The 57,671-nt window shown below is 41.2% G+C and carries 53 protein-coding genes and 1 other RNA gene (1 of these 54 running past the window's edge); 18 read left to right on the top strand and 36 right to left on the bottom strand.

From position 1 onward, the window contains the following. The 5 genes from gyrA to HDC92_RS23270 form a co-directional block, all read right to left on the bottom strand. Nucleotides 1-465: the 5' end (the start) of a DNA gyrase subunit A gene (gene gyrA / locus HDC92_RS23290; RefSeq protein WP_183877303.1), read on the bottom strand. Its footprint begins 2,145 nt before the window's first position; the window shows 465 of its 2,610 coding nt (coding positions 1-465); the start codon lies at nucleotides 463-465; the stop codon falls past the left edge of the window. Between the two features lie 130 nt (nucleotides 466-595). Continuing rightward, nucleotides 596-1,492: an oxygen-dependent coproporphyrinogen oxidase gene (gene hemF, locus HDC92_RS23285; protein WP_183877302.1), complete on the bottom strand. Its 897-nt coding sequence runs from the start codon at nucleotides 1,490-1,492 to the stop codon at nucleotides 596-598. 78 nt (nucleotides 1,493-1,570) lie between these two features. After that, the gene (locus tag HDC92_RS23280) at nucleotides 1,571-2,794 is read right to left on the bottom strand and encodes an MFS transporter (protein WP_015807978.1); all 1,224 of its coding nucleotides are present in this window, start codon (nucleotides 2,792-2,794) and stop codon (nucleotides 1,571-1,573) included. Between the two features lie 121 nt (nucleotides 2,795-2,915). Further along, nucleotides 2,916-3,119 (bottom strand): hypothetical protein, encoded by a 204-nt coding sequence (locus HDC92_RS23275; RefSeq protein WP_015807977.1) that lies wholly within the window; start codon nucleotides 3,117-3,119, stop codon nucleotides 2,916-2,918. A 104-nt stretch (nucleotides 3,120-3,223) separates the two neighbouring features. Further along, on the bottom strand, nucleotides 3,224-3,529 hold the full coding sequence (locus tag HDC92_RS23270; protein WP_015807976.1) for a hypothetical protein: 306 nt from the start codon (nucleotides 3,527-3,529) through the stop codon (nucleotides 3,224-3,226). An 80-nt stretch (nucleotides 3,530-3,609) separates the two neighbouring features. On the opposite strand from HDC92_RS23270, the gene HDC92_RS23265 reads away from it, so the two are divergent. The 4 genes from HDC92_RS23265 to HDC92_RS23250 all read left to right on the top strand — a co-directional run bounded on the left by HDC92_RS23265 (nucleotide 3,610) and on the right by HDC92_RS23250 (nucleotide 7,308). Beyond that, nucleotides 3,610-4,095, top strand: a complete 486-nt coding sequence (locus HDC92_RS23265) for a DUF4442 domain-containing protein (RefSeq protein ID WP_015807975.1) — start codon at nucleotides 3,610-3,612, stop codon at nucleotides 4,093-4,095. Between the two features lie 20 nt (nucleotides 4,096-4,115). Next, the gene (locus HDC92_RS23260) at nucleotides 4,116-4,739 is read left to right on the top strand and encodes a helix-turn-helix domain-containing protein (RefSeq protein WP_015807974.1); all 624 of its coding nucleotides are present in this window, start codon (nucleotides 4,116-4,118) and stop codon (nucleotides 4,737-4,739) included. 128 nt (nucleotides 4,740-4,867) lie between these two features. Next, nucleotides 4,868-6,223 carry an MATE family efflux transporter gene (locus HDC92_RS23255; protein ID WP_183877301.1) on the top strand — a complete coding sequence of 452 codons (1,356 nt, stop codon included), beginning with the start codon at nucleotides 4,868-4,870 and terminating at the stop codon, nucleotides 6,221-6,223. A gap of 146 nt (nucleotides 6,224-6,369) precedes the next feature. Further along, nucleotides 6,370-7,308, top strand: a complete 939-nt coding sequence (locus tag HDC92_RS23250; RefSeq protein WP_015807972.1) for a sulfite exporter TauE/SafE family protein — start codon at nucleotides 6,370-6,372, stop codon at nucleotides 7,306-7,308. Here HDC92_RS23250 and HDC92_RS23245 read toward each other — a convergent pair. From HDC92_RS23245 to HDC92_RS23235, 3 genes are all read right to left on the bottom strand, one after another. After that, entirely contained in the window at nucleotides 7,300-7,494 is a 195-nt protein-coding gene (locus HDC92_RS23245; protein ID WP_183877300.1) for a hypothetical protein, read from the bottom strand. The two genes, HDC92_RS23250 and HDC92_RS23245, sit on opposite strands and share 9 nt — an antisense overlap. 36 nt (nucleotides 7,495-7,530) lie before the next feature. After that, nucleotides 7,531-8,106: a DUF4833 domain-containing protein gene (locus HDC92_RS23240; RefSeq protein WP_183877299.1), complete on the bottom strand. Its 576-nt coding sequence runs from the start codon at nucleotides 8,104-8,106 to the stop codon at nucleotides 7,531-7,533. A gap of 710 nt (nucleotides 8,107-8,816) precedes the next feature. Beyond that, entirely contained in the window at nucleotides 8,817-9,818 is a 1,002-nt protein-coding gene (locus HDC92_RS23235; protein ID WP_183877298.1) for a hypothetical protein, read from the bottom strand. 93 nt (nucleotides 9,819-9,911) lie between these two features. On the opposite strand from HDC92_RS23235, the gene HDC92_RS25400 reads away from it, so the two are divergent. Continuing rightward, nucleotides 9,912-10,142, top strand: coding sequence for a helix-turn-helix domain-containing protein (locus tag HDC92_RS25400; protein WP_183877297.1), 231 nt, complete (start codon nucleotides 9,912-9,914; stop codon nucleotides 10,140-10,142). Between the two features lie 324 nt (nucleotides 10,143-10,466). Here HDC92_RS25400 and HDC92_RS23225 read toward each other — a convergent pair whose 3' ends face one another. From HDC92_RS23225 to HDC92_RS23170, 12 genes are all read right to left on the bottom strand, one after another. Then, a complete protein-coding gene (locus tag HDC92_RS23225; RefSeq protein ID WP_183877296.1) occupies nucleotides 10,467-11,453 on the bottom strand; it encodes a DUF3871 family protein in 987 nt (328 codons plus the stop codon). A 119-nt stretch (nucleotides 11,454-11,572) separates the two neighbouring features. Then, nucleotides 11,573-11,926, bottom strand: coding sequence for a hypothetical protein (locus tag HDC92_RS23220; protein WP_183877295.1), 354 nt, complete (start codon nucleotides 11,924-11,926; stop codon nucleotides 11,573-11,575). Between the two features lie 308 nt (nucleotides 11,927-12,234). Beyond that, on the bottom strand, nucleotides 12,235-13,782 hold the full coding sequence (locus HDC92_RS23215; RefSeq protein WP_183877294.1) for a hypothetical protein: 1,548 nt from the start codon (nucleotides 13,780-13,782) through the stop codon (nucleotides 12,235-12,237). A 63-nt stretch (nucleotides 13,783-13,845) separates the two neighbouring features. After that, complete coding sequence (locus HDC92_RS23210) at nucleotides 13,846-15,123, bottom strand: tyrosine-type recombinase/integrase (protein WP_183877293.1); 1,278 nt, start codon at nucleotides 15,121-15,123, stop codon at nucleotides 13,846-13,848. A gap of 182 nt (nucleotides 15,124-15,305) precedes the next feature. Beyond that, entirely contained in the window at nucleotides 15,306-16,307 is a 1,002-nt protein-coding gene (locus HDC92_RS23205) for a DUF6528 family protein (RefSeq protein WP_183877292.1), read from the bottom strand. A 9-nt stretch (nucleotides 16,308-16,316) separates the two neighbouring features. Further along, nucleotides 16,317-17,321 (bottom strand): DUF6528 family protein, encoded by a 1,005-nt coding sequence (locus HDC92_RS23200; protein WP_015807958.1) that lies wholly within the window; start codon nucleotides 17,319-17,321, stop codon nucleotides 16,317-16,319. 14 nt (nucleotides 17,322-17,335) lie between these two features. Next, on the bottom strand, nucleotides 17,336-18,925 hold the full coding sequence (locus HDC92_RS23195; RefSeq protein ID WP_183877291.1) for a RagB/SusD family nutrient uptake outer membrane protein: 1,590 nt from the start codon (nucleotides 18,923-18,925) through the stop codon (nucleotides 17,336-17,338). Nucleotides 18,926-18,982: 57 nt separating this feature from the next. Next, nucleotides 18,983-22,291 (bottom strand): TonB-dependent receptor, encoded by a 3,309-nt coding sequence (locus HDC92_RS23190; RefSeq protein ID WP_255484657.1) that lies wholly within the window; start codon nucleotides 22,289-22,291, stop codon nucleotides 18,983-18,985. Nucleotides 22,292-22,557: 266 nt separating this feature from the next. Next, complete coding sequence (locus HDC92_RS23185) at nucleotides 22,558-23,694, bottom strand: FecR family protein (protein WP_183877289.1); 1,137 nt, start codon at nucleotides 23,692-23,694, stop codon at nucleotides 22,558-22,560. An 84-nt stretch (nucleotides 23,695-23,778) separates the two neighbouring features. After that, nucleotides 23,779-24,357, bottom strand: a complete 579-nt coding sequence (locus HDC92_RS23180) for an RNA polymerase sigma factor (RefSeq protein ID WP_015807954.1) — start codon at nucleotides 24,355-24,357, stop codon at nucleotides 23,779-23,781. Between the two features lie 38 nt (nucleotides 24,358-24,395). Beyond that, a complete protein-coding gene (locus HDC92_RS23175) occupies nucleotides 24,396-25,037 on the bottom strand; it encodes a DsbA family oxidoreductase (protein WP_183877288.1) in 642 nt (213 codons plus the stop codon). Beyond that, nucleotides 25,037-26,074, bottom strand: coding sequence for an aldose epimerase family protein (locus HDC92_RS23170; protein ID WP_183877287.1), 1,038 nt, complete (start codon nucleotides 26,072-26,074; stop codon nucleotides 25,037-25,039). The genes HDC92_RS23175 and HDC92_RS23170 overlap by 1 nt, the downstream gene beginning before the upstream one ends. Before the next feature lie 175 nt (nucleotides 26,075-26,249). Between HDC92_RS23170 and HDC92_RS23165 the strand changes: the two genes are divergently transcribed. Together HDC92_RS23165 and HDC92_RS23160 are read left to right on the top strand one after the other, a co-directional pair. Next, complete coding sequence (locus tag HDC92_RS23165) at nucleotides 26,250-27,401, top strand: galactokinase (RefSeq protein WP_183877286.1); 1,152 nt, start codon at nucleotides 26,250-26,252, stop codon at nucleotides 27,399-27,401. 15 nt (nucleotides 27,402-27,416) lie between these two features. Next, nucleotides 27,417-27,947 (top strand): RNA methyltransferase, encoded by a 531-nt coding sequence (locus HDC92_RS23160; RefSeq protein WP_183877285.1) that lies wholly within the window; start codon nucleotides 27,417-27,419, stop codon nucleotides 27,945-27,947. A gap of 71 nt (nucleotides 27,948-28,018) precedes the next feature. Here HDC92_RS23160 and HDC92_RS23155 read toward each other — a convergent pair whose 3' ends face one another. Together HDC92_RS23155 and gltB are read right to left on the bottom strand one after the other, a co-directional pair. Next, nucleotides 28,019-29,485, bottom strand: coding sequence for a glutamate synthase subunit beta (locus HDC92_RS23155; RefSeq protein WP_015807949.1), 1,467 nt, complete (start codon nucleotides 29,483-29,485; stop codon nucleotides 28,019-28,021). A gap of 64 nt (nucleotides 29,486-29,549) precedes the next feature. Further along, entirely contained in the window at nucleotides 29,550-34,058 is a 4,509-nt protein-coding gene (gltB, locus tag HDC92_RS23150) for a glutamate synthase large subunit (protein ID WP_015807948.1), read from the bottom strand. Nucleotides 34,059-34,512: 454 nt separating this feature from the next. On the opposite strand from gltB, the gene ffs reads away from it, so the two are divergent. Next, nucleotides 34,513-34,612, top strand: an RNA gene (ffs, locus tag HDC92_RS23145) — signal recognition particle sRNA small type. A 141-nt stretch (nucleotides 34,613-34,753) separates the two neighbouring features. After that, entirely contained in the window at nucleotides 34,754-35,413 is a 660-nt protein-coding gene (fsa, locus tag HDC92_RS23140; RefSeq protein ID WP_015807947.1) for a fructose-6-phosphate aldolase, read from the top strand. A 70-nt stretch (nucleotides 35,414-35,483) separates the two neighbouring features. Here the strand turns inward: fsa and HDC92_RS23135 are convergent, their stop codons facing one another. From HDC92_RS23135 to HDC92_RS23125, 3 genes are read right to left on the bottom strand one after another with little or no spacing between them, the layout of a single operon-like run. Next, complete coding sequence (locus HDC92_RS23135) at nucleotides 35,484-36,017, bottom strand: D-glycero-alpha-D-manno-heptose-1,7-bisphosphate 7-phosphatase (protein WP_183877284.1); 534 nt, start codon at nucleotides 36,015-36,017, stop codon at nucleotides 35,484-35,486. Nucleotides 36,018-36,029: 12 nt separating this feature from the next. Continuing rightward, nucleotides 36,030-36,605, bottom strand: coding sequence for a PhnA domain-containing protein (locus HDC92_RS23130; RefSeq protein ID WP_183877283.1), 576 nt, complete (start codon nucleotides 36,603-36,605; stop codon nucleotides 36,030-36,032). Nucleotides 36,606-36,653: 48 nt separating this feature from the next. Then, nucleotides 36,654-37,400: an SDR family NAD(P)-dependent oxidoreductase gene (locus HDC92_RS23125; RefSeq protein ID WP_221271006.1), complete on the bottom strand. Its 747-nt coding sequence runs from the start codon at nucleotides 37,398-37,400 to the stop codon at nucleotides 36,654-36,656. Nucleotides 37,401-37,490: 90 nt separating this feature from the next. On the opposite strand from HDC92_RS23125, the gene HDC92_RS23120 reads away from it, so the two are divergent. Next, entirely contained in the window at nucleotides 37,491-37,880 is a 390-nt protein-coding gene (locus HDC92_RS23120; protein WP_183877282.1) for a winged helix-turn-helix transcriptional regulator, read from the top strand. On the opposite strand, the gene HDC92_RS23115 is transcribed toward HDC92_RS23120, so the two are convergent. From HDC92_RS23115 to HDC92_RS23095, 5 genes are all read right to left on the bottom strand, one after another. Next, nucleotides 37,877-39,283, bottom strand: a complete 1,407-nt coding sequence (locus HDC92_RS23115) for a sugar MFS transporter (protein WP_183877281.1) — start codon at nucleotides 39,281-39,283, stop codon at nucleotides 37,877-37,879. The two genes, HDC92_RS23120 and HDC92_RS23115, sit on opposite strands and share 4 nt — an antisense overlap. A gap of 86 nt (nucleotides 39,284-39,369) precedes the next feature. Beyond that, nucleotides 39,370-39,936, bottom strand: coding sequence for a DUF4256 domain-containing protein (locus HDC92_RS23110; protein WP_015807941.1), 567 nt, complete (start codon nucleotides 39,934-39,936; stop codon nucleotides 39,370-39,372). Between the two features lie 9 nt (nucleotides 39,937-39,945). Further along, a complete protein-coding gene (locus tag HDC92_RS23105) occupies nucleotides 39,946-40,320 on the bottom strand; it encodes a DoxX family protein (protein WP_015807940.1) in 375 nt (124 codons plus the stop codon). A 6-nt stretch (nucleotides 40,321-40,326) separates the two neighbouring features. Then, complete coding sequence (locus HDC92_RS23100; RefSeq protein ID WP_183877280.1) at nucleotides 40,327-40,794, bottom strand: SRPBCC domain-containing protein; 468 nt, start codon at nucleotides 40,792-40,794, stop codon at nucleotides 40,327-40,329. Between the two features lie 6 nt (nucleotides 40,795-40,800). Beyond that, the gene (locus HDC92_RS23095) at nucleotides 40,801-41,124 is read right to left on the bottom strand and encodes an ArsR/SmtB family transcription factor (RefSeq protein WP_015807938.1); all 324 of its coding nucleotides are present in this window, start codon (nucleotides 41,122-41,124) and stop codon (nucleotides 40,801-40,803) included. A 249-nt stretch (nucleotides 41,125-41,373) separates the two neighbouring features. Here HDC92_RS23095 and HDC92_RS23090 point away from each other — a divergent pair, with 249 nt between their 5' ends. Further along, complete coding sequence (locus HDC92_RS23090) at nucleotides 41,374-42,228, top strand: alpha/beta fold hydrolase (protein ID WP_183877279.1); 855 nt, start codon at nucleotides 41,374-41,376, stop codon at nucleotides 42,226-42,228. A gap of 9 nt (nucleotides 42,229-42,237) precedes the next feature. Here the strand turns inward: HDC92_RS23090 and HDC92_RS23085 are convergent, their stop codons facing one another. After that, entirely contained in the window at nucleotides 42,238-42,600 is a 363-nt protein-coding gene (locus HDC92_RS23085) for a response regulator (RefSeq protein ID WP_015807936.1), read from the bottom strand. Nucleotides 42,601-42,968: 368 nt separating this feature from the next. On the opposite strand from HDC92_RS23085, the gene HDC92_RS23080 reads away from it, so the two are divergent. From HDC92_RS23080 to HDC92_RS23060, 5 genes are read left to right on the top strand one after another with little or no spacing between them, the layout of a single operon-like run. Continuing rightward, a complete protein-coding gene (locus HDC92_RS23080; protein ID WP_183877278.1) occupies nucleotides 42,969-43,766 on the top strand; it encodes an STAS domain-containing protein in 798 nt (265 codons plus the stop codon). A 35-nt stretch (nucleotides 43,767-43,801) separates the two neighbouring features. Continuing rightward, nucleotides 43,802-44,182, top strand: a complete 381-nt coding sequence (locus tag HDC92_RS23075) for an STAS domain-containing protein (RefSeq protein ID WP_238326465.1) — start codon at nucleotides 43,802-43,804, stop codon at nucleotides 44,180-44,182. After that, nucleotides 44,163-44,576, top strand: coding sequence for an anti-sigma regulatory factor (locus HDC92_RS23070; RefSeq protein WP_015807933.1), 414 nt, complete (start codon nucleotides 44,163-44,165; stop codon nucleotides 44,574-44,576). The genes HDC92_RS23075 and HDC92_RS23070 overlap by 20 nt, the downstream gene beginning before the upstream one ends. Then, nucleotides 44,569-45,576: an ATP-binding protein gene (locus tag HDC92_RS23065; protein ID WP_183877277.1), complete on the top strand. Its 1,008-nt coding sequence runs from the start codon at nucleotides 44,569-44,571 to the stop codon at nucleotides 45,574-45,576. The genes HDC92_RS23070 and HDC92_RS23065 overlap by 8 nt, the downstream gene beginning before the upstream one ends. 3 nt (nucleotides 45,577-45,579) lie before the next feature. Then, entirely contained in the window at nucleotides 45,580-46,782 is a 1,203-nt protein-coding gene (locus HDC92_RS23060) for a sensor histidine kinase (protein ID WP_183877276.1), read from the top strand. A gap of 69 nt (nucleotides 46,783-46,851) precedes the next feature. Here the strand turns inward: HDC92_RS23060 and HDC92_RS23055 are convergent, their stop codons facing one another. Both HDC92_RS23055 and HDC92_RS23050 read right to left on the bottom strand, forming a co-directional pair. Then, on the bottom strand, nucleotides 46,852-48,645 hold the full coding sequence (locus HDC92_RS23055) for a serine hydrolase domain-containing protein (RefSeq protein ID WP_183877275.1): 1,794 nt from the start codon (nucleotides 48,643-48,645) through the stop codon (nucleotides 46,852-46,854). Nucleotides 48,646-48,845: 200 nt separating this feature from the next. Next, entirely contained in the window at nucleotides 48,846-50,783 is a 1,938-nt protein-coding gene (locus tag HDC92_RS23050) for a sensor histidine kinase (protein ID WP_183877274.1), read from the bottom strand. 164 nt (nucleotides 50,784-50,947) lie between these two features. Between HDC92_RS23050 and HDC92_RS23045 the strand changes: the two genes are divergently transcribed. After that, complete coding sequence (locus tag HDC92_RS23045; RefSeq protein ID WP_183877273.1) at nucleotides 50,948-52,057, top strand: hypothetical protein; 1,110 nt, start codon at nucleotides 50,948-50,950, stop codon at nucleotides 52,055-52,057. A gap of 2 nt (nucleotides 52,058-52,059) precedes the next feature. Beyond that, on the top strand, nucleotides 52,060-53,436 hold the full coding sequence (locus tag HDC92_RS23040) for a hypothetical protein (RefSeq protein ID WP_183877272.1): 1,377 nt from the start codon (nucleotides 52,060-52,062) through the stop codon (nucleotides 53,434-53,436). Between the two features lie 392 nt (nucleotides 53,437-53,828). On the opposite strand, the gene HDC92_RS23035 is transcribed toward HDC92_RS23040, so the two are convergent. From HDC92_RS23035 to HDC92_RS23025, 3 genes are all read right to left on the bottom strand, one after another. Then, the gene (locus HDC92_RS23035) at nucleotides 53,829-55,763 is read right to left on the bottom strand and encodes an OmpA family protein (RefSeq protein WP_183877271.1); all 1,935 of its coding nucleotides are present in this window, start codon (nucleotides 55,761-55,763) and stop codon (nucleotides 53,829-53,831) included. A gap of 57 nt (nucleotides 55,764-55,820) precedes the next feature. After that, entirely contained in the window at nucleotides 55,821-56,789 is a 969-nt protein-coding gene (locus HDC92_RS23030; RefSeq protein ID WP_183877270.1) for a type IX secretion system membrane protein PorP/SprF, read from the bottom strand. A gap of 20 nt (nucleotides 56,790-56,809) precedes the next feature. Beyond that, nucleotides 56,810-57,671 (bottom strand): gliding motility-associated C-terminal domain-containing protein (locus HDC92_RS23025; RefSeq protein WP_183877269.1); only part of this gene is annotated, 862 nt, incomplete at its 5' end.

Below are 57,671 nucleotides of genomic sequence, written 5' to 3'. Positions count from 1 at the left end.
GTCAAAGTTTAGCTGAAAATCAACCGTATCTTTGTTGATATCTGCCAGCATATCTTCGGCAATTTTCTGGAAACGGGCCTCTGTATAACGCATAGCGGCCGGAGAGTCGCCATCGATAGAACCGTAGTTACCCTGTCCTTCTACCATCAGGTAACGCAGGCTCCATTCCTGGGCCATCCTTACCATGGTATTGTATACCGATGCATCACCATGTGGATGGTACTTACCCAATACCTCTCCAACAATACGTGCAGATTTTTTATAGGGTTTATTGTTTGCTAATCCCAGATCGAGCATACCGTACAATACACGACGGTGAACTGGTTTTAATCCATCCCGCACATCGGGTAAAGCCCTCGATACGATAACCGACATCGAATAATCGATGTAAGCTGACCGCATCTGTTCGTCAATATCAATTCTGATTATTTTGTCGTTTTCCTGATTTTCTAAATCTTCTGCCATAAATATTAATGTTCCTTAAGAACGCTTTAAATGTGGTATTCTTATAACCTTGCGAATCTAATAAAAAATGCGCCATAAAGGCGCATTGTGGAAAAATTTTAACCTATAAATTTTAGCTTTTTTCAGGCATTTAAGCCCATATTATTCCCTTTTTGAGCATACTTAACGTATAAGCCTCGGGACTTCCCGGAAGGGCCTGATAATTATAGGTCCATTTGGCCATTGGTGGCAGGCTCATTAGGATAGATTCGATGCGGCCGTTGGTCTCCAGGCCAAATTTGGTTCCTGCATCATAAACCAGGTTGAACTCTGCATATCTGCTTCTGCGCAAATATTGCCATTCCTGTTGCTGGGCTGTAAATTCTTTATCCCTGTTCCTTTCTATCAGTTCCGTATAAGCTGGGATAAAGGTATTGCCAACAGCTATGGAAAAATCAAGCAGCTGATCGAAGGTCAGGCCCGTGTTTTCAGGCTTTAGCCTGTCGTAAAAAATGCCGCCTACCCCCCTGGTTTCCTCCCGGTGCTTAATGAAAAAATAATCGTCTGCATTCTCCTTAAATTTAGTATAAAATGCCGGGTCGAAAAGATCGCAGGTTTGCTTGAGTAAATGGTGAAAGAACCTTACATCGGTATCAATGAGATAATGGGGTGTTAAGTCTATCCCCCCACCAAACCACCTGGTCTGTTCATCCATTTCAAAATAACGGATGTTCATGTGAATAATGGGCACATGAGGATTGGATGGGTGCATTACAATTGATACACCGGTTGCGAAAAAATCATCATTTTCGACTTTAAAAGCCTTTTTTACAGCATCGGGTAATTTTCCATGCACAGCAGAAAAATTGACGCCCCCTTTTTCTATTACATTTCCATGCTGCATAATGCCGGTCCTGCCACCGCCCCCACCTTCGCGTTCCCAGATTTCCTGTTCAAATTTTGCCTTTCCATCAGCCAGTTCTAAACTGCTGCAAATCTCATCCTGAATTTTTTGATAGGCCGCTACTACTTTATCTCTAAACACCATTTTTTAAAACTAAGCTCAAAGTTAACCTTAATAAAAAGGCATCCTTGTTAAATTTGCAGATAGTACATTGTTTTGACACTATTCTTCAATAAAATTAAGGTCACGACCATAGGTTTCGTCCAGGTTATAAAGCGCAATATATGCAAGCCCTACTGTGATTACAGCTACATATAAGGCGGCATTGATAATGCCTGTATTACCGCGTAGCCACTGGAACAACAGCGTAACGGGAATTAAAGAACCTCTTACCATATTCGGCACACTGGTGGTTACAGTTGCCCTCAAATTTGTACCAAACTGTTCTGCCGCAATGGTTACAAAAACAACCCAATACCCCGTAAAGATACCGAACAACACACATAAAGTATAAAAACCGGTTGCAGTCCAGCCGGTATTTAACAAATAAAAAAGTATGGTGAGGAAAGTAAGTGTTAAAAAAACAAAGACAATTTTCTTTCTTGTTTTAAAAACCTGGCTCAGTGCACCCGTCAGAAAATCACCTAAAGAGATGCCAATATAGGCAAACATCACCCCTTTGCCATTGTCCAGTACCTCTTTTGCATGTAAGGCCCTGCCAAAATCAGGTGCAATACCGATGAGTATCCCTACCACAAACCAGAGTGGAATTGCTATTAATATGCAGTTCAAATATCTAAAGAACCTTTTCCTGCTGGAAAAAAGCATCAGAAAATTTCCTTTAGACACCTCTTTTCTGGCCATAGTCTGGAACATACCGGATTCAAAAACGCCAATACGCAATAACAAAAGCACAATTCCCAGTGCACCGCCTACAAAAAAGGCAGTACGCCATTCAAAATGGTCTCCTACCAGGTAAGCGGCCACGGCTCCGCTTAAGCCGATTCCGGCAACCAGCATGGTACCATAACCTCTCTTTTCTTTACTCATGCTTTCACTTACCAGGGTAATACCAGCTCCAAGTTCACCAGCCAAACCCAGCCCTGCAATGAACCTTAGTGCTGCATATAAGGGGATGCTGGTTACAAAACCGTTTGCGATATTGGCAGCCGAATACATCAGTATAGAACCAAAAAGTACAGACAGGCGTCCTTTTTTATCGCCCAGAATACCCCAGAATATACCACCAATAAGTAGTCCGGCCATTTGCCAGTTCATCAGGCTTAAGCCGGTTTCCGTTATTTTATCGGCGGGGACACCCAGTGCGGCCAGACTTTTGTTTTTAATTATTAAAAACAGCAGCAGATCGTAAATATCTACAAAATAGCCCAGTGAGGCTACAAGGATCAAAAAAAACACATTCCTGTTTTTCTCTTCGGCAATCATATCATATTTGTTTGGTGGATGAAAGTACAAACAAATTTGATGATCAGAAATATTTTAATGAAAAAGAGGCCAGCCTTTTCAGACCGACCTCTTATACCTGATATTTTAACCTTGATACCTATTATTGAGGTGGCATTTTAGTGGTATCTGGTGGCATTTTTTTAGTGGTATCCATTACCTTCTTTGCCGTATCCATTGGGACAGACATACTGGTGTCTACTTTTGTACTATCTGAAGTACCTGACATATTCTTTGTTGAATTGCATGCTGAAACGGCTATACTTAATGTAGCGGCAACTGCAAGACTTAAAATTAGCTTTTTCATAGGTATATCTATTTTAAATTCAACTCTTTAACAAGTAAAACCATTTAAAGGTTTTAAACAGTTGAAAATGAGCTGCAATTTACCGTGCAGATCCAATACCTAAATCAATGATGCATCTTTAACTTCCCCAGCAGTTCAGGAGAGATGTTCTCAGCATAAGCACCGTAAGCATCTATAATTACGCCTTTTAAATTACCTACAGGAGAGGATATCGCATAAATTACCGAACTGTCGTCAGGATCTGTCATCCCTTCAAAACGGTAAAATTCATCAATTTCAAATTCCTCCGGCATCAGCCGGATATCGATTGCTTTACATTCAATGTATTCAGCCGATAAATTAAAATCATGTTCGTATCCGCGTTGCTCAAGATCTGCAACAGCAGCGGTTAGGGTATCGTATATATACATAACCCTAATTTACTAAAAAATTACCTTATGATCATATATATAATTTTATTGTTCAATAAACTTTCTGATATTTAAGCATCATGGTAGTATCAGAAAAAACCCTCAAATGGGCCTTGTGTTTGTATCCCCCTTTATTGTTTCAGCGTATCTGGGTCAGGAGATTTCATAAAGGATTCCGGGGGGTAGATGTTAAGATTGCAAAAAGTTTGCTAAATAAAAATTACAATGGCTCTATTTTTGGCGGGACCATTTATGCGGCAACAGATCCGTTTTATGCGCTGCTTTTTGATCAGTTGTTACAGAGAGCGGGTTTTAAAGTTCGTGTATGGCTTAAAAGTGCCGGCATCCAATACCTGAAGCCAGGACGCGCCAGTTTATATTTTACCATAAATATTACGGATGACATGCTAAATGAGGCCATAACAGCGTTGAACACTACCGGAAAGTTTGTAAAAGCTTATCCGATGGAAATTACAAATGCAGATGGGGAGATTTGTGCTACAGTGATGAACGAGGTGTATGTGAGAAACCTGCATCAGGGAGAAAAACCACGTATCGCTTATTGACGCTTTAAGGAACACATAAAATGAACATCAGGAAACTTATTTTACAAGGAGAAGGCACTACACTGGATTTCAAAAAGACGATCACCAGCAATGAGAAGATTGCAAAAAGCCTGGTTGCATTTGCAAACAACAAGGGTGGACAGTTATTGATTGGTGTTGCAGATGATGGCAGCATCAAAGGCGTAAAATCTGAAGATGAGGAACGGTATATGATCACCAAATCTGCCCATCAGTTCTGCAAACCAGCAATAGAACCTGAATTTGAAGAAGTTTATGTAGAGGACAAACTGGTGCTGGTGGTAAAAATACCTGCTAGTGATACAAAACCGCATTATGCGCTGGATGAAAATAAAAAATGGTGGGTTTATTACCGGGTAAAAGACAAAAGTTTACTGGCCAGTAAAATCATTGTTGATGTCATTAAAAAAGGGAATGATAAAAACGGACAGCTGATCACTTATACAGACCAGGAGAAAAAACTATTTGAACACCTTGGCGAAAAAGGCAGGATTACCCTGAAGGAATTCAGTAAGCTTACCCGCAGTTCTTACAGGCAGGCCCAAAAGATTTTGGTTAACCTGATCATAAGTGGACTGATTACGCCTCATTCTTCAGAAAAGGAGGAATATTTTACCACAAACTAGGCGCTTCATGTCATCCTAAATTCATTTCAGCTTACCCAATATTATTTTAAACGTTTTAAAGTGGGTTTGTCAAAAAAACTGCGGGAACAGCCATAGATTTGAGACTGAAAAAGCCGATTTTTGCCAAAATGTTGACGAGCCTTTATACAAAATACAAACCTTATTATTCCGACAATTTACGTTTGGCAATGCCAATAGTGGTATCCCAGCTGGGGCATACCCTGGTGCATCTGGCAGACAGTGTTATTGTTGGACATTTTGCCGGAACCATTCAGCTTGCAGCAGTATCTTTGGTAAATAGTCTGTTCATGCTGATACTGGTTTTGGGCATGGGCATTTCTTACGGACTGACACCTCTAATTGCACAGGAGAATGGCCGCAAAAATTACGACGAATGTGGAAAACTATTATCCAATAGTCTGATCATCAACTTTTTCACCTCTATCCTGCTCTATGCTTTTGTACACCTGGGCACTTTAGTAGTGATAGACCACATTGGCCAGTCGCCCGAAGTAGTAGCTTATGCCAAACCTTACCTGGGTTACCTGGGCTTTTCTATCATCCCCCTTATGATCTTTCAGACCTTTAAACAGTTTGCTGAAGGGCTGGGCTTTACCAAACAGGCGATGTTTGTTTCTATCTGGGGTAACCTGCTCAATGTTATACTTGGGATAATTTTTGTAAAGGGTATGTTCGGTATTGAGGCTATGGGTGTTAAAGGTGTAGGGCTCAGCACCTTAATTGACCGTAGTTTAATGGCCATTGTGATGTCGTTCTATGTACTCAGGTCCAAACATTTTAAATTATATACCAGGAGTTTCAGGCTTAGTTTTATAGATAAAGTAAGGAGCTTAAAAATTGTCAAAATTGGTGCACCTGTGGCCTTACAATATTCCTTTGAGATCAGTGCTTTTAGTGGCGCAGCTATCCTGATTGGAACAATCGGGGCAATAGAACAGGCTGCACATCAGGTAGCGATAAACCTTGCTGCTGTAACTTATATGATGGCCAGCGGTATCGCTTCTGCGGCTACAATTAAAACGGGTAACAATTTTGGTAAACGAAATTTCGACGATCTTAGAAAATCGGCCATTGCCAGCTATCATGTTATAATTTTGTTTATGAGTATAACTGCTATCCTGTTTATTGCAGCCAGCAATTTTCTTCCATACATCTATACTGAAGATATGGCGGTCATAAAAATTGCTGCGCAGTTGCTGATCATTGCCGGATTTTTTCAATTGTTTGACGGTACCCAGGTGCTTGGCCTTGGTGTACTGAGAGGCATTGGTGATGTAAACATTCCCACGCTGATTACTTTTATTGCTTATTGGGTTATCGGTATCCCCCTTGGATATTTACTTGGAATTGTACTTGGGCTTGGCGTTAACGGTATCTGGTACGGACTAACCTTCGGACTCCTCAGTGCCTCTGCCCTGCTGTTCATCAGGTTTCAAAAAAAGACTAAAATTTTAGCGCTTTAACCATCAGTTTGCAGGTCACGCTTTCTTATGCAAATTGTATGGGCTACGTATAAACAATTTAAAAATTAATACTATAAATTTAGTAGAATAATTTTGATTATTGGAAAAGTTGAACTAATATTGTCGACTAATTCGATAGATATTATATGAGCATTCAGGAAACCGAAATTAAAGTAGCAGTACAACCCAAATCCCAGGAGAAAAAATGGAGGCAGATCGCTTATCTATGCTTATTTATCCTGGCGGTTTTGTTTATTGGTTTTGCCTTGTATACTTACCTGTCTTATGAATCTGTTATTGCTTTTGGTAAGAATGCATACGGACAACTGGATGAAAAGTTCTATTGGATGCTTGCAGTAGGTTTTTTTGCACAACTTGTTGATGGTGCACTGGGCATGGGCTATGGCGTTGTTTCTACCACCCTGTTGTTATCAGGCGGCTTAAACCCTGCCGTAATATCGGGCAGTATACATACTGCAGAAATGTTTTCTAGTGGTGCATCTGGCTTCAGCCATTACCGTTTTGGCAATGTAAACAAGAAATTATTTAAGACACTATTAATTCCGGGTGTGTTGGGCGCAATAGCGGGGGCACTATTGCTGAGTTATGCCGGTGAAGCTTTTTCGCAATGGATCAGACCGGTAATTTCTATTTATACCTTGCTGCTGGGAATCAGAATATTAAGCAATGCCTTTAAAGCCAAGACCAAGCCTCAAAAAGTTAAGCGTGCAGGCTGGCTTGCAGGTGCCGGGGGTTTTTTAGATTCCTTTGGGGGTGGTGGATGGGGCCCATTGGTTACGTCTACCCTCATTTCAAAAGGACGCACCCCAAAATATGTGATTGGTTCCGTAAGTCTGACCGAATTTTTTGTAACCATGGCCAGCGCCGTTACTTTCTTTTTCGTTTTAGGCGTTAGTCACTGGCAATCCATTGTTGGTTTAATTGTAGGTGGCGTAGTAGCTGCACCAATAGCGGCCAATCTGGTAGGAAAACTTCCTATCAAAAAAATGTTTATTGGCGTTGCCACCATTGTAATCATCTCCAGTATCCGTATTATCTGGATGTCTGTTGGTAAATTATTCTAAATGCTGGTTTAAATAATCGAGGCCTTCGGGGGTAATTGAGGCCGAATGCTGCACAGTATTCCTGTTGATCCTGATGTAGCCCAGTCTTTCCAGTTCTTCGTAAGTTTCTTCCATGCCACCCAGTATAGAAGAACTAACTTGCTGGTCAATAATTTCCAAAAGTGATATCATTGCTTCTTTTTCCATAGCCTTAAGTATTAATTTACTTAAAGATAAAGAAAATTAAACTTTTATTCTTTCAATTGTTTGGGTTTTGGTAGCAGTGTTTATACCTTTTAGCTCCACATACTTTACATTAGGCAACCAGAACGATCCGCCCTCAATCCTAAGAAAAATACGTTCCAACTGTATTTTCTTTTTATTTACCGTTACATAAACATGATATTTTTTGTCTTCGGTTGATTTTATAAGGTACATCGGAAACTTCTTATAGGATACAAATTTCAGCTCATATTGCTCATTACCAATGTCCTTAGTCTGGATACCATAGGCAAATTTCCTTTGGATATAACTCAGGTCTTCCTTCTCCCCTTTTTCACCATAGCGGATCCAGTAAACCTTTATAGGTTCTTTCTTATTTAAATCGCCATCACTTTCTATATTCAGTTCACAAATAATGGTATTGGTATTCGGATCACGCTGTAAATAAAAAAGTTGGTTGTTAATGCCCTGCGGGGTCGGAAATTTTAAAGGAGATGGATTGCTGTTATCAGTAGCCTGACCATAAGCCCCAAGGGTTAAAAATCCGGTAATACAAAACCAAATTGAGAATTGAATAAAGGTGCCTGCAGGCTTCATACTTTTTACTGATTTTAAGAATTCAAATTTAGCGCAAAACTATCGGACAAGCTGTACACATTGGTTATTTTACATTAAGACGATACTTTTACGTGTATCGCTTTAAGGGATAGTCTTTCTTTAATATCACAATATGATACACCAGACCAACCGTCCTGCCGCAGTTTTTTTACTTATTTCTTGTTTTTTATGGAGTATTTGATTTGACATTTCTCATTTTTCACGTTATTTAAAAATAATTTACAATTATTTAATCTTAAAAAAACGGCTTAAATGCGCAAAAAAAAGGGTTTACCATGGCAATTATTGATTGAAAGTCATAATAATTAAAATTCAATAGTGTACTATATACACTATATATAAAAACTATGTATATTTGTCTTATAAAAAATGAACAACAGTTTCAATTCAGGCTAAGGTTAAAGCCTGATAGAACTTAAAGAGAAAACCCGTTCATACAGGTTTATATTTGGTTAGAATAGGGATGTGCGTGGATGCGACAACCCTTTCTTTTTTTATAGGGGTTTTGTTTGCTCTGTACCAGACACTTAGACTTGACTTGATGGATGAGTGGTTAATAAATCTGTTAGTTGTTTTATGTTTTGTAGAGCTTTAATTCCTACTGTTTGGGTACGTTTTGTAATTTCTCATCCCCCATCTCATCCCCCGATTCTTGCTGTCCAGAATGCTTGGAACTAACTTAAAGAAATCTAATCATTAAGTACCTGACCATCTTCGAATACTACTGACTTAATCTTGAACTCTGGTTTGATTTCTCCTCTATAGTCGAACAAATTACGAACGTTCCTATATTCTTTATTCATGCGTGACACAATTCCAGTTAGTAGGATTAGCTTTCCTTCCAAACTTCCTGGTGATTGATAGTCTCCTTTAGGCTGTAAACTATATCCCCAATAAACTTCCAAATCGTCCATTCTCCATAACACATCACTAAAGGCATTCCTGTAACTCACATCCAACTTCATGCCTTTAATACCTCTATGTTCTTCATTATCAACCCTTCTTAATCTTTTGTAAGGTATATTGAACTCAAAATCTCCGTTCGCTCTCGTCCTTATAATAGGTGGCAGAAGGCTAAGATCAATCATTTGTTCTGGTTTTAGTTGTTTTCTGACGTCTTCCGTAACAGCGAATAACTCGTCTACAAAGTTCTCTGATTTGTAACTCAATACAGGTGAGAAACGTGCTGGAGCAGCTAACGAATCAACAAGCCAGACTCCACCGTCATTCAGGCTTATTGTAAACCCATCTTTCTTCCAGTAGTGTACCATTTCCTCTTTGTTGGTCGTAGACTTTCCATATTGCCTTTCAAGTGTGCGTAATAGACTAGAAAACTTACTTTTGCTATTAACGAGAATGGTATCTCCATTTGGTGCAAGCCCTCCAATGGAGTCAATGTTGACTACAAGCTCCATATTTATAAGTTTAGTAGTATGATATCGACCGCCATTAAATTCGATTGTTGTTGGGAACTGGTACCCATCTGAAGATATGTCAAAGGAGTAACTTCGGACATTGGTATCTGTTATTTTCACTGGCTTTAGGACACCTTTCGATAAGAGTTTGTCAAGATGACTATTCCAGTCTTTACTAGTCGAACCGATTGAAAAACCTAATGATGGCTCCTCTTGGGAATTACATGCAGAAACTAATAGAACTGTTGCTGCGAATAGGGTAAATAGTTTTCTCATATGATTTATTTGGTTTGGCTAAGGTAGTTATTTGAGCTAATATGTGTTATACCACATAAGAGGTTTTTTAAGGGTATCGCACTTTCGTGTGTGATGAACATTAGAAACGAGGAGCTAATATTAGCTATAGGTAAACGTATTAGAACGATAAGACTTCAAAAGGGACTGACGATGGAGCAAGTGTCTGCGAACGCTGGCATTGAGTACCGACAAGTTTCAGATGTAGAACTCGGCAAGACCAATCCCACAATAAGCACTCTATATGCAATTGCTTCTGCTTTAGAGGTAAAACTTAGTGCTTTAATTGAACTAGACAACTTTTAAGGTTGAAGTCGAGGTAACAAGTAGTGCATGTTACCCCAACGTTCATATTGTAATCATTTTGAAATGGCGATGAGGATAACATTCATCACCAATTTTATAAAGTATAGAGCACCCGTCTGTAGAAAAGACTTTAGTTACCAAGTAGACACTCCCCTCCTTATGCACTGATGTAGCCTCACAACAAACTACACGAAAAGGACAATGTACGCGAACAATTCGGCTTGAAACCGTAATAAAGAGGCAGCTATCGTTATTGGTGTATCTGTTTATCAGTTGAAAAAAGTGATTTTCTTCCATGCTTAAGGTTTAAGTACCGATAGATAATCAACTAAGAAACCAATTGGAGCCGGGCTCTTCCAGTGCATACGTAAGTGCACTGGAGATTTGAAAAGCATTCGCGGCTCTATCTAGGAAGCTGTCGATGTAAGAAGATTTATTTGCCCCTGTAAAAAGGTTGTATACCTCCCAAAGGCTTATTGTGCCGTCCTCGCTTCTACAAAAGTTCTCGTCCTTGTAATAGTCCCTAGCTATAGCTATCATTTGAGTATCACTGAAACGCAGGGGCATTACCCGCTGTTTCTCTCTGTTTGTAAGAAACTGATACAGTCTCGCCTTGCCTATCATTTGGGCAAACTGTTGTTCGGTCATTCTGTACTTCACCAAACGCTTCATTTGCTCCAAATGCCTGACAGCGTTATAGTCTGTAATCAATTGATAGATTGCATCCCTTAGCTCTGGTAAGCTTCTTACTTTTAGATCGGCTTTTAGTCCGTCTGTAGAAACACACAGATTTGTACAAACGTGATTTTTGAAACCAATGAAAACTTTGAAGTATTCAGGTGTTCCCTTTTTATTGTACAAATTATCGAGGTTAAACGCTTTGACACCACCAACCGTTAGCGATAGCCTGTTGCCGTTAATATCCTCTGCTATAGAAGGAAGCTCAATTGCAAACATCATTCGCTCATAGTATACTGTTTTCTCATTCTCGAGAAGTTCTATAGCAGGCTTATCCTTGGCAGAGGGTATACGCCCCTTTATCGGGTGACTGATGTGAACGCTTGGTTCTAGTATATTCTCCCCTTGGTACAGACTATTAACTAGGCTACAAGTGGTTTCGATAAAGTCTGCGTGTGAGATTAAAGGCTCATTATCCTTTAGCCATACCGGGATAATATGTTCATGTTTTAGTTCCTCGAAGGCTACAGGCTTAGTGTTGGCCTGAATGAATGTTCTGTTAGAGGTTTTTAGTTCTACGTGTTCGTTGAGTAGTTGTAACTCGTTAGGATCGAATACTGTTGATAGTTCCATTGGGATAATAGTTAAAATGTGAGTTCTGAGTACAGGCTGCTTTACTTCCTGCTCGGGTTAAAAGAAAGAGTGCCGACACATAGGGATTGCCGACACTCAATTAATTGTTGGGGATGGAGTTAAACAAAGATGTCTTCTTCTGAATGGGTACTAAAAACCGCTTGTTCGGATTCTTCAACCAGTTCTTCCATCTGGTACTCATACCTTGTGTTTCTAGTTACAACCTCTCCACCGTCCAGTGTTACATCATAAGGTTCACAAGTTACCTCCAGGATTATCCCGGGCAACTCCCTACCCACTAGCTGTTTGCAAATAGCTTCCTCAAAGGTTGTCATAAGGGATGCCTTTCTAGCTGTTAAGTATGGCTTTCCTTTTTGAGATACTACTAATTCGGGCTCTCCCTGTACTGTTAAGGTAAAGAACGGTTTACCCTCCAAATTTTCTTTCTGTTGATAGTTTACGACTAATACCATGTCTTATTGAGATTTAATGACGGGAGTACATCCTCCGCAAGATTAAGACGGGGTGGGTGCTTTAAGGTGGTGAAAGACGGGGGGCATACACATGTATATTTGTGAGTTTTCGTTACTCTACCCTACTTGTTGTGAATTAAAGCCCTTATTAGACCTTGTGTTGCGATTATTCAGCAGAAATAGTAAGGTTTTAAGTACCGGAAAAGAATGGCTTGAGTATGCAGGAAACAGCACAGAATTAAACATACCTTCTGAAGAAGTTAATTTAAGCTCCACACATCAAATAATGTCTTCTATACGTCTTACTTCTAATATGGAGGCATAGCCTTTATCTCAGCTATTTCAGCTTTTAAGCTCTCTATTTCCCGTTGAAGATTTTCACGTGTATAGAACTCAATGCTTATCGTAGGCTTAGCCCCTATATACCGTTGCAATTCTTCTTCCATAACGCTCAAAACGTAATGTTCGCACCCTACAATCGTAATGATACTATCATGGACAGTGAATATAGGAAGATCAGGCTTTTCAAGAGCAATACGCTTGGTTATGATCTTCAATATTAATTCGCTCTCTACAGTCTGTAGAATTATAGGCAACATCTTACTCTCATCTTTCTTTATAGCTTCGAATAGAGCCACGACATTTGGAAACAACTTCTTGAATAGTCTTTTAGGTGCGGCATCGGGTTGGCCTATGAAGCTATTGGCTGTAAACATTGTTTGAAAGACCCCAGCTTTAAGCTCTTGCCTTTCTCTAGGAACTTGCAAGCCTGACTTTGTCATCTGATCGGAGATGTATTCGTATAATTTACCCGTTTTAATCAACTCGAAGTAACGAACTATATCTGCGTTTAAATGGTATTCAGGCGTTTTTAATATCATAATGAGAGCGCTGTATAGATCGGGAGAATTCTTTGTTAGTAGGGTAGAGAGCTTAGAGAACTGATGTATGTTTAGAGTCTCTACCCTCTTTACACCTACAGCTTCCCCCGCCGCTTTTTGCTTTGGTACAGCTGTATTCCCATTGAGTTGCCAGAATGATTCTTGGAATAACAGTAAGCTAAAATAAGGCTGAGAGTTTTTAATATCTAAGGATACAAGTGCTTTGTTATCATACCTCAATGCATTACGTAGCTCACTCTTAAGGGCAGTAAGGTTAGAATGAAATCTGAACGACGTATCATCTACTATCATAGGAAACCACCCCATCTGAATCTTATATACCCCAAACTGTAGCCGAGGAACAAAGGAACGAGGCTCTTTCTTCAAAGCCTTAGCTTCTGTATGTCCCATCTCCAACCCATCAAATAGATTGACTAGTCTAAGATTCTGTCTCAATTGTAAAGCTATAGGTCTCAACCTACAGAATTCAGTTACTAAATCTTGTTCACAAATTTCTAGTTGCTCATTATACCATTTAGTCAGATGTTCATAACCGAATAATTCAGATTGATCATTTTTAACCAATTTTTGTAGTTGTTTTTGTATTGGTCTATTGATTATCTTGTAGCTTTTCAGAGAATCGTTTCTGTATTTTGGAGAATACCTATATCCTCTGTTCTTATCTCCAACGATGTATTGCTTATTTCTTTCAATTACCCCTTCTAACACAAGTCTTTCTAAGTATTCCTTATAAGCTGCTCCTATTATATTCTGTAAACGGTAAGCATTTAAACTGGTAAAATCCCCGTTCTTCTCTATATTATTTGGGGAAATAGATGCTATATAGTTGATGAGAAACAATATCATAGCAAGTTTATCAGTTTTGAAAAGTGGGATCTCTCTAAACCCACCTTGCTCTATCAATTTGTCAAGGTTTATGCTTTCTGGTATAAGTAGCTTGTTGTGTACTGCCATAACTCTATCTAATGGGGCTAAGATAGAAAGAAATTCTAACTGAGAATCCACTTCTTCCGGTACTTAATCGTACTTCTTGGCTGTAACACCAAGCTCATAAGGTTGTACCACTCTACTGGATTGCAAGTAAATCTCGGTGGTAGAGATACTACTATGATTAGCTCGTTCCCTAATCTGATGATGGTCTACGCCTGCATTGAACTGGTTTGTAATAGACGTATGTTTCAGTTCATACAATGTTCTACCCACAAATTGAGGATAGAACTTCCTAAACCTCCGCATCCATGTACCAAGGTCATCATGAGACAAGGGTTTACCCGGCTTTAACCTATTGTATCCACCAAACAGGTACGTCTCACCTGCCACAGCATATCCTTTACTCTTGGTACGATCAACTATGAGAGCTATTAGCTCCTTAGACTTTTGAGAGATAATGACTGTCCTTGTAGAATCGTTCTTCTTATTCACAACTGTAAGCATCCCCCCCGCCAAGTCAATATCCTGTACCTGTATCAACACCTGTTCGGACAACCGAATATTGTTTTCATACAGTAAGAGGGCAGCTAGATACAAGGAAGTGAATCCATGTTTCTCTCTATGTTCAAGTATACTATAGAACTCATTGAGCATCTCCCTTGGTATGATCTTAAAGCGTTTAGTTTGTTTGGCCTCATTGAGCTTGGTCTGCTTCTTCAGGTGATGCTTGATCGGTAGTTCTAGGTAATCGATCAACCACCCGTAAAACTGGGTAACGTACTGAAAGTGTTGGTTCACAGATGCATTGCTTAAGCACTTGGTACTGATAGCATAACTGTTGTTCAGCAGAGCAATCCTGTAGCCTACCCAAAAGGCAGATGAAAGATCATTTAAGGTGTATCTCCTGAATTGCTCCAGTTTAAAGTACGATAGAAGCTTCCTGTGATACTGCCCGTAGTTTGTTAGTGCACGTTTCTCCAATACTCCTTCCAAACTCTGTAGCGTTTTATAATCAAAGAAAGCCTCTATCGCTCCAGTAACGCTGCTTCTCATGGAAATGATCGTAGCCTTTGGTATTACCTGAATGTCATGAACAATTAGCTCAATGTCCTTTTTAAACAGTTGCGCTAGTTCAGCTTCAAGCTGTGCGTGTGTTAGTTTGCTGTTTGCAACACCATCAAAGAACTCAATAGCTCGCTTTCTCACACTCCCGTTACCATAGTACTTGATCTGACTGGTAGTCTTGTAATCCAAGTAGTACTTACCCTTGGAATCTTTGGACGGTACTGAAAGGTAAATTTCTATCCCGTTATGATTTGCTAGGAGATACCTAGTTGTTTTTGTTGTTGGTCGTGAGATTTTCATCGGTACTAAATCGATCTCATCCCCCAAGTCATCCCCGAAAAGTCCTCAAAAAGCCAAAAACGCCCTTGGTTTGGCCAAGAGCGCAGCACCCGTTCATACAGGTTTATATTTGGTTAGAATAGAGGAGTGTCTGGATAGAACGCCTCTTTCTTTTTTTATAGGGGTTTTCGTCATATTTCAAACTACTTGCATTGCTTAATTACATCATTTACAGGATAACTGAAAACATTTTGCAGCAACCATCTCGCTTTATAAATTTTTAAGCCATTTTGTAAAAATATAGGGTTGCCTTTTGCGTCAATCACTTCATCTGCCCACCAGGATACTTTGGGTTTCAATAATATTATCGGATAACCTTCAGGCCCGGAAGAAACACTCTTAATATCAGCCTGTATCACTTCTGCCTGTGTAAATTTTTTAGTTCCAACATCAAATTTATAAACATTGGTGGTATTGGTTAGCCACAAAGCATTTTCACCATGTACAGGAAACAGATCGTGGGCTTCGGTACCTGGTATACTGATGGATTCTAGCAGATCCAGATCTGGAAAATCACAGTTGAAATTATACTTAAATGACTTTAACTGATTCATAGCGGCCGACCAAAGCACCTGGTTTTTATGATCCCACACCACATTATGTCCAAAATCGATCGGTATAGTTTTGGCATAAACATGGTCCGGAAAACTTAACGTATCTACCTTAAACAAGGTTAAATAATTACCTGTACTAGAAGCACTTACTATGTTTCCATCCGGGAGTAGTTCTGCAGAATGTACATTTCCCCCTGCAAAGGCATAAAAAACTGTCTTTTTATCAGCAATTCTTACCAGAGCCACTCCCCCTCCGGAAGCTGTTGCAAGTATATATTTGCCATTGTAAACAAGCTTTGCATCGCTGATATTGCTAAACCACTTTAAAGCATCTGCTTTAATATCTGGTATTCCGGGGCTCCATTCCCATATTATGGCTTTAGAAGCGACATCTGCAATGGCAACCCTTGTCTGAAGCTGTTCTGCGAGGATAATGCATTTTTTACAATCTGCCACTGATGCTGGTGGGTCGACCCCCGGAACAGTGGCCGGCGGAGAAGGCTTGCCTCCATTCTCCGCCGTGTAACCTTTCTTCTTACACTGTATGGCAAGAAATGAGATCGCTATAAAAACAAATAAGATCTTTCTCATAAAACATCACTAATTACAGAAATGAAAAACATCATTTGCAGGATAACTAAAAGCATTCATAATCTTCCATCTGGCTTTATATATTTTCAATCCTGTGCCTTCAAAAACAGCAATACCGGTATCCATGTTAATGACCTTAGTATTCCACCAGTCGGTAGCGTTCAGCCCCTGTAAAACCACTGTTGGATAACCGGCCCCACCCGACGATACACTTTTGATCCTGGCCAGTGTGCTAACTTCGGTAACTGCATCTGTATTTAAATTAACCACCCAAACCTTATTGCTGGTACTGATCCATAATGAATCCTGGCCGTAAACTGGAAAAAGATCGTGTGCATTGCCTGCCGGTAAAGTAATGGTTTTAACCAGCGTTAAATTCGGGCTGGTACAGCTGAAATTGTAGGAATAAGCATAGAGTTTATTTTTACTGGCCGACCACAGTCTTTGCCTTGTTTTGTCCCACACCACGTTATGCGCATCTTCCTGGATTATTTTTCTTGTAAATGCGGTAGAAGGATGGTGCAGGGTATCCATTTTATGGATCATTAAATATCCCCCTGTACTTGAAGCTGTTACAATATTTCCGTCAGGTAGTAATTCAGCAGAATGCGGATTTCCACCCGGATTAGCATAAAATACGGCTTTTTTATCACTCTGTCTGATCAATGCAACCCCACCACCAGAAGCTGTTGCCAGAATATACAATCCATTGTATACTCTTTTTGCATCACTTGGATTGGTAAACCAGCTTACATGGGCCGCACTTACATTGTTGTTTACACCGGCTTTCCAGTTCCAGAAAAAAGTACCGTCAGTAGCATTTACTACAGAAATCCGGTTTTGGGATTGTTCTGCGAGTAACAGGTAGCGGTTGGGTTCTGCCATTATTGCACCAGACAACTCACTGTTACCTGCCAATGCTGTTTTATTCTGGTTTTTGGCCACCTCTTCCTGTTTGCAGCCCTGCAATAAAGCCATACCCAGCATTACCGGGATCAATATCTTTTTCATCATATAATAGTTATTTTTTAATAATTATCATTCTGTTCAAGGTTTGGATTAAGCTCTCTCTGGGTTTGCGCAATTGGCCACCAGTAATCTCTTAATGGGTTAAAATTTCGGGTAACAATTTGCTGGTTCTGCGAATTGAATATAGGGCCGGTTAACACCTGTTCAGCCGTTTTCCATCTTCTGATATCTGTATAATAAAAACCTTCACATGCAAATTCTATTCTCCTTTCATGCCTGATTAGCTCGCGCATCTGTGGTTTTGTAAGCGTAGCTGATACCTGATAAGGCACCAGTCCTGCCCGCTGACGTACAAGTTCAACAGCATTTCGTACAGTAACGTCAGGAGCCCCGAGTACTTCATTTTGTGCTTCGGCATACATCAGCAGTACATCCGCATAACGTACCACCATATAATTGATCTGCGATCGTCCGGCGCTGTTGATCAGATCGGCAGCTGCAACCGCTTCTTTATCATATATGCCATATTTTTTTACCCCATATCCGGTTTGTTTAAAAGTGGCGGTAGTAACGGGTGCCCCCAGATAGGTATCTCCCGGATAAATTATGGTTTGGTACATGCGCGGGTCACGATTATCATATGGCTTTAAAGCATCGTACAATGGCGATTGGGCTGGTGGAAGCCCATCTTTCATGTCATAAGCATTGATCAGGTCTCGCAAGGGTGCGTTGGTATTGTAAAGCCGGTTAATGAGGTCGAAAGAATTACCAAAACCTGTTGTGGAAATTGTGTACTGTACATCAAAAACGGTCTCCTGTTTGTTCTCATTGGCTGGTAAAAACAATTGTCTGTAATTTGGAAACAAGCCATAACCTGTTCCCGGAAGGTCTATTATGGCTTTTGCCGCATTGGCGGCGGCAACCCATTTGGTTAGATCGCCGGAAGGGTTATTAAGCGGACTGGCCTCAAATAGTAACATCCTTGCTTTAATGGCCAAAGCTGCACCGCTTGTTGCACGGCCTATATCGTTACCTGTAAACTTGGGTGGCAGTACCATTGCAGCTTCGTCCATATCCTTTATAACCTGCTGAACAACTTCTGCCCGGCTATTTCGTGGTAATTTTGCGTCCTGATCAAAATTCGGGGGTGTTAAAATAAGCGGTACACCACCATAATAAGTGGCCAGTATGGAATAATACAGTCCCCTTAAAAACTTAGCTTCCGCTTTCATCCTGTCTTTTAAAACATCGGCCATGGGTACAGCATTGATCCGGTCCAAAAGGGTATTACACCTGCCAATCCCACGGTAGCAGTCTTTCCATCTGAATTCGATTACACCAGAAACAATATTTCCGGCCCCGGCATTGGTAGCCGTATGTGTACCCAGGGCAATCAGGCCAAAACCAGCAGAATTATCATAATTATAGGCATTGGGCGTAGCCGTTTCTTCCCATAAGGGAGTGGCATATCCATATAATGAATTGGAGGTCAGTACCTGGTAACATCCGGTTAAACCGGCCATAGCTGTTTTTTCAGAAGTCCAGTAAGTATCTTCTGTATACCTGTCGTTTGGCTGTGTTTCCAGTGCATCTTTATAACAGGATACCAGCAATAGGCTTAACAAAAATAAAATTGATATATTTTTCATCAGAGTATAATTTAATTTTAATAGTTCCGAGCTTTACCGGCTCCCTTTATAGCTGTATTAAAATGTTGCATTTATACCGAAACTGAAGGTTTTCAATGTCGGATATTCATAAAAATTATCAGATTTAATATCTTTTTCCGGATCAAACCCTTTAAAACTGGTAAAGGTTACGAGGTTTTCGGCATTCACAAATAAGGCAACCTTGTTCAAAGAGAGCTTAGAAACCCAGTTCTGTTTAAAATCGTATTTCAACTGCAGACTTTTAAGCCGCAGATAAGAACCGTCCTGTAACCAGAATGAAGACGAATTTGCTGTGGAATACATTTCCGGCGCTCCGGTAGCCGTTGTAAGGATGGGTAGTCTGGCGCCCGGGTTGCTAGGTGTCCACGCATCTGTAGCCCACTCCCTGGTTACTCCGGCGCCGTTGTTAAAAGGTTGTGCAAGGTTAACGGTTGGATACAGGTCAATTCCCTGAATGCCCTGAAAAAAGGAAGTCAGGCTAAAATTCTTATAACCCAGGTTTAAATTAAAACTATAGGTAAACTGCGGGTTCGACCTGCCGGTAATTACACGGTCGTTACCATCAATCTTATTGTCGCCATTGATATCCTTATACTTCAGATAACCTGGTCTTACCCCGGTACTCACTTTAGGACTATTGTCTACCTCCTGCTGGTTCTGGTAAATGCCATCTGCCTGATAAATGTAATAGGAATCGATAGGGTATCCTTCTTTTATGATCCTCCTGCCACTGATGATGGTTTCTCCTTTCAGGTCGACTACCTTATTTTTCACATAACTTACACCACCAGTAAAGGAATAGCTAAAATCATTGATCGTATTTCGATGCGACAAGTTAAGGTCAAAGCCTGTATTGTCTACCACACCTACATTTTTTTGCGGGCCGGTTAATCCGCCTACCTGATAAGGAATATTCACAGGCCTCAGAATTCCCGTGGTTCTCCGTTTAAAAACATCAAAAGTAATGCCCAGCAATCCTTTCCAGGCTTCAAGGTCGACACCCAGGTTAGTTGTCGTAGTGGTTTCCCAGGAAATCGCCGGATCGTTATAGGCATTTACGGATGAACCCGGACTAATCACATTATTAAAGGAATAATCAGCGCCCAGTCTTACCGAATTAAGATAGCTGTAAAGTTCTACAGCCTGGTTACCCAGCTTCCCCCATGAAGCGCGTAGTTTCAACTGGTTAATGGATGGCATGTTTTTAAAAAACTGTTCCTGGTCAATTCTCCATGCGGCCGATACAGAAGGGAATGCTCCCCATTTGTTTCCTTCTGAAAATCTTGAAGAACCGTCATAGCGCACTACGGCTTCAACCAGGTATTTATCGGCAAAACTATAATTTAACCGGCCAAAGTAAGAAGCAAGTACATCTTTTGTCCTTGTGCCGCTTGTTGCCGGATTCACAGAACCGGCAGAAAGATCGGTCAAGGTATTATCGAAATACCCCTCAATCTGTCCGGAAAACGATTTCCTGTAAAAATTATTAAAGCTACCTCCAATTACCGCATTTAAGGCATGTTTTTCTGCAAACACCTTTTTCCAGTCCAGGGTATGGTAAAAGGAAGTGTTCACTTCATTTTCATTGTATTCATAAGAACTGGGGTTTACATTGTAATTATTGGGCGCTCCTGTTATCGGATGATAAGATACCAGGTATGGTGTAAACACACTGGCATAGCCATCAAGCCGGTCGACACCAAAGTTAATGCTGTATTTCAGATTAAAAGGGAGTTCATAATCGGCAAATACTTTTGCCAGTACCCGTTGGGGTGTACGTACATTCCGTCCTTCTTTAAGCAGCATCAAGGGATTTTCTATGGTATTTCTTCCGGGTGTAGGGAACACTACCGAACCATATCTTCCGTCGGCAGTATAAGGCGTAAAAATGGGCAGCACACGCGTTAACCTGGTAAAATAATAGCTGGTTGCAGTACCGGAAGTCCCTCCAAAAGCAGGCTCTGTATAAGTCCTGTAATTGCCCACTATATTTGTCCCGATCCTTAACTTCTGTGTCACATTGGCCGAAACATTTGCATTGAGTGTATACCTGTTTGCATGATTGGCATCAATTAAAATGCCGTCCTGGTCCATATATCCCAATCCAATATTGTACAATACATTGTCATTACCACCAGAGAACCTTAAGTTATGCTGCTGGATATAGCCATTTTTCAAGACCAGGTCAAACCAGTTCAGGTTAGGATAAGCAATAGGGTTGCTGGCCATTCCGTTTTTATATTCCGCAATCTGCGCTGCAGAATAATCTACAGATGCAGCCGATTTGCCTTCATTGATGAGCGCCTGGTTTTTCAGTTCCATGTACTGAATAGGGTCCCACAATACATCAGGCAAAGCCGTAGCTTCCTGTATGCCATAACTGAAATTATAATTGATCTCTGTTTTACCTTTTTTACCGGTTTTAGTGGTCACAAGAATTACACCGTTTGCAGCCCTTGACCCATATATTGCGGCCGAAGCATCTTTAAGAACAGTTATCGTTTCAATGAAATCGGGGTTAATCTCATTGATGTTGTATTCTATCCCGTCTACCAGCACCAGCGGGTCAGATTTACCCGACGAGCCGATTGAACCGATCCCTCGGATACGGATACTTCCTCCATCCTGCCCAGGTTTACCCCCGGCCTGGTTTACCCACAATCCTGAAACACCCTGCAATGCCTGACTGGCATTGGTAAGTGGCCGGTTTTCGCGGGTAGACATGTCAAGAATAGATAAAGAGCCTGTCAGGTTCACTTTTTTAACCGTACCATAACCCACAACCGCAACTTCGGTAAGCAGATGTTGGTCCTCTTTTAACTGAACATTTATTTTTGTCCTGCCATCTACCTTAACTTCCTGGCTTAAAAAGCCTACATACTTAAAAATCAGTATGGCGTCGTTATCCGGCACCCTGATCTGATAGTCCCCATTTGCATCGGCCGTTGCCGAGAGGGTGCTGCCTTTAACCATTACAGAAGCGCCCGGCAAAGGTGCCCCATTTAAATCAGTAATCCTGCCGGTCAGGTCTATTACCTTAAAATAATCAACGATCTTATCGGCAAGTGTCTTTTCTTTCTCCCTGATTACAATAACATTGTTTTCAATAGTATAGGTTAAGGGAAAACCATCCAGACATCTGTTCAGCGCCTCCCGCAAAGAGATATTTTCAAAATTCACATTTACGACCTGTGTATTCTTTACTTTTTTTGCAGACCATAATATGTTATAACCGGTTTGCTTGTTTATTTCATTAAAAACCCTTTTTAAGGTAGTAAATTTCTGATTAAGGGTAATGCGCTGTGCCAGGCCGGTTGCGCTTACCTGCATTAATGTAGCAAACATTAAGATCGTTGTAATTTTCATAATCAGAAGGAATTTCCTGATGTAGCCCTGAGGCGTACAAAAAAATTTCGTAAAATTTTTATACATTTGAGTATCTGTTTAAATTGATAAAAATTGTTTCAGCAATGCATTTCGGTTTTATCAGATATCTGATCAGGAGCATTGCGAGTGTTCCTGATTTTTTATGTAGTAAAACCTCGTTATCCGGTCGGATTAAGTAGAGTCTTCTTTTTTAATCATGATTGTTTTGGTTTATATTGGTTAATTTATTTTGCGTTCAATACCCTGATCTGCCTGCCATTAATTTTAAATTTGACCTCACCGGTCAGCTCCAGCATCCTCAACAGTGCCGATACATTTGCAAAACGTGTGGTTACGCCTGCAAACGGCTCTTTTTTCAGTTCTTCATTTTCGTAGACTACCTGGATGTCATACCACCTTGATATTTTTTTCATGATACTTTCCAGTTGCTCATCATTAAAGCGGAAGAAACCATTTTTCCAGGCCAGTTCTGTTTCTATATCCGCAGGTTCTATTTTTAGCTTGCCAGCTGCCAATACCCCCTGCTGTCCGGGTTTTAAAACGCCACCTGCTACATTTCCGGTATTTATCCTTACAGCACCTTCCAGTAAAACCGTTTTTGTAACCCCCTCATCATTGTAGGCATTGACATTAAAATGTGTACCCAGTACTTCAACCTGCTGCTGATCTGTTTTCACCACAAAAGGATGCTTTTCATCTTTTGCGATTTCGAAATAAGCTTCGCCACTGAGTTCAACTGCACGTTTTTTGAAGGATGCAAAGGTTGCGGGATATTTAATTGATGAAGCTGCATTTAGCCAGACTTTAGAACCATCAGGAAGGATGATCTGATAAGTTTCAGATCTTGAAGTACTCAGCATATTATAGGCTGCTGCTACCCCTGGCTGTCGGGATGGGTCAATCTTATAAACAACCTGTCCGTCTGGTGTCTTAAAAATAGAAACACCGGCCTGTTTTGCAATTTCCCCGTTAAGGGCGTCAGACAATACGATCTTTTTGCCATTGGCCAGGGTTAAGGTGGCCGTTTTTTTACCTGGTGCCACGTCGTTTGCATAAGCAACTGGTTTACCAGCACCTGCCTGCCTGTCGGTATAAAACCAGAACGCAGCTATGATGACAAATACAGCTGCTGCAACTGCCGGATACCAGAACCGTCTTATACCAGCCGGTCTAGTGCTACGGTTTTTCATAAGCGCGGTAAAAACCGCCATGCTTTCTTTATCAAGTTCGGCTGCTGAAAGGGCTGGAACATCCTCCTTTTGAAAATAGTGGAGCCAATACTTCGCTATATCCTCTTCTTCTGCCGAGGCTATACCTGAATCCACCTTATGAAGTATAGTTTTAATATCCTTTTTGTCCATTGCTTTTTTAAGAAAACCCGTATATAAAGCAAAGGCAACTCAGCAAGTTAAAATGGGGACAAGCGATAAAAATAATTTTACAGTTCAGGGATGGATGATAAAGACCAGGTAGACCAACAGGCCCAGTTTTAATTTCAGATGTTTCATGGCCCTTTTCATTTGTGTGGTTACGGTAGACTCTGCAATATCTAATTGCAGGGCAATTTCTTTTGCAGAAAGGTGTTTATTTCTTTTTAGTTCATAAATCTCGCGCATCCTGGGCGGCATAGCCTGGATTTCCTTTTCAATCATAGCCGCAACATCCTTTTCCCTGATCAGAAAATCTGTTTCGGCACTTTCTATATCTATATAATGATTTCCCGCATCCGCATACTTCTTCAGGATCTGCCGGTGTTTAAACAAATTAAAGATCTTGTTTAACACTGATTTATAGAGATAACCTGAAAGCGTAGTTTTTAAATCAAGTTTTTCGCGGTTATTGAGCATCCAGGCAAACACGTCATGAACCATATCCCTTGCTTCTTCTTTATTGCCCAGTTTATGATAGGCATATAAATAAAGCAGCTTATCATACCGCAGATAAATTTCTTTAAATGCGCCATCACTGCCAGATATAAATAGGCTTATTAATTCCTGATCAGAATAGCTGGTATATGTTTCCATTGTTTATATGCCGTGATTACATTTCCTGACGATCTTTTTTAATCCTCCACTCCATTTTTCACCTTGGTCATCACATCCAGAAATACCTCCGGGGCCTGGGCACCAGATATAGATAATTTCTGGTCAATCACAAAAAAAGGTACCCCTTTAATACGGATCTGCTGAGCTATCTTTTCATCATGTCTTACGTCATCGGTAAAATCATCGCTTTTCAGCATCATCTCTACAGCCAGGCCATCCAGTCCGCCTTCCTTACCTATCCCAATCAATACCTGCTGGTCGGCTATGTTCTTCCCATCTGTAAAATGTGCCTTAAACAACAATTCTTCTATATCACCTGGCGTGTCATTGACCTTAGCCATCTGGATTAACCGGTGCGCATCGAAAGAATTGGCCATAACAGCCTTGTCAAAATTGAAGGTCAGTCCAACTTCAGCCGCCGATTCTTCCTGTGCCCTGTGACGTTCTATGGCCCATTCCCGGTTCCTGTCATAACGGTCGGCAAGATAATCATATGCATCTACGTTCAGTAGGGTTTCTGCATTAGGATCAAGTTCAAAACTATGCCATTCTACCACTACCTCATTCCTGTGTTCAAACTTTGCCAATGCCATTTCAAACTTTCTCTTGCCTATATAGCAAAACGGACACCTTACGTCCGACCAGATATCTACCTTCATTAGCTGTGTTCTATTTTGTAAATTGTTGTTTGTTTATAAGTTTCTCCGGGCCTTAAAACAGTACCCGGAAATTCAGGTATATTAATTGCATTGGGATGGTGCTGTGTCTCTATACAGAAAGCTTCGAAAGGATGATAGTCCTTCCCTCCTTTACCCGCCTTTACATCCAGATATTTTGCTGTGTAAAAATGCGCCACAGGTTCTGTTGTATAAACAGAAAGTTTTAATCCGCTGTTTTCTTCCGAAGTTTCGGAAGCCAGTGTAAATTCGCCGTCCTGCTTATCCAGTACATACGTCTGGTCATACCCTTCCTCTGGGTCCCAGTCGCGTCCGATAGTTTTGTCCCCTAAAAAATCATGTATTGTCCCTTCTACAGGCAGCAGTTTTCCAGTAACCACATAATTATCATCCTGTTCCAGATAATAACTGGCAGGCATCCGGTGCAGGTGGTCTTTTACAGAGCCCCCGTCGGGCGATAAGTTAAAATAGCTGTGGTGCGTAAGGTTTACTGCTGTAGCTGCATCAGTTGTTGCTTTAAAATCCAGGATCAGCTCATCCTCATCCGTTAATTTAAAAGTAAGCTGAACAGTAAGCTTTCCCGGAAAATTTTCTTCGCCTGCGGCACTCACATATTGCAGGGTAACGCTTGGGTCTATGGTAGACAATACGTCCCATACCTTTCTGTCAAAACCTATATCACCCCCATGCAGGCAATCCCCACCTTTAGCCTGCGAAAGCTGATAGCTTTCACCATCTATGGTAAACCTCCCGTTTTTAATCCGGTTGGCATACCTTCCGATCACAGCCCCCAGGTAGGGATAATTGTTCAGATAATCTTCGCTTGTGTACTGATCTATATCGTCAAATCCCAAAACGATATCCTGTTTTTTACCAAGTTTATTGCTTACAATAAATTTGTTTATGATGGCCCCGTAATTGTATATTTTAACATAGGTACCCTGTGCGTTGGTCAGTTCTACACCCAATACTTCTTTTCCATCAATGATTTTACCGGTATGGATCAGCTTTGTTTTCATTCGTTCTATTTCTTTTTAGATGGATTATCCCCGCTTTTTTATGTACTTTTTTACGAGTGTAAACCTATTTTGAGCTCATAAATTGTATCTTAGGAGCGTTTGTTATTTAAAACAATACTATCAATACTTTATTTAAAACCGAAACTTAATTTAAAATATAATATTAAACCAAACAATGAAAACCGAAATGATCAGTGAATTCCTGGAAAAATATGGACATGAGCCAAAACAAAACTACTTTACCCCCGGTCGTGTAAACCTTATTGGAGAACATATTGATTATAACGGAGGCCTGGTTATGCCCTGTGCCGTTACTTTAGGAACCTGGCTGAGCATAGCACCCAACAACGATAAGGTGATCAGATTTAAAAGCCTGAACTTTCCAGAAGAACGCGAATTTGATCTTCAGCCTTCTTACACCAAAACAGGCCCCGAATGGTACAATTATCCTTTGGGTGTGTTCCATGAAATCTTAAAAAAACATCAGATCCCAACAGGTTTGGATCTCTTGTTTCATGGGAATATCCCGATTGGCTCAGGCCTATCTTCCTCAGCCTCTATTGAAGTGGCTATGGCTTATGCTTTAAATGATTATTTTAACCTGGGTTACGAAAAAATTGAAATCCCCTTGCTTGCCCAAAAGGTAGAGAATGAATTTATTGGTGTAAACTGTGGCATTATGGACCAGTTTGCTGTTGCTTTTGGTGAAACCGATAAAGCCATAGTATTAAACTGTGATACACTAAAATATAAGATCGTTGATTGCAGCCTGGGCGATTACTCACTGGCTATTATCAATACCAATAAACCCCGTAAACTGGCAGAGTCCAAATACAATGAGCGTGTAGCCGAATGTCAAACCGCTTTAAAACAATTGAACCAGGAAATTACCCTGCATAACCTGTGCGAGCTGAATGCCGACAAATTTGCTTTGCACAGTCACCTTATTACCGACCCTACCGTACTAAAAAGGGCAACACACGTAATCAGAGAGAACGACAGGGTTAATCTGGCTGCAAAAGCTTTAAATGAAGGCAACCTGACAGAATTTGGCCGCCTGATGTATGCTTCTCACCAATCCTTAAAAGAGCTGTATGAAGTAACGGGTACAGAACTGGATGCTGTAGTCGAATTCTGCTCAGCTTATGCACACGTAATTGGAGCACGGATGACCGGTGCAGGTTTTGGTGGTTGTGCCATCGCCTTGTTAAAAAAAGGCAGGGAAGAAGATTTTGCTAAAAAGCTTAACGATTTCTATGTGGCACGTATTGGTTACCCTGCTGCCATCTATATCAGTGAAATTGGCAATGGTGCTTCCGCAATTTAATTTTAATTTTGCCCCATGCAAAAATTAAAATTAGATGAGCTGAACCGGGTTGGCATTGAAGAATTTAAAGAACAAGAAAAATTACCGCTTATAGTGGTACTTGACAATGTGCGGAGCATGCACAATATAGGATCGGTTTTCAGGACAGCAGACGGCTTTGCCATAGAAAAACTGTATCTCTGTGGCATTACGGCCCGGCCACCGCACAGGGAAATAGAAAAAACAGCTTTAGGTGCCACACAATCTGTAGCCTGGGCACATTTTGAAACTACTGTTGATGCCATTGCTTCTTTAAAGGCCGATGGTTACCACATCATTGGCATCGAACAGGCTGCTGGCAGCACGATGTTAAACACCTATAAACCAGACTATTCAAAAAAATACGCCCTGATTTTTGGAAATGAAGTAAATGGGGTAAGCGATGAAGTAATGGCACAAATAGACGAATGTATCGAAATTCCACAGTTTGGCACCAAACATTCCTTTAATATTGTCATCTCCGCAGGCATTGTGCTCTGGGATTTCTTTGCAAAATTAAGGTTGTAAAAAAGATATTAGTATAAAAACAAAGGCGCCGGTAAAACTACCGGCGCCTTTGTTTTTATCATATCTGTGATTTATGCATACGGGATACCATCTTTAGACGGCAAACTGCTATGCCCCATCAGGTACTGGTCCACTTTACGTGCAGCTTCCCTACCCTCAGAAATGGCCCAAACAACCAGTGATTGTCCACGGCGCATATCGCCGGCAGCAAATATTTTAGCAATATTGGTCTGATATTTACCTTCTTCTGCTTTAACATTACCCCTGTTATCGGTTTCCACGCCTAATTTTTCAATTAAACCTTCTTTCTGCGGATGCAGGAAACCCATAGCCAGCAATACCAGCTGACAAGGCAGATCGCGCTCTGTACCAGGTTTTTCCTTGAAATTCAAGGGGCGGCCTGTAGCATCAATATCCCACTCCACATCTACTACTTTTACGGCTTTAAGGTTGCCTTGCTCATCTTTGATAAATTCCTTGGTATTTACACCCCAGCCCCTTTCGCAGCCTTCTTCATGTGATGTAGTTACTTTTAACAGCATCGGATATGTTGGCCATGGCATATTTGACGTACGTGCAGATGCAGGCATCGGCATGATCTCGAACTGGGTTACCGATTTGGCACCCTGACGGTTAGAGGTACCGATACAATCAGATCCAGTATCACCACCACCAATCACGATAACGTCTTTTCCGGTTGCTAAAATATCTTCTCCATCCACCGCAAAGCCCCTTACACGTTTATTCTGCTGTTTTAAAAAGTCCATCGCAAAATGCACCCCTTTGGCTTCCCTGCCTTTGGCAGGAAGATCACGTGGAATGGTTGATCCACCAGCAAGAATGATCGACTGATAATCCCTTAATAAAGTATTCAGCTCTACATTTACGCCTACGTTTGCATTACATTTAAATACAATGCCCTCTTTTTCCATTAAGGCAATGCGCCTGGTTACTACATCTTTTTGCAGTTTAAAATCAGGGATACCGTAGTTTAATAAGCCACCTGGTGTATCATCGCGCTCGTAAACCACCACCTCATGGCCGGCTTTGTTCAGCTGCGCTGCAGCTGCCAGACCAGCAGGTCCTGAACCAATAACGGCAACTTTTTTACCCGTACGGATCAATGGCTGTTCGGCTTTGATATAACCTTTGGCAAAGGCCGTTTCAATAATGTGCTTTTCAATCTCTTCAATAGATACAGGCGATTTATTGATCCCCAGTACACAGGCCGATTCGCATGGCGCCGGACAAATCCTACCTGTAAATTCAGGAAAGTTATTGGTGCTCAGCAAAATAGTTGTAGCCAGCTGCCAATCCCCTTTATATACAGCCTCATTAAATTCAGGGATTACGTTACCCAGCGGACAGCCCGACTGGCAAAACGGCACCCCGCAATCCATACATCTTGCTGCCTGTTTGTTAATTTGCTCAGCTTCAAAAGTTTCAACAAACTCATTGTAATGTTTTAAACGAGTTTTAGCATCTTCTTTTACAGGAGCAGTTCTTTCATACTCTAAAAATCCAGTTACTTTTCCCATTGTCTAAGCTGTTTTTGAATTATTTATTCTGGTCATGTTTCTTTTTCGTTGATCTGTGAGGGGCTTAAACTTTAACTTTCTGAGCCCTGCTCTGTAATACTGCCTTGTATTCTTTAGGAAATACTTTAATGAAATGTGCAGATTGTGTAGTCCAATCGTTCAAAATAAACTTGGCTACATTACTGTCGGTCAACTGAATATGTCTTTTTAACAATACATTGATCCTCAGTTCGTCCTGTTCATCCAGCGGGTCAAGGTCTACCATTTCCTTATTGCATTTGCTGGCAAAATCACCTTTGGCATCGTACACCCAGGCAATACCACCACTCATACCGGCTGCAAAATTGCTTCCAGTACCACCAATTACCAGTACTTCACCACCGGTCATGTACTCGCAACCATGGTCGCCCAGCCCTTCTACCACAGCAGTAGCACCAGAGTTCCTTACTGCAAAACGCTCACCTGCCTGTCCACGTACAAACAACTCACCGGAAGTTGCACCATACAAGGCTACGTTACCTATAATGATGTTTTGCTCAGGTACATATTTAATATTACTGAAAGGATAGATTGCCAATCTGGCGCCTGAAAGTCCTTTACCTACATAATCGTTGGCCTCGCCTTCAAGCTGCAGTGAAATACCTTTGGTTGCAAAAGCACCAAAGCTTTGTCCGGCCGAACCTTTAAATTTAAAGTTGATCGTATCCGCAGGTAAGCCCTGGCTTTTGTAAACTTTAGATACTTCATTAGAAAGCATTGTACCAATTGCACGGTCTGTATTTTTTAGTTCAAACTCTTTGTATATCGGTTCTTTACTGGCCAATGCAGGCTGTGCAGCCTTAATCAGTTCATGGTCCAGCACTGCGGCCAGTCCGTGATCCTGCTCTTCAGTCTGGTACAGGCTCAATCCATTATCCGGGGCTTTATATAAGATAGCAGAAAGGTCAAGATCTTTCAGTTTCCAGTCGGCCTGTTCTATAGCACGCACACTTAACGCATCCGCCTGTCCAACCATTTCCTGTACCGATCTGAAACCAAGTTCGGCCATTGTTTCCCTTAATTCTTCAGCAAGGAAATAGAACAGGTTAACCACATGTTCAGGCTCACCGGTAAATAATTTCCTTAAATTAGGATCCTGTGTAGCTACACCAACCGGGCAGGTGTTTAAATGACATTTGCGCATCATGATACAGCCAGAGGTTACCAGCGCAGCAGTAGCTACCCCCCATTCTTCAGCACCCAGTAATGTTGCAATTGCAATATCCCTTCCGGTTTTCAGCTGTCCGTCTGTTTGCAATACTACCCTGCTGCGTAAACGGTTCTTCACCAACGTCTGGTGTGCTTCCGCCAAACCAAGTTCCCATGGCAAGCCCGCATGCTGTATGGAGGTTAAAGGAGAAGCACCTGTCCCCCCGTCAAAGCCCGATACCAGGATCACATCAGCATGTGCTTTGGCCACACCGGCTGCAATTGTGCCTACACCAGCTTTAGAAACCAACTTAACGTTGATCCTTGCCGCACGGTTGGCATTTTTAAGGTCGAAGATCAGCTGTGCCAGATCTTCAATGGAATAAATATCGTGGTGTGGAGGCGGAGAAATCAACCCTACACCAGGTGTGGCATGACGTACCTTTCCGATCCAGTCGTCCACCTTCTCGCCAGGCAGCTGTCCACCTTCCCCAGGTTTCGCGCCCTGTGCCATTTTAATCTGCAGCTCATCAGCATTACTCAGGTAATAACTGGTTACCCCAAAACGTGCCGAAGCGATCTGTTTAATGGCAGAACGCATAGAATCACCATTTGGCAACAGTTCGTACCTCAGTTCGTCTTCACCACCTTCACCGGTATTGCTTTTTCCGCCAATGCGGTTCATGGCAATCGCCAGTGTAGAGTGTGCCTCGTGAGAGATGGAGCCGAATGACATAGCTCCTGTAGCAAAACGTTTTAATATACCTTCAACCGGTTCCACTTCTTCCAATGGAACAGCCGGACGGTTATAATTAAATTCAAATAAGCCCCTGATGGTAAAAGCCTGGTTGGTTTGTTCATTTACCAGCTTTGAATATTGCTTGTAAACACCATAGTCTTTTTTACGGGTAGCATTTTGCAACAGGTGAATGGTTTGCGGATTGAACAAATGCTGCTCTCCCTTGCGTTTCCATTTGTAGTTACCGCCCGTAGGCAATATCGGATCAGGGCGGTTGGCCAGTTTAAAGATCCTGTTGTGTTTAATTAAAGTCTCTCTGGCAATCTCATCTAAGCCCAATCCACCAATTCTTGAAACCGCACCGGTAAAGTAATTGTCTACCACGTTTTTATTGATACCCAGAATTTCGAAGATCTGAGCGCCATGATACGATTGTAAAGTAGAAATTCCCATTTTAGAGAAGATCTTCAGCAAACCGTTATTTACAGCGTAGATATAATTCTGGAATAATTTTTCTTTTTTGGCACCAAACTCAGTTTCAAAACCTGCAATGGTTTCCAGTGCCAGGTAAGGGTTTACCGCTGTTGCACCAAAACCAATTAAGGTAGCAAAATGGTGAACTTCCCAAACATCACCCGCCTCAACAACAATACCTACAGCACCCCTGTACCCTTTACGGATCAGGTGATGGTGAACTGCCGAAACAGCCAGTAATGAAGGGATTGCAGCATGCTCCGAATCCAGTGCACGATCTGAAAGGATAATGACCTGGAATCCATCGTCTACCGCATCTACTGCATAACGGCACAAACGGTCAAGGCCTTTGGCCAAAGCACCTGGCTGTCCGTCGGCCCTGAAATAAGTTTGCAGGGTTTTGGCCTGGAACACACCGGTATCAATACTCCTTAATTTTTCCAGTTCAACGTTGGTCAATATCGGATGTTTGATACCTACGCAATGACATTGCATAGCATTTTCTTCCAGTAAATTGCCATTGTTACCCATAAAACCCGCCAGGCTCATCACCACTTTTTCCCTGATCGGGTCAATAGGCGGGTTGGTTACCTGGGCAAACAATTGCTTAAAATAAGAAGAAAGGTGCTGAGGCTTCTGAGATAGCACAGCTAAAGGAATATCTGTACCCATTGAGCCGATGGGCTCTTTGCCATCTCTGGCCATAGGCTTAAGGATCAGGTCTACATCTTCCCTGCTGTAACCAAATACCTGCTGGTACCTGAAAATAGATTCCTGGGATAAACCGCTGAACACCAATCTTGGTTCCGGCAATTCTTCCAGCCTGATCTGGTATTTATTGATCCAGTCGGCATAAGGCCTGCTTCCGCATACCTGTTGTTTAATTTCATCATCGCTGATGATACGCCCCTGCTCCATGTCTACCACAAACATTTTACCAGGTGTTAAACGGCCTTTTTCAATGATCTTGCTCTGATCCAATGCTAAAGCACCGGCTTCAGACGCCATGATCACATGGTCATCTTCTGTAATGGCATATCTTTGCGGACGTAAACCGTTTCTGTCCAGTGTAGCACCAATCAGGTTGCCATCTGTAAAGGAAACAGCCGCAGGGCCATCCCATGGCTCCATCAAGGTAGCGTGGAACTTATAAAAAGCCTGTTTCAACTCGTCCATATCCTCATTGCCATCCCAGGCTTCCGGGATCAGCATCATTAAAACATGGGGCAATGAACGACCTGAATGCAGCAACAGTTCAACAACATTATCTAAACATCCTGAATCAGAGTTGGTCTCATCAATTACAGGAAGCAGCATATTTAATTCTTCAGGCGTAAAATACGAAGATGCGAAGGATTTAACACTTGCCCTGAACCAGTTCAGGTTACCCTGCAGTGTATTGATCTCACCATTATGGGCGATATACCTGAAAGGCTGTGCCAGTTTCCATGAAGGAAAAGTATTGGTTGCAAAACGGGAATGCACCAATCCAAATGCCGACACCACCCTTTTATCGCTCAATTCTGTAAAATAAGACCTTACCTGTAAGGAAGTAAGCTGACCTTTATATACTATAGTTTTTGATGAGAAAGAGGCAATATAAAACTCACCGTTAATACCTTTTACGGTATTGTTTATGGTTTTAGACAGGTAGTTTTTAAACACATATAGTTTGCGTTCAAAATCTGCCCCGGCTTTAATAGCATAAGGACGCGCTATAAATACCTGTTCCATTTCAGGTTCTACAGAGAGGGCCATATTTCCAATACCCTCTGTATTGGTCTGTACCTTTCTGAAGCCCAAAACCTCCAGGTTTAGCTTTTCAGCCGCGCGATAAATAATCTCTCTGCATTCTTCTCTCGCTTTTACATCCTTTGGCAGAAAAAGCATCCCCACACCATAATCTCCCGATTCATTTAAGCTAAAGCCTATCTTAAGGCATTCATCATATAAGAATTCGTGAGGTATCTGTATCATAATACCGGCACCATCGCCTGTATTGATTTCGGCCCCGACAGCCCCGCGGTGATCAAGATTTTCAAGAATGGTTATCGCGTCAGAAATGATTTGCTGCGACTTCCTGCCCTTTATATGAGCTACAAATCCGATGCCGCATGCATCATGTTCAAAACGCTGGTCGTATAACCCCTGGTTATCTTGTGTTAGTTCCATAAGTCCCGTTTAAATAATAGTTTGGTATAGTGTATTTCGGACACTAAGATACGAATAAAAATTGATGAATTATAATATTGATATATTTTTTAGGAAAAAAACAACATATTGTAAATATAACAACCTCTTATTAACATTATCATAAAATACAACGATTGAAATTACAACATTTACAATCGTGTTATTTAGAATAATTTTTCATAACAGGCATTACGCAGCCAGATCGCAATATTTTTTCTTTCGTTTTCTGACTAAAATCATCAAAAACCTACAAAACTACCTGCCACCCTTACTGCCCCTGTTTATAGTGTTTCTAAAAATAATAAATAATTTTATTTTTTTTAGCATCCACAATCTATTTAACATCAACCAATTATCTGATTACAGCCTACGAAACACAAATTATTATGTTTTTTGCCTTTTGTAGATTAAACTCTTTTGCTACATTTGCGCCGGGCAAGTCTTTTACGATCAGCTCCCTTTGAACTCCCCCAGGGCGGGAACGAAGCAAGGGTAGAAGGTTGTAGCGATGCGATAAAAGTTGCTTGCCCATTTTTTCTTTTCTTCTGATAAAGTAAAAATTATACTAATTCTATTATAAGCTATTATTTCATAAAAGACCTCGACGGAATTGCGTAATTTTGCCTTCCGGTAATAGACAATTAACTCATTAACCAATTTGATAATTAAAAGATATGAAATTTTTTATTGACACCGCTAATCTTGACCAGATAAAGGAAGCACAGGACCTTGGGGTTTTAGATGGTGTAACCACAAATCCCAGCCTTATGGCTAAAGAAGGTATTACAGGTGATGCTAATGTAATTGCTCATTATAAGGCGATATGCGCTATTGTTGACGACAATGTTAGTGCTGAAGTCATCTCGACTACCTACGAAGAGATCATCAAAGAAGGTGAAGCTTTGGCAAAACTAGATCCAAAGATCGTTGTTAAAGTGCCAATGATCAAAGATGGCGTAAAAGCAATCAAATATTTAACATCAAAAGGCATCAGAACCAATTGTACCTTAATATTTTCTCCGGGCCAGGCCCTGTTGGCCGCCAAAGCGGGAGCATCTTATGTTTCTCCTTTCCTTGGCCGCTTAGATGATATCTCTACCGATGGCCTGCAGTTAATTGAAGACATCAGGTTGATATTTGACAATTATGGTTATGCCACAGAAATACTGGCAGCCTCTATCCGTGGCCCTCTACATATTGTTAACTGTGCTAAACTAGGTGCCGATGTAATTACAGCGCCATTGGCAGCCATTACTGCTTTACTGAAACATCCGTTAACCGATAGCGGCTTAGCTACATTCTTGGCTGATCATGCCAAAGCTTCCGGAAAATAATCACATAACCCATTAAAAAGCCCTGATGTTTAATCACATCAGGGCTTTTTAATTTATAAGGTTTTGTTTGTTACAACCTTTGCATACCGGCACTGGAAACCTGAAAATCCTCTCCGGCCAGCACCTGTTTAACCAGATCATAGTCAATCTGTTCATCGGGCGCTATCAAAATGCCTTTTACCCCTGCCCCATTTGCCGCTTCCACGTCCCGGGGCTTATCCCCAATCATAACCGACAAGGAAGGGTCTATATGATAGGCAGCAATAGCTTCCAGCAGCATGCCCGATTTAGGTTTCCGGCAATTGCATTCTTCCGAAACTGTTGGATGGTGCGGACAATAATAGGCATGCGTAATCAATGCACCCTGTTCCTCAAATCTGGCACTTAAAGACCTGTGCATTTCCGCCAGCGTTTCTTCTGTATAACGTTGTTGCGCAATCCCCCCCTGATTGGTAATGATGATCAGCAGGTAACCTTCATCATAAAGTTTCTTTAAGGGGGCAATCTGGTACTCCAGGATCTTAAAATCCTCCTGCCGGGTAATGTAATCGTATATCTCATGGTTCAGTACACCGTCCCGATCCAAAAAAATAGCTTTATTCATCTTATGTTTGTTTTAACTTTGTTTCCTTACATACCTGGTAAGGATAACAATGGTTTGTCCCTCAATTTTACCTTCAATCTGATCGGTATTGTTTTCAACCAGCCTGATATTTTTCACTACAGTGCCCAGTTTTGCACTTAAAGAAGAGCCTTTAACATCCAGTGTTTTTGTTAAAACAACCGAATTCCCGGTTTCCAGCAACTGCCCGTTACAATCCTTGTGGACCTCATTGGCAGTATTGCTTTCTTCATCAAGGCCTGCCTGTGCCCAGGCCAGCGTATCCTCATCCAGGTACATCATATCCAGACTGTCTGCAGCCCAGTTTTCATCTTTCAAACGGTTTAACAAACGCCAGGTAATTACCTGTACACCCGGCACTGCACTCCAGATGCTGGTCCTTAAACAATTCAGGTGTTTCAGGTCAGGTTCTTCTGTTTTCTCTACCTGAGCCAGGCATTTATCACAGATCATGACACAGTTGTCTTCCGTCCGGCCGGCATGTGGTAAAACTTCAAACAACTTTAAAGATCCGGCAGGTCCGCACAGTTCACATTTATTTTCGCTTCTTATCAGCAACTGCTCTTCCAATATTTTGTTGGTTTAATTAAAAAGCCCAAAGGTAGCAATTTCAAACAATTATGCGTTAAAGCCACCATCAATGGTAAGGGCTGTGCCTGTAATGTATTTCCCTTCATCACTGGCCAGAAAAGCAACCAGTCCAGCCACATCATCTCCTGTTCCATAATCTCTCAAAGCCATCCGGCTTCTTAAAAAATCTGCCAGTTCAGTATCTGATGGGTTCATATCGGTATTAATGGGGCCAGGCTGAACCAGGTTTACGGTGATGTCCCTTGGCCCAAGGTCACGCGCCAGTCCCTTCGTAAAGCCGCTAAGGGCCGATTTGCTCATTGCATACAGGGTAGCATGCGGACCTGTTGCATTGTCGGCCATATTGCTCCCAATCGTAATGATCCGGCCACCATCAGGAATGTGTTTTACAGCTGCCAGCGCAGATGCATATACAGCACGTACATTCACTGCCATCACCTGCTCATAATCTTCCAGCGTATGTTCCTCAAAAGCTTTTCCTACATAAATACCGGCATTGTTTACAATAATGTCAATGTGCCCGAATGCCGAGATGGTTTTATCAACAGCATTGGTCAGCTCCGCCGGATCGGCACTATCTGCCTTGATGGCAATTGCCCGCCCTCCTGCCTGGTTAATTTCGGCTGCAATCCTTTCCGATTGTTCTGCCGATTTCGAATAGGTCAAAACCACAGCAGCACCCTCTGCCGCAAGTCTTTTCGTAATGTTGGCTCCCATACCCCTGCCGCCGCCGGTTACCAGGGCTATTTTGTTTTCTAAACGTTTCATCATCATCTTTTTTATAATTTATCTTCAAAAGTAAGGCCTCAATGCTATATTTGTAAGTACAGCTAAAATTGTTAGGTACTAACAAAACAGTAAGAAATGAGAAAAGACAACTCTACGAATGCTTTTAATGAAAAACAGATCAACGACAGTTGTGGCATGGCCTATTCTTTGTCTATAATAGGTGGCAGATGGAAACCGGCCATTTTGTGCAGGCTGTTGTATGGAAAAATGCGTTACAGCGATTTAAAAAAATCCATTGCCAATATTTCTGAACGGATGCTGGTTGCGCAGCTGCGCGAACTGGAAAGCGAACAGGTTGTACGAAGGATAGTCCATCCGGTTGTCCCGCCAAGGGTAGAATATGAATTAACAGAACTGGGTTTAACCATGAAGCAGATGCTAAAGGCCATGTCGGAATGGGGCAATATGCACCGAAACAAAGTGCAGGGTACCGAAAGCCAGATCCCGGCGGATACCTGTATCTAATGCCCCCCGCCTATAATTTCAGCCTTAACATTACCCAGTTTCCGGGAACAGTAAAATCCAAAAAAAGCGATGTATAGATAGCCCAGTGCAGGTACAAAGAACGAATGATGAATGCCCATGCTATCGGCAAATGCACCCTGTACCAATGGAAGCAGTGCCCCACCAAGAATCGCCATTACCAATAATGATGAACCCTGACTGGTATATTTGCCCAATCCATGTATAGAAAGTGTAAATATGTTTGACCACATAATGGAGTTGAACAAACCAACGCTTATAATTGTCCACATCGCAAAAGAGCCCGCATTAACGATGGTAAGTATCACCAATACCACATTGATCAGTGCAAAAACCAACAGTGTTCGGGCAGGTGCTGCCTTGCCGATAAAGAAACCAAGCAGGTTAATGCCCATAAAAATCAAAAAGGTTGAGATCTGAGCAAAATTAAGGTCTACTATACTTGAAATGAGCAGAAAAACCGCAGCCGCAGCAACCAGCATAAAGCCAACTTTCTTAATGCCCGACAGGTTCTGGTTTAGGGATATGGCCCCCAGAAAACGGCCAATCATTGAACCGCCCCAGTATAAGGCCAGGTAGTTTTTGCTCACCGATTCAGAAATCCCCATAATTTCAGGAAGTGCCAGAAAGTTAATGATGAAGCTACCGATACATACCTCGGCCCCGACATAAAAGAATATGCCTAAAATACCAAGTTTCAGTTGTGGAAACTGCAGGGCACCCAGGCCCTTCTCGGTATGTTCTTCCGATTTAAATTCTGGGAGCTTAATGAGATACAAACATATAGCAATCAATACAAATACAGCCGTAAAGATAATGTAGGGCATTTCTGTGGCCTTTGCTGTAATCTTACCGCCCTCCGCAAAAAACTCAAAAATAAGGAAACCGCCTATCACAGGGGCAATGGTAGTGCCCAGCGAGTTAAAAGCCTGTGCAAGGTTTAAACGACTGGAAGCGCCCTCCGGTTTTCCCAATAAAGAAACATACGGATTTGCTGCAATCTGCAATAAAGTAAAACCCAGTCCGAGTATAAACAATGCACTTAAAAAAAGTCCGTAAGCAGAAAAAACAGCTGCCGGATAAAACAGAAAACAACCAAGGGCTGCAATAAGAAGCCCCAGCAACATCCCGTTTTTATAACCTATCTTATTGATAGGATCGCCCCACAGATAGGAAGTCACAAAATAAATGACTGAACCAATAAAGTAAGCCCCGAAAAAGCAAAACTGTACCAGCATGGATTGCAGGTAAGTAAGGCTGAACAGTTCCTTAAGGTGAGGAATGAGCACATCGTTCATGCAGGTAATAAATCCCCACATGAAAAAAAGAGTGGTCAAAGTTGCAAATGGTATGGTATAACTGGTCTTCTCGGTCTGGTCGATCATAATCTGGCCCGTATTTTGGTTAGGTGGACCGTAAAGATAAAATCTTTAAACAGAATTCACAGACTTCTTTTTAACTCTGTGCAAAATCAAACTCTTAGCGAAGCCCGGAAGCCCCTTGCTGCATAATATGATTCCGCACCGTTATGGTAAATGAATACAGTACCATAGCGATAATCGCCAAAAATAGCCCCGCCCAGTGCTCTGATAGCTGCAGGTGTGGTTATCCAGCTGGAGGTCTTGGTATCAAACTTTCCAAACTGCTGCAGCTCCCGGTATTGTTCTTCCGTTAATAACTCAATACCCATTTCAGCCGCTACATCCATCGCACTATTTGCCGGTTTATGCTCCTTCCTCGATGCCCAGGCCTGCTGGTCGTAACAAAGGCTTCTGCGGCCTTTAGGGCTTTCTGCCGAACAATCATAAAAAATATATTCGTCCGTTTTTTGATCATAACCCACTACATCAGGTTCACCACCGGTTATTTCCATGTCATCAAGCGACCATAATTTTTCTGTACTGGCTTCCAGCTTAGCCTGTACTTTAGCCCATTCCAAACCTTTATGACGGTTCATATTTTTTTCAAAACGCGCTTTCAATGTTTTGAGCAGTTCTTCCCGCTGTTGCGGCAACAATTCTTTTTTATTGTTTTTCATCTGTTAAAATTAAGAAAATATTTTTCTATCCTCAGGCCTGAAATACCAGGACACTACAGTCAGCACCAGCAATAACATGGGGCCGAAAAGTTCTTTAGCCTCATCTTTAACAAGCAGATGAGAAATTACAGCACCAGACATGGCAAAGAAAAAGCCTGCATATGCCCATTCCTTTACCAAAGGGAATTTTGGGACAAGCACAGCTACAACCCCCAAAATTTTCCATATTCCCAGCACGGTCAGCAGGTAAGCCGGATAACCCAAACGGGTAAAGCTTTCCACCTCCTCTTTTGTCTTCATCAGCTGTACAATTGCTGTAGATACCATGCCCAGCGCAAGCCAGCTGGTAGCAATCCAATAGATAATTTTATTCCGCTTTGTCATGATCCTTTATTTTAAATTGTTTACGACTTCCTGTAACCGGTTATGTGCCACATTGATACCCATGGCAAAAGGCAATTTTAGTTGCTGGTCCCTAAGTGCTACCGACCTGTATATCACCTGCATGTTCAGTTTACTCCTGCCTTCAGTCAGTGCTTCAAATTCCAGAAATTCAAGCTGAACATCAAAAGCTGTATGCTCCATTTCAAATGTCCGGGTGATTTTCTGTTCGGGAACAAATTCATGAATTACCCCATTGGCTTTAAATACCACATTTCCCTTAGGGTCCCTGGTTTCAAAGCCATAACTTCCATGTTTTTTATTCTCAAGCAGCAATACTTTTGTGCCCATCCATTGCTCAACAATTTCGGCCTCTACATATGCTTTAAAAAGCAATTCCAATGGCAAATCAAATTCCCTTGTAATCACAATTTCCTGCTTGCCCGCTTCGGCATTAACTTTAGTTTTTTGTTCCATACAGCGCTATTTTTTTGGTTGGTAATTTTTCATGATAGCTTCCAGTTTATTGAACCGTTCGTCCCACATCTGTCGAAATGGCTCGATAAAGTCAGATACTTCTTTCATTTTTTTTGCATTAATGTAATAGTAAATTTCCCTGCCGCTTTGCTCCTGTTCAAGCAATTCGCATTCAGTAAGTATTTGCAGGTGCCTGGAAACGGTTGGTCTTGCCGTGTTAAAATTTGCGGCTATTGCACCAGCCGTAAGCGATTGCGAAGCAACCAGCAGCAATATGGCCCTCCTTGTTGGGTCTGCTATGGCTTGAAATACATCTCGTCTTAAATTCATTATGTAGCTATTTGACTACAAATATAAACGTAGCTATTTAACTACGCAAATTTATCTGATTATTTTTTTGTCTGGTGAATTCCATCCGGCTTTTTGTTCAATAATGACAAGACGTGATCATAAAAAATATTAAAATAAGTTGCGCAATTAAATAGTTGCGCATATATTTGCAATCATATGGTTGCATTAAGCACAGATACAATTGGTGTCCTGATTAAATGTGACCTGTTAACCTAAAAAACAATAAAGATGAAAAGGACAATCGTATATGCTGTTGTAGCACTGCTGATAGTATCATCCTGCAATAATGTAAAACAATCTAAAGAAAGTAAGGGATATGCTGAAGTCAACGGAATTAAAATGTATTATGAAATTTATGGACAAGGTGAGCCACTTGTTTTGCTGCACGGTGGTGGCTCTACGATCCAATCAACATTTGGAAGAGTCATCCCAATGCTTGCAAAACATAGAAAACTAATAGCCGTAGAGTTACAGGCGCACGGAAGAACTGGTGACAGGCCAGTGGACGCATCTTTTGAGCAGGACGCAGATGATGTAGCGACACTTTTGAAACACTTAAATATTGACAGAGCTGATTTCTTCGGCTTTAGTAACGGCGGGACAACCTGTGTTCAAATTGCCATTCGTCACCCTCAAATCGTTAACAAAATAATTTTAGGTTCTGCACTTTGCAAACGTAGTGGAATGCCTGCACAATTTTGGGATTTCATGAAACAGGCAAAGCTATCTAATATGCCTGCAGAGTTAAAAGAAGCTTACTTACAAGTTTCTCCAAATCCTGCTGGCCTACAGGTAATGCATGATAAGGATGCAAAAAGAATGGTTAATTTTAGGGATATACCCGACGAACAGGTCAAATCAATCAAAGCTCCTACCTTTATCATCATCGCAGACCAAGATGTTATACAACCCGAGCATGCTATCGAAATGCACAGACAGATTACCAACTCAGAACTTGCTATAATCCCAGGCGTACATGGTGAGTATATTGAAGAAATAACAACACTAAAATCCAATTCTAAAGAAGCACGCTTTGTAATTCCAATGCTTGAAAGTTTCCTTGACAAAGGAAGAAGAAAGTAAGCATACTATTTATCCTGCTTTACGAAGGTGAAATTCAATCTTACCTAATATCACATTCAGATCGAAAGGCTTAGCGATAAACTCATCAGCTACACAGATACTATTAAGGTGCACATCCAAATCTGCCGACATCATCAAAATCGGTAGGCTATCCCCTTCAGCAGATTTCAGTTCAGCGCAAAGATCCAGACCATTTCCGTCAGGCAACCGTACATCCATCAGCAGTAAGTCTGGCAAGTGGTCATCAAGCCCCTGCCTGATATCCGATAAATTCTCATAAACACTTACCTGATACCCATGCTCAAATAAAACATGATTTAAAATAAAGCCGATATCTTTATCGTCTTCCAAAATAAAAACCTCTTTTCCCATGATTAGTTCCAATCTGTATAATCTAATAATATCATATCCCGTGTGTATTCACCATGGATAACAAAATCTTTTCGGCATCATCCCTTATTTTGCTTTGCTTCCATACCTGCTGTTGTTTTCAGATAGAACACTGTCAGGGATTAAAAGTTTTGAAGGAATCGTTAAATGCAACGGATCTGAAGGAAAGAATACAAAGGTTTGTTTATTTTTTCAAATATTTTCTTTTACAAAACCATATTCATACCTTTCGTGTCTAATAAATTATCACGTCTGGTGAGTCTAGATTAAAACCTTAACCTGTCATTCAACATGTCATTTAACTTGCACAAATTGCTACAAAAACAAAAAAAAACATCCTTGAACTTTGGATGAAAAACCAACTCGCAGATGAAGGCCTTCGTGAAGATCTGATCAGCAATGAAGACCTAAGGAGTCAATCTGAAGAACTCATTTCCTCATTAGTTAATAATCTGACCTCTAGTGATATGGAAAATCTGGACGGCGACAATTGGAATCCTGTAATTGAAATACTTGGTGGAATTGCCATTACCAGGGCAAGACAGGGATTCAGTCCAAGAGAAACGGGCCGATTTGTTTTCTCCCTGAAAGATGCACTTTTGTCTATCTTACAAAATGAGATCTCAGATCCTAAAGTACTGTTTGAAGAATCCAGCAAGATCAGCCGTGTGATGGACAACCTCAGCATCATTACATTTGAAACATTCATTAAAGGCCGTGAAGAAGTAATCCTCAGACAAACAGATGAAATTGCTGAAATATCCACACCGGTAATCCGCGTTTGGGATGGCATACTTGCCCTACCCATCATCGGAACGCTGGACAGCTCCAGAACACAAATCGTGATGGAGAACCTCCTGCAGGAAATCGTAGAAACAGGTTCAAGCATCGCCATCCTGGATATATCAGGTGTACCTGCAGTCGATTCGTTAGTTGCACAACATTTAATCAAAACAGTAAGTGCAACCAGACTTATGGGCGCAGAATGCATCATTAGCGGTATCCGACCAGAAATCGCGCAAACTGTGGTACATCTTGGCATTGATCTATCCAACATCATCACCAAGGCAAGTTTGGCAACAGCCCTTGCTTATGCCTTCAAAGTGCTCAAACTGGAGGTTAAAAGAACAACAATTATTAAAAACTAAAATACATCGCCATGGATAAAATTCCTATTCTTAGGATGGGAAACTTCTTGCTGGTTACTATACAAGTAGACCTGTACGACCGGCTCGCGCTGAACCTGGAAGCAGACTTGGTACAAATGGTTAGCAAAACCAATGCAAGAGGTGTTTTAATTGATATTTCGGCTGTTTCAATAGTGGACTCCTTCATGGGCCGCATCATCGGGAATATTGCAAGTATGTCAAAAATTATGGATGCTGAAACCGTAGTGGTCGGCATGCAACCTGCTGTGGCCATCACACTGATTGAACTCGGACTTCCCTTAAAAGGCGTCCACACTGCATTGAATGTGGAACGTGGCATGGATCTTCTTAAATCTATGATCGGTACCACCGAAGAAGAACCTGAAGAAGAGGACGATGATTATCTCACTGAGTAAGGATAACGTCCAGGTCGTAAAAGAACAGGATGTGGTGTTATTGCGGAATCGCGTAAAAGAAGTCGCAATTAAGATCAAAATGGGACTCGTGAATCAAACCAAATTGATTACGGCTGCCAGCGAACTTCTGCGTAACATGTTGCGTTATGGCGGTGGTGGCTTCTGCCTTATTGAAATTGTTTCAAAAGGCAGAGATAACGGCGTCAGACTTACATTCACCGATAAAGGCCCCGGCATTCCGGATCTTTCGCTCGCCATGAAAGACGGTTACTCAACAGGAAGAAGCCTGGGACTTGGTCTCCCAGGCGCTAAACGCCTCGTCAATGAATTTGATTTAAAAAGTAAAGTTGGAGAAGGAACGACAGTGATGATTTTAAAATGGGCCAATGGTTGATGCAACACACACCAGCTTCCCGGCAAACGACAGGAGCTATTTTTCTCTACTCAAAAAAGACATACACCGCCTTGCTGAAACTGCAGGCCTAACTAAACTACGGATTTCTGAACTGGACATTATTGTAGCAGAACTGACGAGCAACCTATTCAAATACGGAGAAAGTGGGGAAATCCTGTTTGGCACATTTCAAAACGGAGACGCTCCCTATATTGAACTTATCTGTATAGATTCAGGTCCCGGAATGCACAATCCATCCAGAATGCTGGTCGACGGAGTATCCACAAGTAACACCATGGGGCATGGTTTGGGTAGCATTAAACGTTTATCTGATACTTTCGACATCTATTCCCAGGTGGGATGGGGAACGATCATACTCAGCCGAATCTACGTCAAAGGCAAACCACAAAAAAAGGAACCAGTGACCATCCACCCGCTTGTCCTTTCAAAACCAGGAGAAACCACCAGCGGTGACGGCATCGCCTATAAAGTAACCAAAGACGGAATCAAACTGATGCTATGCGACGGACTTGGTCATGGGCCTGAAGCCAATAAAGCCATTAACGAAGCAGCAGCCTCATTTCGGGTATTCCCCGACAGCAGCCCAACGGAGACCTTAAGATTCATCCACAATTCCATTAAAAAAACGCGAGGCATGGTGGCAAACGTTGTCAGCTACGATTTTAAAACAAAACGCTGGACCTCTGCCGGTATAGGAAACATAGCCGCAAGATGGCTAGGTCCAGGTATCAGCAAAAATCACATGAGCTACAACGGAATAGTCGGGCACAACATACCCGGCAGCATGAATGATCAGCAATACAGCAGTGAAGAATACAACCAGTTGATCTTATGCTCAGATGGAATCAAAACCCGCTGGGAAATGAATAAATATCCTCTGATCCAAAAATGTGACCCTGCAATTTTCTGCGCAGCGCTTTATAAAGACCAGGCACGCAGAACAGATGACATGTCTATCATCATTATTAAAATCAACTAAGAGATGACTGAGATTATAACGATATCGCTTGAAAACGAAATGGACCTGGTATTGGCTCATGAAAAATCCATGAAAGCCGCCGAAAAACTCGGACTTACCATCGCCACACAGACCACTTTTGCGACCGCCGTATCAGAAGTTGCCCGAACTGTCATAGATTATACCAACAACGGTTTGTTGAACATTTATATAGACGGCACCATCCCCCGCTTCAACCTAATGGCCCAAATTATCTTTAGCAGCGAAGCCAGATTAACCAAATCGGATGAAGGGTTTTACTACGCACAAAAACTTGTTCCAGAATTTGAAATGAGTACCTCCGGTACAGATCATTTAATTACCATGCGCATCGGTCTTCCCCGATTCCTCAAACTTGATCAACTGAAAATCAATTTACTCAAAGCATTTTTTGAAAAAGAAGAACCCATCAATGCCTATGAACAGATCAAACACAAAAACAGTGTACTCCATAAAATCACCGGGGAACAAGAAATAGAAATCAAACGGGAAAGAGAAATTAACGAAAAGAAAAACGAATTCATCTCCATTGCCAGTCACGAAATCAAAACCCCTATTACCGTCATCAAAGCCTATGCGCAAATGCTCAAAATGATGCGATCCGAATGTAGCAACAAAGCCAATGAAATCATAGACAGGCTAAACGGGCAAACCAATAAACTTAGCTATTTAGCCAATCAACTCATGGACGTTTCCAAAGTTGAGAACGGCAAATTACAATACAACTTTGAATCAACTAAAATTAATCAATTTGTAGGTGAGGTCCTATCTGTACTTAAACATGTTTATCCAGGAAATGAACTGGAGTGGAGCAATTGTGAGGAAACTGAAGTCAATCTCGACAAACTGCGCATGGAGCAGGTACTCACCAATCTGATCGGAAATGCATCCAAGTATTCCGCACCAAACTCAGCCATCAAAATTACAGGCACTGTTGCCCAAGAACAGATCATAATTGCTGTCATTGATAAGGGAATAGGCATGTCCGCAGAAAATATGGAACGTATATTTGAGAAATTCTACCGGAACAAAGAAATCACAGACAGCCACCCTGGACTTGGGATGGGGCTGTACATCACCTCAAAAATCATCAATGACCACGGCGGAAAGATTTGGGTTGAAAGTGAACAAGGAAAAGGCTCAGCCTTCCATTTCACAATTCCCCTGTTTACGCCAGCCAAAAACTAATCCATTCAACCACAGGGACAAAAACACAGGTGCAATCGTTCTATCACCAAAAACACATAAAGCGTGGTATTACTTCGGCAAAGCCCTGTAAATCACATCCTGTATCCTACTTCTAATATTTAACTGGTAAAGCTTCTCTGTTATTTTTGGATGCACACGGTTAGAGAGGAATACATAAATCAAATTATTTTTAGGGTCAACCCAAACGCAGATACCGGTAAAGCCTGTATGACCATATGTTCCGGGTGTAGTTAATTTTGAAGGATAGGCCTTGGTGGTATCAGGGTTAGACATATCAAATCCTAAGGCTCTCCTACTCGTTGCCGATTGCTTAGAGGTAAATAACGATACGGTTTCTGATTTAAGGTATCGCTCGCCACCATAAGTACCTTTGTTAAGCATCATCTGGTATAAGATCCCAAGATCATTGGCACTGGCAAATAACCCTGCATGACCCGAAATACCTCCCATTAGTGATGCACCAGGGTCGTGTACATAGCCATGCAGTAAAGATTTGCGGAAATTACCTTCCTCTTCTGTAGGTATGATCTGTTCTTTTTCAAAACGGTTTCTTGGTAAAAATCCTGCAGTATACATGCCAAGCGGCTTATAAAACTGATTCTGTACATAGTTGTCTATCGGTGTGCCCGACTGCCACTCTACAATTTCCTTCATCACGTACATATTCATGTCTGTATACAGGTATTCACCACGGTTCTTCAGTGGCGCCCGAAGGAAAGCTGGCCAAAACATCTCCTGAAAATAACCGGGTTTAAAGTAATAGCCATCAGCAACCTTAACAGGATATGCTTTCGAAGAGTCGGCACTATGGTCTTCGGGTTTAAGGTTGAGATAAAATGAAACCGCTGTAACACCCGATTGATGAGTAAGTAGCTCGCGGATTTTGATGTCACTCTTATTTGATTGCCTTGCATTCGGAATGTAATCGCCTATCGTTTTATCCAGTGCAATCTTTTTCTGGTCATACAATTTCATAGCCGACATGGTTGTTGCAGAAACCTTTGTAACCGATGCCAGATCGTAAATATCTGTCAATTTAGTTGGCATCGTTCCATCGTAGGTATGTGATCCATAAGCTTTATTAAAAATTACATTCCCATCTTTTATCACCAATACCACTGCACTTGGGGTAGCTTTTTCACGAATTGCTTCTGCCGCAATCATATCAATACTGTCTAAATCTGCCGACCTGATCCCAACACTTTCGGGAGTTGAATATCTTAAACGGGTTTTTTCGGTTGCATAGCCAGCACCAACTTTGTATTTAGCACTAACCGTTTGTTTTAATGTTCCTTTTGCTGCAATGCCACCAAAGATCAACTGTGCCGATTGTTCAGTTCCTATAGCATTAACGGCTGTATTCCATATCACCGGGCCAGTAAAAAAGTCAAGCTTTTTGAGCAAGCTAAGTTCTCCAAAACCTGCAATAATCAATTCTTTTCTTTTCTGATTTTCAGTAATAAATTGAATAACCTCAGGATCGTTTAGTGATTGCGCAGTTAACTGAATAATAAGCGTAGTATAAAATTTAAGGTGATCGCCCATGAGATTATCCAGATGTAGCGAATCCGTTTTATATAACGAACTTTCAAAACTTTTAATTGAAGCATATTTACTCAGCAAACTATCAAAAACCAACGCATACGCAGAACCCATATTGATGCTGGCTATCTTCTTGGTAGCAAGCCCTTTGAGCGGGATTGTTTTTGCTTGGTTGTTGAACAGATAAACCGGAGTAGTAGCGGTTGTGGATACATGTATTTTTGTTTGACCATATCCTGCATTTTCAGTTGTAACGAAGATGAGGAGCAGTAAAAGCAATTTTGTAGCGGATAGTTTCATTTAAATAGGTTGTTTTAGCACTTAAAGGTAGTTAATATGCGGGTTAAGTGTCTTATTTTTTTAAAATCCACATAACTTGATTGGTATCATCGCTGCGTTTTAGCCCTTTTTCGGTGTGTATTTACCGTTGGAATGCTGATGAAAAGTTTTTCGGCTATTGCTGCATGATCATCTACTACAAAAATGCCTATTTTCATTACTTATATATTAATTTCTATCATGATAGAAGTTCCCTTACCAGGAGCAGATTGCAGATCTATTTTACCCTTTAAAAACTCAACGCGGTTTTTAATATTATGCCAGCCCATTCCAGCAGGTTGTTTCAACTGCTCGGTATCAAATCCATTTCCATCATCTTCTACGGTAACGGCTAATAATTTTTCCTGTGCTGATTGATGGAGTTGCACCAACACATTTTTTGCATTGGCATGTTTAACGATATTGTTCAATAGTTCTTGTATAATCCGATAAATGGTAACGGAGGTTGTTTGTGGGATTTCTGTTTGATGCATCCCTACCGATTGGTAACTTACATGCAGCACACCACTTTTGTCCATCTCTGTGCAAAGTTCCTTCAATGCAGTGTCCAGTCCATAATTTACCAGTATTTCAGGCATCATGTTGTGCGCAACCCTACGCATTTCCTTAATGGAACTATCCAGCATATCAATGCTACGCTCAAAGGCATGCGCATTATCTGGGGTCATGATTAGGTTTTCCTTTATGCTACCTAATGAAAATTTTATTCCGCTCAGCATCCCACCAAGCCCATCGTGCAGGTCTTTGGCCAACCGGGTACGTTCCTGTTCTTCGCCCTTCAATACAGCTTCAGTGGCGGTCAATTGTTTTTCGGTTTCTAATTCATCAATCTTTGCCTGTTGCAATTTTTGGCGGTGCTTGTAGTTGCGATAGGTGAGTAAAGAAATTGCTAAAAAAGCGACGGCTCCGGCTATTAAAAAATAATTAAGAATGCTTTTTTGTCGAATTTCTGCTGCCTGTAATTTTATTTGAGCTTCTTTTTTTTCTGTTTCAAATTTTTTAGAAATTGCTAAAGTCTTTAAGGTTACTTCATCGCCATTCAATTGATCTTCAATAAATCCCGCACTATCTAATGCTTTTTCGGCACCTATAATATCATTGGTTGCATACAATATTGCAGAAAGTGATTTTAAATTTTTTTGGTGTTCGTATTTCAAATCAAGGCTATCACTAATGAATAATGCTTTGTTGATTGATTTTATAGCTTCTCCAAAATTCTTTTTATACAAAAAATAGTGCGCCATTCCTCTATTGGCAATGGTTTCGCCTTCGGGGTCTTCAAGTTGTTGAGCTAATGCCAATCCTTTTTCATAATATGGTTTCATACCATCAGCATTGTAGCGGTGCAAATAAATATTGCCTATATTTAAAAGATTAGATTCTACACCCCGGCTATGATTTTGTTTTTTAAAAATAGTCAAGGCTTCGTTATAACAGGCAAAAGCACTGTCAGATTGTACTGTTTCATAGTTATTGCCCAGGTTGGTTAATGCCATACCCAAAGCAATTGCGTCATCTTCCTTTCGTAAAATACTTACAGCTTCTCTTCCTAATTGCAATGCCTTTTCAATTTGGTTCAATTTTCGATAGCAATTTTGCATAACATCGCAAATACGGGCTACCAATTGTTTGTTTCCAATTTCTTCAAAACATTTTTTAGCAGTTTCGTAATACTGCAAAGCATTTTCTCCATCATTTAAATATTGATACACGTTTCCTGTATTGGCGTAGCATTTAGCCAATGCCAGTTTATCATTTAAAGATTTTGCTAATTCAATGGCTTGTTTATTTAATAGTAACGAACTATCAAACTGGGCTTTTTGATCCAATAAAGCAGTATAGTTGGAGATATATTTAACAATACCCCTTTTGTAATTTAGTTTTTTGCTCAATTGGCCGGCAAGACGATAATATTTTGCAGCCATTTGTGGATTGTTTAGCTCATAGACATTGCCTACCTCTAAATACAATAAAACTTTAGCAGAGTCTTCTTTTGCTTTAGGCAATAATCTTAGCAAACTGTCTTTATTTATGACCGTTTGTGCCCGATTGGCAAAACCTATTAAACCAATTAAAAATACCAGCACTAATTTCTTCATACCCTAATTTACATTTTCCTGCCTGCAAATTAAATAGTGTAAAATCATATTTCCGATCCTCTTTTTTAATGATTTTTTAAGTATTCAAATATAAAAATCATCTTTTTTAATGATTGTTCGGTCTTGTTGTTCAATCTAATTTTACATCATAAAATCTAAAATCCATGAAAAAAATACTCATCTTATTCTTATTCATTGCAGGTGCAATAAGCAGCAATGCACAAGTAAAAAAAATTGATTCTGGTAAATTGGTTAAACCGGTTATTAACGCTAAGGTTAAAGGACAAATCGTTGTGCCGACACCGCAGCAAACGAATACTACACCAGCTACAAATGTTTCAATGGTTCCACCGCAGCAAACGGCAACAGGCATGTTATACACACCGCCATCAACCACAACACAAACTCCAAATCAGCCCACTACTACAACGAATTCGACCACTACACCAACGGCCCTTCCAGACATGGTTATTACAAATATTAGCTTTTCTCCCAATACAGGTAATACTTATGCCGTAAATTATACCTTAAAAAATGTTGGCACTGCCGCTGTAAAAAAAGGTTTACTATCCGTACAAAGCTACATAAATGGTGCTCCCGCAGGAGGTGGCAATTCTACCAGCCTAACAACAGAAATAAATCAATTGCTAAATCCCGGAGAATCTATGAATAGCAGAAATACATTTGGCACTAATGGTATCATGGTGGGCAATGCATACACATTTGAACTTTGTGTAAATGGAATGAAATCAAATGTTGGCACTACTTCCGAAACATGGGTTGGGCAGCAGTTTTCTGAATTGAATTTTACAAATAATGTGATACAATCGTCGTTTACCATTCCACCGCCACCACCAGCTCCGGCAGATATAGAAGTTACCATTACCAAAATAGAAAAGAGCCCGGTGGATACAGCATCATTCGTTAGGATTTATTACACCTTAAAAAATATTGGTGAAACAGCTATTCCATCAACGGCCTCACTAAGCTTACAAAGCAGAGTTGAAGATACAGATAATAACCCTAGTACTTTTCTGGAAACCGCCTGTTGCGGGCAGGCCACTGGGGGGGATACTGTGAACGCAGATGGAATCCCATTTACGCCAGGGAACGTAAAAGAACTTTTCTATGATGCGAGAGTAGCTGGAGGCGCTAATTTTTCCACCTTGCCCAAAAATGTACTTTACAAGTTCAATATTCAAATAACCGGAGCTGGTTTTACCGATGGCAACAATTCAAATAATAAAAGCGGGTATAACTATTTACTTCATTAAAGATGAAACCTATAAAAAACATTCTCCTGTTTAACCTGCTATTGATGCTAAGTTATACTGGTTTTGCCCAAAAGCAGACTTTTGATGTATTAAACTATACCATGCCCAACGGTTGGGATAAAACAGAAATGGCAAATGGCATTCAACTGTCCACCAAAAACGATGGTAAAGGAAGTTATGCAGCTGCTATTATTTTACGTTCGGCAGCGACGGAGGCACCGGCAAACGAAAACTTTACTACCAGCTGGGAAAAACTGGTAAAAGGTACCATGTCTGTTTCTGGAGAACCAACCCTGCAAGACCCTGCTACTGAAAAAGGATGGAGCGTTTTGTCGGGACAAGCCAGCTATGCCGATGGCGCCAATAAAGGATTAGTAACGTTGATAACCGCTACAGGCAACGACAAAATGGCGAACGTAGTAATCATGACCAATACCGATAAATATCAAAACCAGATACTGGATTTTATAAAAAGCCTCGACCTGAACGAAACGGCAACTGCACAGAACAACAACACAAACGCAGTTTCTCCCACAACTGCTACAACCGGTTCAGGAAATAAAAATCTGTATTCCATTACTGTTCCGCCCACCTGGAGTTTAAATGCAGGTGGAAATAGTTTAATGTTAGAGAAAAACACCACTACAGGAAAAAGAATTATTGAGTTTATGAGTATGATAAAATCATCGGGTAATTTAGAAAATGATATGTCGCATATTTTTTTCGAGGTGTTTGATGGCTGGGAAACACGGATTCCAGGTATCACAGTATTTACAGAAGCTGAGTGCGAAAAAGGGACGACCTGCCAGGGATTGAATTATTATATGATGTCCAATAGCATAAAGAAAAAAGGTGGGTATGATGTGATCAAAGCAACTGTATTGCTTGTACAAGCTGGCGATAAAGTAGCCATTATTAATTCTACGGATAACATTTTAGGTGGTGAGGTAGAAATGGCTTTACACTTTTTATTATTTAACCTGAGAATAAAAGGACTGGGCGAAAAAAGTATAAATTATAAACAACAACTGATAGGCACCTGGGCATCAGGCAGCGGCACCTATGGTAATAGTTTGAATTCAGCCACCATCTACACAGCAGACGGAAAATCTTATGTTACGATACAATCTTCAACTACTTCAGGTTATGATTATTATAATAACCTGATAAAAACCAAACAATTTAAAAGTCAAAGCGAGTATAGCTTTACTGAAAATGTATTGGTAAGGAAATCGTCATCGGGAAGTGAAAGTAAATATTTTATACGGTTCTATTCCCGCAGATACGGTGACAGGCCATGGGAAAGTTATATGAGTTTGTATGACTGTAACTATGATAAAAACAAAATAGAAGCGGTTCTTCATTTTCATAAGATTTGATTTTAACAATGAGAAAAATACAATCCATCTTCGTCCTTTTCTTTACGCTATATTTTGTGCCTTGCAAAGCGCAGAGTGACCAGGAACTGAGCAGGGATTCATGAGAATTGGTGCATATTTTAGTTTTTTCCCTAAAAACAAAAACCCTGCAATCATTTGATTTGCAGGGTTTTGTATAATTTTGATATTGAATCTTGTGATCCCGCTGGTATTCGAACCTAGTCCAAAAATCAGCGTTTAAACAGTATTTAGAGTGGTTTTGTATTTCGACTCCCCGAATAACGCACCTTTTTTGCAATATGTTTTAGCTGCAAATGCTATATGTAAATATAAAAAATTTTAACTTGATCAAATAGAAAGTGAACACATATTTTATTCGGAAATTTCTCCCATCAATTTGCTTTTTTAATCTCTGTCCTCCTATTTGCCTGATGTTCTTCTTTCGAACAGGCAACTCCGTTAGCGCAGCGGTTTAGCAACCTTGTCTCGCCATATCCATGCGCGGTGATTCGGTCTCTTGCTATTCCCTTCCCTACAAGATACGCAACAGCGCTTTCTGCTCTTTTCTGCGAGAGCCACTGATTGTAAACATCAGAACCCCTGCTATCGGTATGGGAACTCAGTTCCAGTTTGAGGTTGGGATACTTGTTTAGCAACACCAATACTTTATCGAGTTGTACAGCCGCATCAGGACGAATATTGTGTTTATCAAAATCATAATGAATATTTGGCAAAACAATAGCCTGGTCTGTAAAGAAATGCAAGTAAAGGTCTTGAATATATCTTCTCGCAGTGTCTGTTTTTACCTGTTCAATTGCCTGTATGTAATTGGGTTTAGAACCCGTTAGTTTGTAGCTGCTATTTTTCGCTACCTTGAACTGATAAAATCCTTTGGCATCCGTAAGCAAATCCTGTGATTTTCCATTAATTAGTTCAAGTGTTACTTTCGCGCCTGCAATCGGTATTTTGGTTTCCTGATCATATACAACACCCGTCAAAATTACATTTTCGTCAATTGGGCGGGGAATAAACAAACTGTAAATATCGTCTGCCCCATTTCCCCCCTCCCGGTTGGAGGAGAAGAGGTAGCTGCCGGGTACATTTGACAGGGAAATTGCAAAATCGTCCCTTGAGGTATTTACCGGGTATTTAAAGTTTATAATATTGGGTGTACTGTTTAAATTTGAGACTTTAAAAATATCCAGGCCACCCATTCCGATATAGCCATCACTGGCAAAGTAAAAGTCTCCGTTTGATGCCATAACCGGGCTGCGTTCATTGCCCGGGGTATTCAGAGTGGCTATGTTTTGAACCTGTCCCCAGGCATTATCAGCATTGCGGACTATGTAATAAAGATCTGTACCGCCCTTCCCCCCGGGCATATTGGAAGAGAAATATAAGGTGTCGCCTGTCAGAAACGGATCGCTTACAGAGTAAGATCCTACATTATTAATTGGTAAGGGAACAGGCTTTTCCCAAACACCCAAACTATTTAAACGGCTGCTGTAAATCTCTACGTTGATGGTGCTGATTTTTTCATAGGGTTTAATGCTTTCCGGAATCCGGGTGAGGGTAAAGAACATTTCATTACCGGCCTGGTTAAAAGTTGCGGTGCCCAGGTGGTAATTGGTCCCTGGATCAATAGGAAAAATACTCAGGCTATCTCCTGCACTAAAATAGAGGTGGTTGTAATTATTGCCTGTCCACAGGTAAATCTTATCATCGGGTTTGATCAATCTGCCATCAAAACGAAGAAAGGGCCTGTGCTTTTGTACGGATGATCCCGGACTTTGAGGCCAGCTGCGATCTGATGTGAACACCAATCCGTTTTTATAGGCAACTGGTCCCCAGTCTGCTTTTTGCGAATTAAGCCGGGCTTGGTTTTCAATTTTGACATTAACGGGGCTGGCCGTCCATGCTTTAGCCGAATCACAGGAAGAAATAAGCCGTTCAATCTGCTGGTCATTTACTGAACTGTCGCCCTTGATCTGATATCTGCGAAAAGCGGATTTGGCAAGATCGTATTTTCCATTTGCCTGCAGCATTAAACCATAAGCAAGGGTAGTTTTGGTAGCAGCATCGGGCATGCTATCTGCCCTGCTATACCATTTTTCTGCTGCTGCGTAGTTAAAAGTTTTCCGGTAACTTTCTGCTAGACGCTCAGTGATGTATGTTGTAGGGTTCCGTTTATAAGCCTCCATGTATAAAGTAACCGCCTTTGTAAAATTATAAAGCTCGAATTGCTTGTCAGCTTCCTTGCGTACGGCCTGCCCCTTAGCTGTAAGGGCAATTAAACAACAGGCAACAATTATGATGTAGTTTTTCATTTGAGAATATTTTTGTGAGTGTAACTCATGATTATTTCATTTGATTTTGCGCTAAAATTAAAATACCCTTTGTGTTGCCATTCTAAGGCGCGTCCTGCCAAAATAATAAGCCAATGAGAATTCGTGGCTTCCACCACTATACCCCTGTAAAGGGCCTACAGAAAAATCATAGGCATACCCAAGGCGGATATTGCTTTGAGGAAAAACCTCTATTGCGGCAACTAGTGCATCACTGTTGCTCAAATTTCTCTGTAAATGTGGTTTATCCCATAACTTCACCCCGGTCCGGTAGGACCCGCCCAGCCACAGGCTTTCCCCGAAAAGAATGAAAGCATTAAGGTCCAGATTCGTGGGGCCGGCGAAGTCTTCTTTCAACAGGAAAGAGGGCTTGAGTTTAATATTCGTAGTAAGGGGAACAAGCATGCCAGCCGTCAGATAGGCATGGATCTGGGGTTTAGCCAGGTTCCTAAATTTTTCATCATTGTACTGGGAGGCGATCAGGTTATCTGCTGAAATTCCCGCAAAATATTTGTCATTTGCAAAGTAAACCCCAAAAGCAGCATTGGGAACAATGAGGTTCCTGGAGGCATTAAAGCTGGACTCCGGATCATTTGTGGAGAGCTTGTCCGCATCGATTCCATATTGAGCCATTCCTCCGCTTAGACCAAAAGCGAGCCTGGAGCTGCCCTCAGCATTAAAGCGGATCCGGTAGGCATAACTTAGGTAAACTGCGTTATTCTGCTGTGCGCCAAGCCTGTCGTTCAGGGCTTGCAAGGCAAGGCCTACATTTCCGTCATTGGCAATGGCATCTACGGCAATGCTGGCTGTCTTAGGCGCACCTGTTATTCCTGTCCACTGACTGCGATAAAAACTATGCACATTTAAGACCTCTTTATAGCCGGCATAAGCCGGATTTATATATATGCCATTGAATAAATATTGACTGAACTGGGCATCCTGTTGTCCAAAAACCAATTGGCTTATAGAAGTGAATAATGCAGCTAATAGGATGAATTGCTTTTTCATAGGATTAATTTTTAAATGCACTATTGGTTTGATGTTCTTAACAAGGTGATATATCCCTTATAGGTCAGCCAGTTCGATGTTGTATTTTTTTTCACCCTGAGTACATAATAATAGGTGCCTTCATTGAGCCCTTCGCCCAACCAATCGTTCTTATAGTCAGTTTGTTTGTAGACTTCATTTCCCCAGCGGTTTACAATGATCAGATTATTTTGTAAATACTGATCTAAGCCCCTGATTTCGAACCGGTCATTGCGCCCATCTCCGTTGGGTGTAAATAAGGTTGGAATATTGAGAACTTCACCATCAAAGAGCACTATTACGGTAGGGTTATCATTGTCCTGGGCTGTACCCGATACATCACTCACTGTAGCCCCTCCAGCTGCAACCGCGTCCGCCCTGGCAGTATTGGTAACCAGATTGGCTGTTTTATCTGCCGGAGTTGCGGTATACAAAACTTTTACCGAGGTACTTTGTCCTGGAGCAAGCGTAGCTGTAATTGCCCTGCCGCTAATACCTAGTTTGGTATCGGTCAAAGAAACATTGTGTAGCGTAATGTTGCCTGTATTTGTAAACACAAAGTTATAGCTCACTGAATTTCCATCTGGCGATACAACCGCCGTTTTAACCAGAGTTATAGACGGAATAGATGATATTTGTGTAAAAGTTGGCATATCATTGGTCTGGGCCGTACCCGAAACATCGCTCACCGTACCGCCATCAGGGGCCGTGCCAGTCACCGTGGCCGTATTGCTCACCGCGCCAGCATCAAGGTCAGACTGTTTGATTATATAGCTGGCTGTCGCCGTGCCCGATGCGCCGGGGGCCAGTACCGCAGGGCTTAGTGCCAGGGCCGTACTGCCCGTCAGCGCATCGTTGATGTTC

Origin of the sequence: Pedobacter sp. AK017, from assembly GCF_014200825.1 — a bacterium.
Lineage (GTDB): Bacteria > Bacteroidota > Bacteroidia > Sphingobacteriales > Sphingobacteriaceae > Pedobacter > Pedobacter heparinus.
Note: the sequence above shows the minus strand (reverse complement) of the source record. Positions and strands in the feature narration are given on the sequence as shown.

Coding starts and splice junctions, on each gene's coding strand:
- hemF (WP_183877302.1), bottom strand. CDS start 1,492: ATGGTGTTTAGAGATAAAGTAGTAGCGGCCTATCAAAAAATTCAGGAT.
- HDC92_RS23280 (WP_015807978.1), bottom strand. CDS start 2,794: ATGATTGCCGAAGAGAAAAACAGGAATGTGTTTTTTTTGATCCTTGTA.
- HDC92_RS23275 (WP_015807977.1), bottom strand. CDS start 3,119: ATGAAAAAGCTAATTTTAAGTCTTGCAGTTGCCGCTACATTAAGTATA.
- HDC92_RS23270 (WP_015807976.1), bottom strand. CDS start 3,529: ATGTATATATACGATACCCTAACCGCTGCTGTTGCAGATCTTGAGCAA.
- HDC92_RS23265 (WP_015807975.1), top strand. CDS start 3,610: ATGGTAGTATCAGAAAAAACCCTCAAATGGGCCTTGTGTTTGTATCCC.
- HDC92_RS23260 (WP_015807974.1), top strand. CDS start 4,116: ATGAACATCAGGAAACTTATTTTACAAGGAGAAGGCACTACACTGGAT.
- HDC92_RS23255 (WP_183877301.1), top strand. CDS start 4,868: ATGTTGACGAGCCTTTATACAAAATACAAACCTTATTATTCCGACAAT.
- HDC92_RS23250 (WP_015807972.1), top strand. CDS start 6,370: ATGAGCATTCAGGAAACCGAAATTAAAGTAGCAGTACAACCCAAATCC.
- HDC92_RS23245 (WP_183877300.1), bottom strand. CDS start 7,494: ATGGAAAAAGAAGCAATGATATCACTTTTGGAAATTATTGACCAGCAA.
- HDC92_RS23240 (WP_183877299.1), bottom strand. CDS start 8,106: ATGAAGCCTGCAGGCACCTTTATTCAATTCTCAATTTGGTTTTGTATT.
- HDC92_RS23235 (WP_183877298.1), bottom strand. CDS start 9,818: ATGAGAAAACTATTTACCCTATTCGCAGCAACAGTTCTATTAGTTTCT.
- HDC92_RS25400 (WP_183877297.1), top strand. CDS start 9,912: ATGAACATTAGAAACGAGGAGCTAATATTAGCTATAGGTAAACGTATT.
- HDC92_RS23225 (WP_183877296.1), bottom strand. CDS start 11,453: ATGGAACTATCAACAGTATTCGATCCTAACGAGTTACAACTACTCAAC.
- HDC92_RS23220 (WP_183877295.1), bottom strand. CDS start 11,926: ATGGTATTAGTCGTAAACTATCAACAGAAAGAAAATTTGGAGGGTAAA.
- HDC92_RS23215 (WP_183877294.1), bottom strand. CDS start 13,782: ATGGCAGTACACAACAAGCTACTTATACCAGAAAGCATAAACCTTGAC.
- HDC92_RS23210 (WP_183877293.1), bottom strand. CDS start 15,123: ATGAAAATCTCACGACCAACAACAAAAACAACTAGGTATCTCCTAGCA.
- HDC92_RS23205 (WP_183877292.1), bottom strand. CDS start 16,307: ATGAGAAAGATCTTATTTGTTTTTATAGCGATCTCATTTCTTGCCATA.
- HDC92_RS23200 (WP_015807958.1), bottom strand. CDS start 17,321: ATGATGAAAAAGATATTGATCCCGGTAATGCTGGGTATGGCTTTATTG.
- HDC92_RS23195 (WP_183877291.1), bottom strand. CDS start 18,925: ATGAAAAATATATCAATTTTATTTTTGTTAAGCCTATTGCTGGTATCC.
- HDC92_RS23190 (WP_255484657.1), bottom strand. CDS start 22,291: ATGTTTGCTACATTAATGCAGGTAAGCGCAACCGGCCTGGCACAGCGC.
- HDC92_RS23185 (WP_183877289.1), bottom strand. CDS start 23,694: ATGGACAAAAAGGATATTAAAACTATACTTCATAAGGTGGATTCAGGT.
- HDC92_RS23180 (WP_015807954.1), bottom strand. CDS start 24,357: ATGGAAACATATACCAGCTATTCTGATCAGGAATTAATAAGCCTATTT.
- HDC92_RS23175 (WP_183877288.1), bottom strand. CDS start 25,037: ATGAAGGTAGATATCTGGTCGGACGTAAGGTGTCCGTTTTGCTATATA.
- HDC92_RS23170 (WP_183877287.1), bottom strand. CDS start 26,074: ATGAAAACAAAGCTGATCCATACCGGTAAAATCATTGATGGAAAAGAA.
- HDC92_RS23165 (WP_183877286.1), top strand. CDS start 26,250: ATGAAAACCGAAATGATCAGTGAATTCCTGGAAAAATATGGACATGAG.
- HDC92_RS23160 (WP_183877285.1), top strand. CDS start 27,417: ATGCAAAAATTAAAATTAGATGAGCTGAACCGGGTTGGCATTGAAGAA.
- HDC92_RS23155 (WP_015807949.1), bottom strand. CDS start 29,485: ATGGGAAAAGTAACTGGATTTTTAGAGTATGAAAGAACTGCTCCTGTA.
- gltB (WP_015807948.1), bottom strand. CDS start 34,058: ATGGAACTAACACAAGATAACCAGGGGTTATACGACCAGCGTTTTGAA.
- fsa (WP_015807947.1), top strand. CDS start 34,754: ATGAAATTTTTTATTGACACCGCTAATCTTGACCAGATAAAGGAAGCA.
- HDC92_RS23135 (WP_183877284.1), bottom strand. CDS start 36,017: ATGAATAAAGCTATTTTTTTGGATCGGGACGGTGTACTGAACCATGAG.
- HDC92_RS23125 (WP_221271006.1), bottom strand. CDS start 37,400: ATGATGATGAAACGTTTAGAAAACAAAATAGCCCTGGTAACCGGCGGC.
- HDC92_RS23120 (WP_183877282.1), top strand. CDS start 37,491: ATGAGAAAAGACAACTCTACGAATGCTTTTAATGAAAAACAGATCAAC.
- HDC92_RS23115 (WP_183877281.1), bottom strand. CDS start 39,283: ATGATCGACCAGACCGAGAAGACCAGTTATACCATACCATTTGCAACT.
- HDC92_RS23110 (WP_015807941.1), bottom strand. CDS start 39,936: ATGAAAAACAATAAAAAAGAATTGTTGCCGCAACAGCGGGAAGAACTG.
- HDC92_RS23105 (WP_015807940.1), bottom strand. CDS start 40,320: ATGACAAAGCGGAATAAAATTATCTATTGGATTGCTACCAGCTGGCTT.
- HDC92_RS23100 (WP_183877280.1), bottom strand. CDS start 40,794: ATGGAACAAAAAACTAAAGTTAATGCCGAAGCGGGCAAGCAGGAAATT.
- HDC92_RS23095 (WP_015807938.1), bottom strand. CDS start 41,124: ATGAATTTAAGACGAGATGTATTTCAAGCCATAGCAGACCCAACAAGG.
- HDC92_RS23090 (WP_183877279.1), top strand. CDS start 41,374: ATGAAAAGGACAATCGTATATGCTGTTGTAGCACTGCTGATAGTATCA.
- HDC92_RS23085 (WP_015807936.1), bottom strand. CDS start 42,600: ATGGGAAAAGAGGTTTTTATTTTGGAAGACGATAAAGATATCGGCTTT.
- HDC92_RS23080 (WP_183877278.1), top strand. CDS start 42,969: ATGAAAAACCAACTCGCAGATGAAGGCCTTCGTGAAGATCTGATCAGC.
- HDC92_RS23075 (WP_238326465.1), top strand. CDS start 43,802: ATGGGAAACTTCTTGCTGGTTACTATACAAGTAGACCTGTACGACCGG.
- HDC92_RS23070 (WP_015807933.1), top strand. CDS start 44,163: ATGATTATCTCACTGAGTAAGGATAACGTCCAGGTCGTAAAAGAACAG.
- HDC92_RS23065 (WP_183877277.1), top strand. CDS start 44,569: ATGGTTGATGCAACACACACCAGCTTCCCGGCAAACGACAGGAGCTAT.
- HDC92_RS23060 (WP_183877276.1), top strand. CDS start 45,580: ATGACTGAGATTATAACGATATCGCTTGAAAACGAAATGGACCTGGTA.
- HDC92_RS23055 (WP_183877275.1), bottom strand. CDS start 48,645: ATGAAACTATCCGCTACAAAATTGCTTTTACTGCTCCTCATCTTCGTT.
- HDC92_RS23050 (WP_183877274.1), bottom strand. CDS start 50,783: ATGAAGAAATTAGTGCTGGTATTTTTAATTGGTTTAATAGGTTTTGCC.
- HDC92_RS23045 (WP_183877273.1), top strand. CDS start 50,948: ATGAAAAAAATACTCATCTTATTCTTATTCATTGCAGGTGCAATAAGC.
- HDC92_RS23040 (WP_183877272.1), top strand. CDS start 52,060: ATGAAACCTATAAAAAACATTCTCCTGTTTAACCTGCTATTGATGCTA.
- HDC92_RS23035 (WP_183877271.1), bottom strand. CDS start 55,763: ATGAAAAACTACATCATAATTGTTGCCTGTTGTTTAATTGCCCTTACA.
- HDC92_RS23030 (WP_183877270.1), bottom strand. CDS start 56,789: ATGAAAAAGCAATTCATCCTATTAGCTGCATTATTCACTTCTATAAGC.